Here is a 57671-nt window from a genome sequence, read left to right as displayed (position 1 = left end):
CGCTGCCGATGCAACATCGAGAACAAGTAGCTCTTCAACAAATCGGTGGCGGAGAGACGGACACCACGCGCATTGAGCGTCTCGAACACCTTGTAGGCGTTGAGTTCGTCGGTGACGGTAATGACGTTGGCATCCTCCCCGCCCTAAAGGACGGGGATTCCTCTGTAGAGGGTATGATGCCCCATACCGAGAACACTGAATGTTCTCTGATCTCCCCGGTGCAGCAAGCCACACCGGTGGCACAACCCACCGGCAACAGGTGAGCCGAAACCCCATGCTTTTGAACACGATTCAGGTTTTACGCCTTCGTCTTCCGAAGGCAACCGCAGACCTTTTGTTGTCAAAGAGCCAAAAACGTCGGTGCGTGATCGCGATAGCCGACCAGAGCATGCTAGCAGAAAAGCAGGCGAACTCCGTTCGCCGCGCTATCCATCCCCTCCCTGAAGGGCGAGGCTTTTCGCGCAATTCGGGGTAAAAAACAGCCGGTCGCTCATGCTCTTTGCGGTAGGTATCGTTCTTGGTATTAAAATTGGTCGCGGACATGCTTGTTCTCCCGATTTCGCGCCGCCCCGCTCAATGCGCCTCGTCCCAATTGGCGCCCACGCCGACATCCACCTCCAGCGGCACGCGCAACTCCGCCGCCGCGATCATCGCCGTCCGGATGTGCTCCCCGGCCTCCGCCACGGCGTCCTCGGCCACTTCGAATACCAACTCGTCGTGAACCTGCATCAGCATCCGCGCCGGGAAGCTGGATTCTTGCAGCCAGCGATCCACCACCAGCATGGCCCGCTTGATGATGTCGGCGGCGGTACCCTGCATCGGCGCATTGATGGCGGCGCGTTCCGCCGCCTGCCGGAGTTGCGGATTGCGGGCGCGGATATCCGACAAATACAGCCGGCGACCGAACACCGTCTCCACGTAACCCCGTTCGGCGGCCAAGCGCCGGGTGTTTTCCATGTAAGCCTTGACGCCGGGATAGCGGGCGAAGTAGCGATCCACGTAATCCTTCGCCGCGCCGCGTTCGATGCCCAATTGCTGCGCCAGCCCAAACGCCGACATGCCGTAGATCAATCCGAAATTGATGGCCTTGGCGCTACGCCGCTGCTCAGCGCTGACCGCCTCCGCCGCCACACCAAACACCTCGGCGGCAGTGGCGCGATGCACGTCGGCGCCAGCGGCGAAAGCACACAGCAGACCGTCGTCGCCGGACAGATGCGCCATGATCCGCAGCTCGATTTGCGAATAATCCGCCGCCAGCATCGCCCAACCCGGTTCCGGCACGAAGGCTTGCCGGATGCGCCGCCCTTCCGAGGTGCGGATCGGAATATTCTGCAAATTGGGATCGGAAGACGACAACCGCCCAGTGCTGGCCACGGCTTGATGATAGGAGGTATGAACCCGGCCAGTCTGTGCATGAATCTGCTCGGGCAAACGGTCGGTATAGGTCGATTTCAGTTTGCTCAGGGTGCGATGCTCCAAGATGACCTTGGGCAACGGATAGCTCAGCGCCAGCTCCTGCAACACGTCCTCGGCGGTGGATGCCTGGCCGGTCGCGGTCTTCTTGCCCACCGGCAACCCCATCCGCTCGAACAGAATCGCCTGCAATTGCTTGGGCGACCCCAGGTTGAAGCGCTCGCCCGCCAAATCGTGAGCTTGCTGTTCCAGTTCCCACAAGCGTTTGGCAAGTTCGCCGCTCTGCCGGCGCAACGCCGCCGCGTCCACCCGCACCCCGATCCGTTCCATCCGCGCCAGCACGTCGATCAGCGGGATTTCCAGCTCCTCATACAGCCGTCGCAAACCCGGTTCCCGTTCCAGTCGCGGCCACAAGCAGCGATGCAAGCGCAAAGTTACGTCGGCATCCTCGGCCGCGTAGGGTCCGGCCTGCTCCAGCGCCACCTGATTGAAGGTCAACTGTTTGGCACCCTTCCCCGCCACATCCTCAAAGCGGATAGTACGCAGCTTCAGATGTCGCTCCGCCAGCGAATCCAGGTCGTGGCGGGCGGTGGAATCCAGCACGTAGGATTCCAGCAGGGTGTCATGCCGGATGCCGCGCAGCGCGATGCCGTGATTGGCGAGCACATGCGCGTCATATTTGAGATGCTGGCCCAGCTTGGGTCGGGCCGGGTCCTCCAGCAACGGGCGCAGCCGTTCCAGCACCCATTCGCGGCTCAATTGATCCGGGGCACCGGGATAATCGTGCGCCAAGGGGACATACGCGGCTTCGCAAGGATTCACCGCGAAAGACACGCCAACAATGCGGGCGTTCAAATAATTCAGGCTGGTGGTTTCGGTATCGAAGGCGAACAAATCCGCCGCCTGCAACCGCGCCAACCATTCCTCGAACGCTGGCCGATCCAGGATGAGCTGATACGCCACCGGTTCGGCGGGGGTCTCCTGAAAATCGAGCGCTGGCTGAATCGGTGCCGGAGCTGAACTCGCTTGCTTGTCGGGCTGTAGGTCTCGTAACCAGGAACGGAATTCGAAGCGCTCGTACAGCGCCCGCAACGCGGCGGTATCGGGTGGCGCGGGCCGCAGTTCCTCAAACGTGACAGGCAGCGTGACCTGACAATCCAGGGTCGCCAGTTGTCGGGACAGCGGCAGTTGCTCCAAACCGGCGCGCAGCTTGTCGCCGATCTTGCCGGTAAGAGCAGCGGCATCGGCGATCAGCGCATCCAGCGAACCGTATTGCCGCAGCCACTTGGCGGCGGTCACCGGCCCCACGCCGGATACGCCGGGGATATTGTCGGAACTGTCGCCGACCAGCGCCAGATAATCCACGATCCGCTTCGGTGGTATCCCGAATTTCCGTTCCACTCCGGCAACGTCGGTCACCGTGTTTTTCATGGTGTCCAGCATCCGCACCCGCTCGTCCACCAGTTGCGCCAAGTCCTTGTCACTGCTGACGATCAGCACCGGCAAGCCTTTCGCGGTCGCCTGTTGGGTCAGCGTACCGATCACATCGTCGGCTTCGACGCCCGAAACCTGCAACAGCGGCAATCCCAACGCGCGAATGCAGGCGTGCAAGGGTTCGATCTGCCGCGCCAGTTGCTCGTCCATGGGCGGCCGGTTGGCCTTGTAGGCGGCGAACCGCTCGTGCCGGAAGGTCTTGCCGGGCGCGTCGAACACCACGGCCAGATACTCCGGTCGGTAATCGTCCAGCAATCGGCGCAGCATGTTCAACACGCCGTACAACGCGCCGGTCGGTTCGCCGGATTTCGTGCTCAAGGCCGGCAGCGCGTTAAAGGCCCGATGCAACCAGGACGAACCGTCCACTAGCAATAACGGCTTAGCGACGATCTCCGGCATGATCTGCTTCCTCACTTGCCCAAGCGGTGCGCGTGGCGGCGCAAATGATCGATGGCCTGCAATTGCGCCGTGGCTTCGGCCAGCGTCCGCGCGCACTGTATGTCGCTTAGACACGCCGTCAACGCGCAGCGGGCGGCCTCGCGCGCCCTGATAGCAGCGGCCTCATCAAGGTTGGCGGCGTTCTCGGCGTAATCCGCCAGTACCGTGACCACCTGTGGCTGCACTTCCAGCAGACCGCTGGAGATATAGAACACTTGCGTTTCCTCCGACGACAATCGTACCCGCACCTGTCCGGGTTTCAGGCGTGCCAAAAACGGGCTGTGCCCCGGCAGAATGCCGACCTCGCCCAGATCCGCCGTCGCGACCACCATTTCCGCCAGCCCGGAAAACAGTTCTTTCTCCGCGCTGACGATATCCACATGCACCTTGATCGCCATACCGCCCTCATCCACCCGATTCCGCTCATCTCACGGCTGATTGATCATGCTGGCCAGACAGGCGGCCCCGAAGCCGTTATCGATATTGACCACCCCAACCCCACCGGCGCAGGACGTCAACATCCCCAACAACGCCGCCAACCCGTCGAAACTGGCACCATAGCCGACGCTGGTCGGTACCGCGATGACCGGACGGGCCACTAAACCCGCCACCACGCTGGCCAAGGCGCCTTCCATACCGGCGACGACGATCACGACCCGCGCGCTTCGGATCAGATCCAGCCGCGCCAACAGGCGTTGCAAGCCGGCCACGCCCACATCGTTGACCCGCGTCACCCGGTTGCCGAACAGCAAGGCGGTCTCGGTCGCCTCCTCCGCCACCGGCAGATCGGACGTGCCGGCGGTGACGATGGCGATGGTGGTTTCCGCCAGTGGCCGTTCGCGGCGTTGGATGACCACGGTCCGTCCCAGCGGGTTGTAACGCGCCGCCGGATGCAGTTTCAAAACCACCGCCGCCATCTCCTCCGTGGCGCGGGTGGCCAGTATGTCGCCCTCCCCTTCCAATAGAGCGGCGACGATGGCACGCACCTGAGCGACAGTCTTGCCCGCGCAGTAGATCGCCTCGGGATGGCCACGCCGCAACTCGCGATGGCTATCCAGCATCGCCTCGCCCAGATCGCGAAACGGGAGATCCCGCAGTCGGTCGATTGCGCCATCCACCGCCAGCGCGCCGGAGCGGACCTGTTCCAGCAGCACGCGCAAGGAGGCCTCGTTCACCACCATCCTTGATTGGCCAACACGGCTCTATTGTGTTGCCAGCAACGATTCATATACATTTTGGAGAATTCCGTCGGACGCTTGCGTCTAACTCTACCTTCGCCAACCTCACCAAGCCCACACCGTTCGATACCATTCCATGCGCAACTTACCTCTTCTTCTCGTCTTTCCTGGCCTGATGCTATCTTTTGCATCGGGCTGCGCCAACAATCCCGGTTCGCCGGCACCCGAGGCCCAGCCTTCCTATATGAATGACGATTGCAGTGCTCAAAGCCGCTACGATGAAAAATCCTGCATCCCGGCACCGGCACCCCCACCCCCGTCGATCCTCGACGATTATTGAAGATTGTCTGGCCTCTCCGTTCAGGTCACGACGTTGAAGCTTCCCCGGCGATAGCCCTGCAAATCCAAAGTGACGTAACGAAACCCGCATTCCCGCAACGTCGCCACCACCCGCGCGCCGACCGCCTCATCCAGCAAACGGGCACGCTCGCTCCGATCCACCTCGATTCGCGCCAGGTCGTCGTGGCAACGCACCCGCACCGTGCCGAAACCCAACGCCAGCAACGCCCGTTCGGCTGCTTCCACCCGCCGCAGCAGTTCGGGCCGAACTTCGGCATCGTGCGGTAATCGCGTCAGCAGGCAAGCGTAGGCCGGCTTGTTCCAGACCGGCAGCTTCAAGGCCCAGGCATAGCGGCGGATCTCGGTCTTGCCCAGCCCGGCTTCCAGCAACGGGCTGCGGATCTCCAGCTCGCGCAAGGCGCGCATTCCGGGCCGGTAGTCATTCAGATCGTCGCGGTTGCTACCGTCGGCCAGCCAGGCGCAACCCTCGGTGGCGGCAACGGCTTTCAATTCAGAGAACAGCTTCAGCTTGCAGCGATAGCAACGGTCGGGGGGATTGTGGGCGATATCCGCCGCGAGGGGCAATTCCAGCACCCGATGGCGCGCGCCCAGCAGCTCGGCCAATTCCCGGGCCTCGGCGATCTCCCAGGACGCCATATAGGGCGTCGCCACCGTCAGCGCCAATGCCCGTTCGCCCAGCGCCGCGCGGGCCGCCGCCAGCAGCAGGCTGCTGTCGAGCCCACCGGAACAGGCCACCGCGACCGAATCCATGCCGCGCAGCAGTTCCAGCAAATCCCGGTAGCCGGGCTCGTCCAGGGGCGAGAGCGATCCGGCGGTCACGGCAACCACTCCGACGGTTCCGGCGCTAAACCCCGCGCCGCCAATGCCACCCGCACCGCTTCGTAAATCCGGTGAATCGGCACACCGTTATCCAGCGCCAGCCGCTTGCAATCCTCGTATTCCGGCTTGCCGCGCAGCGGCCGGCCGTGATGGTAGGCCATCTTGAGCGCGATTTCACCGTAATGGGTGGCGATCCGCCGGACTTCCCGCCTCAGGGCAGTACGGGCCACCGCATGCCGGCGCACGCCCAGCGTGGTGGTTTCGACCAGCAAGACGTCGGTCAGCGCCAGCGCCAGCAACGGGGCGCACAACAGGCCGAGCAGCGTGCCTGGCCGGTTCTTCTTCATCAGCACCGGCGTCAGCCAGACATCGTGGGCACCGGCCGCGAACAGCCGCTCCAGCACATGGTCGTAGCATTCCGGGTTCATGTCGTCGATATTGCATTCCAGTACGCATAACTCACCCTGTTCGTCCTCCCCGCCGGAGGCTTCGCCCAGCAAAACCCGCAATACGTTGGGAATCGGGCCGTCGCGATGACCGATACCGTAGCCGACCCGCTGGACCCGCAGCGCGGGACGCGCCACGAATTCGTCCACGAAGGTCGCCAGCAGCGCCGCGCCGGTCGGGGTGGTCGCCTCGAACGGCACCGCGCCCAGCTTGACCGGCACCCCCTTGAGCAGCTCCAGCGTGGCTGGCGCCGGCACCGGCAACACCCCGTGGGCACAGTGCGCCACGCCGCCGCCCAGTTCGACTGGTGAGCATAAAATCCGGTCCACCTTCAAGCGTTCCAGGGCGATGGCGCCACCGACGATATCGACGATGGCATCCAAGGCGCCGACTTCGTGAAAATGAATCTGGTCCGGCGAAGTATCGTGGATGCGAGCCTCGGCCTGAGCCAGGCGGCGGAACACCGCCACCGCCCGTGCCCGCACGCACTCCTTGAGCGAGCTGGCGCCGATCAGCGCCTCGATCTGCCGCAGATTGCGGTGATTGGGTTGCTTGGGATCGACCACCACCCGCACCTGAGTGCCGGCGATTCCTCGGCGGCTGGCGCGGTTGGCCTGGACGCCGTAACCGTCCAGCCCCAGCTTGGCCAGTTCCAGTACCAGTTCGTCGTAATCCAGCCCCAGATCGAGCAGCGCCGCCAGATGCATGTCGCCGCTGATACCGGCAAAGCAATCGTAATAAAGGATGTTCATCGCTCGAATCGGTGGTCGATGGGCGAAATAGCCCGGAAAAACAAAGCGGCCTCCGGGAAAGTTTTCATTTTATCCAAGCCGCCTTCGGAAAAGCGTCCGATGGCGGCAAACAAAACCGTCAGAACGGAAATCCACGGTCTGGCTGGTATTCAAGCGGTTTGGCCGATGGCCGGAGCGCCTGCCGCTGTACCGGATGGCCGTCCACGTAGATCGCCCGGTGCGGCCGGGCGGGACAGGCATTCTCGCAAGCGCCGCAGCCCACGCACAGCACCGGCCGCACCTCGGGGATAGTTAAACCATCCTGATAGGGGATCATGTGCACCGCCTTGGTGGGACAGTATTCGTCGCAAGCGCCGCAAGCGGTGTGATCGGTATGGACGATGCAGTTGTCGCGAACGAAATGAGCCACACCCAATTGCACGGTCTGCTTGGCGACCAATGCCAGCGGCGGGATCGCGCCGGTCGGACAGATTTGGCCGCAACGATTGCATTCGTAGCCGCAATACCCGCTCGCGAAATCCAGATGCGGTTGCAGCAGGCCGGACCACCCATAGTCCAGCAGAGACGGCTGCAACACGCCGTAAGGGCAGGCGCTTACGCACAAGTGACAGGCGGTGCACAAATCGTTGAAGCGAACGATATCGCGGGCGCCGGGCGGCGCCACCGGCCAGGTTTTGGCGTTGACCAATCGAGTGGGAACATGGTTGCTCGGCTTGGCCTCGACGCTCGACGACCGGGGCAGACTCGCCAAACCGACCAGCGCTGTCGCACCCGCGCGCAGCAACGCCCGCCGCGCCTTCCCTTCCCTGGACAAGGCGGCGCGACGCACGACATCGAGGGAATTCGACGGTTGCGACTGCGGCAAGGCAACCGGGGTTGAGCGGCGCAACAGCACCGGCCCCGACCACGCATAACCGATGCCGTGCGTCTCGCACACGGTCATGCAGTTGAAACAGGCCACACAGCGACTGAAATCCACCTCTTTGGTTTTCAGCCGGATACAGCCAGCCTTGCAATGAATGGAGCACTGGGCGCACAGCACACAGGCATCCTGGGGAATACGGATCTTGAACAGGGCGAAACGGGAAAGCAGCCCCAGCAGCGCGCCCACCGGACAGAGGGTGTTGCAGAACAGCCGGCCCCTGGTGGCGCTCAGCCCGATCAGTCCGAGCAAAAACAACGCCGGAAAGATCAGGGCGGCCAGCGGTGGCGCTTTCCAGTGCAGTGGAAACGGCCCGTAAACCCCAACGCTTTCCAGCAATTGCCCGAATCCGTTGTGGACGACGACATAGAGCGGCCGGAGCAAGTCGCCGGCGATGCGACCGAAATTGCTGAAAGGGTCCAACAGGCTCAGCGCCAGCGTGCTACCGCCGAGGAACAAACCAACCGCCAGCGCCAGCAGTCCATAGCGCAGGACATTGCGCGGTCGCTGGTAGCGGAATTTGACCTTGCGAGGCTTGCGCAATTGGTCGGCAACGCGGATCACGATGTCCTGCAAGGTACCGAGCGGACAAATGGTCGAACAGTACACCCGGCCGAACAGCAGGGTCAGCGCCAGCACCGCCAGAAAACCAGCCGCCCCCCAAGCAAAGGTCTGACTGAATTTCAGCAGCGATGGCACAAACTGCGGATACAACGCCACCGTTGCGGTCGGCGTTTCACCAATGCGGTCGAAATCGACGAACAGCAAAGTGGTCAGCGCCAGAAAAACCAGCGAGACCACTACCCGGATTTTCTTCAGCCACGCCTGGTTCATGAACGGCTCTCTCGCGGGAAATCGCGCCGGTCGGCTCGGGAATTTCCCGCCACCGAATTCAGAGCACGATCCGTCGGATGGCGAGATTCTCCAGATCCATGCGGCCCGCGCCCATTTCACCAGCGATGCGGATATAGCCGACCTCTTCGGGCTGTTTCAAGCCAAACAGCCGGGCGGCGGCGGCATCCGCCGTCACCAGATCGGTGGACAACAATTGCGACCGCATATTCACGACATCGGCCGCCGACACTCCGCGCGGTCCGTGACGCAACATCACGTTCCAGGCATCCACCACGTTCAGATCGGGTTTGCGATAAGTGGCGAAGTCGGCGATGCACTGATGCAGGTCGTTGGAGTGCCATTCGCCGCGATCCCAGACCACGCCCATCAGATTTTTCATCGCCACGCTCAGCCGAGCGCCGCCGTGGCTCTTCAGCACCGGTACGTTGATGAATACATCGGCTTCCAACACCAGCTCGTGCTCCCGGGTTCGACGCAGCCGACGCCCATTTGGAATCGCGACGGTCTGGAAATAGCTTTCGCTGTTGCCCGGCGCCAGCTTGCCGCCAGCGTCCTTCACCGCCTGTTCGATCCCGCTGGTACGATAACTGTCGCGCCAGGCATCGCAGGTGTGATCGAAGACGTAGACCTCTTTGGCGCCGGCTTGCAGGCAGTGTTCGACGATGCGGCGGACCAGTCGCGGATGGGTGTTGGCGGCCCGCTCCGGCGACACATTCCAGCCGATGTTGGGCTTGACCACCACCTTCTGGCCCTTTTTGACAAAGCGCCCCATGCCACCCAGCGCTTCGATGCCACGGTCGAACAGCACGTCCGGTTCACCGTTTCTGACCGCCACCAGATCGGGGGTTCCGGCCGGTGGCTCGCCGGCGCATGACCGGCGGCCATAACCACCCAGCGCCAAACCGGCGCCGGCCCATGCTCCCGCCCCAAGGGCGGTTAAAAAACGACGACGTTGCATGGCCGATTTCCTCCACTAATCAGAGGTCGAAAGGCAATCACCGTATCCGAACACCCCCCGGCGCCGCGCGCCGTTCCTGCCGGTCGGGGAACGCCCCTCGCTTGCCTTGCGCGGCTTAAAAGCGGAACCGTCGGAGAATGGTCAACGAAGATAGCGAGCCGACCAGCTTGCGGTCCGGCCCAACCACCGGCAGGCGGATGTAGCCCTCCGCCAGCAGCCTCAGTGCATCGGATAGCGGCGCTTCCGGCTCGACCACCGGATGGGCGACGGCGAAATCGCCCACCTTGCGGTGCAAATGCGGGATAAGGCGGTTATCGACATCCTCGGCGGTCTCGACTTCGGCATCGTCCGGCAATTGCGGTTCCGGCGGCAGCAGCATCTTGGAGAACATGAACGAGGTGATGGTGCCCACAAACTCCAGTTGGTCGTTGACCACCATCAGATCCTGCATGTGCTTGCGTTCCATGATCGCCAGCGCTTCCGACAACGGCGCGGTGTCGAGCACGTAAGTGGGCGCCGACATCATGTAGTGTTTGCACTTCATTTTAACTTCTCCCGCTGGGTTTGACCGGTGGTACCGGGCTTCGGTCGTCGCCCCGAACCGAATTATCTGCAATCTGGACTTTATATTAGTCGGCTTGGCCGCGCCTCATTCGGGTATTATTACCTAGCCTTGGCCGCCACGCATGCGGACCATGCAAATACTAAGTACGCCGTGGAGGGAATTATATGATTGTCGGAATTCTAGCCCTGGTATTGGGCTTGGGGGGGCTCGCCTTTGCCGCGAGGCTTTACAGGAGCATTGTCCGCCGGTCCACCGGCGATGAGTTGATGACCTCGATCGCCGCCGAAATTCAACTGGGCGCCATGACCTACCTGCGCGCCCAATACGTGAAAATCGGCATTTTCGCGCTGGTGGTGGCCATCCTGTTGTCAGTGCAGCACGGTTTCGACACCAGCCTGTCTTTCCTGCTCGGAGCACTGGCTTCGGCGGTGGCGGGTCTGGTCGGGATGTACGCGGCGACCAAGGCCAACGTTCGCGTCACCGCGGCGGCGCGGGAACACGGCGCCGGCGAAGCCTTGCTGGTCGGGTTCGACGGCGGCGCGGTCATGGGCTTGGCCGTGGCCAGTTTCGGCCTGATCGGCCTGGGCCTGCTGTTCACGGGCCTGTCCTCCCAGTTCGCCATTAATCCCCACTCGGTCTCGGTGCTCTGGGGCTTTTCGATGGGCGCTTCGTCGATCGCCCTGTTCGCCCGAGTCGGCGGCGGCATCTTCACCAAGGCGGCGGACATCGGCTCCGATTTGGTCGGCAAGGTCGAGGCCGGCATTCCCGAAGACGACCCGCGCAATCCGGGCGTGATCGCCGACAACGTCGGCGACAACGTCGGCGACATCGCCGGCATGGGGGCGGATATCTTCGAGTCCTACGTCGGAGCGATGGTGGCATCGATCACCTTGGCGGCCACCCTCACCGTCGCTCAACTAACCCCGTACTTCGGCGATGACGTTAGCCGTCCGATGCTGCTGGCGCTGCCGCTGACGCTGGCGATGATCGGTCTGCTCTCTTCCCTGGTCGGCATCCACGGCATGAACGCCTTCAAAAAATACGGGCCGGAGCGGGCGCTGGCGATCTCCGAAACCAGCGCCGCCACGATCTTTCTGCTGCTGACCATGCTGGTCATACTGGTATTCGGCTACAGTTGGTCACTGTTTTTCGCCATCCTGGCCGGCAATCTGGCGGGCGTCGCGATCGGCCGGGCGGCCTGGTACTACACCTCGTCCAAACCGGTGACACGAATCATCCAGGCATCAAAGACCGGCCCAGCGACCAATATCATCACCGGGTTGGCGGTGGGACTGGAAAGCTGCGCGCTGCCGATGCTGATCATCGTGCTGACCATCTTCATCGCCCACGAGACCGCCGGCCTGTATGGCATCGCCATCGCGGCGGTCGGGATGCTGGCGACCGCCGGCGTGACCATGACCATCGACGCTTCCGGCCCGATCTCCGACAACGCCGGCGGCATCGCCGAAATGTCGCATCAGCCGCCCGAAGTTCGGGCGATCACCGACGAGCTCGACGCCATCGGCAACACCACCGCCGCCACCGGCAAGGGCTTTGCCATCGGTTCGGCGGCGCTGACCGCGCTGGCGCTGTTCGTCTCTTACAAGCAAGCCGTCGAACTGGCAACCGGCCAACCCATGCCCATGGATATCACCGAACCCCGGGTCATCGTCGGCGTATTGCTGGGTGGCATGGTGATCCTGCTGGCGGCGGCCATGACCATGAGTTCGGTGGGCCGGGCGGCCATGGAAATGGTCACCGAGATTCGCCGCCAGTTCCGCGAAATTCCCGGTCTGCTGCAGGGCACCGCCAAACCGGATACCGCGCGCTGCGTGACGATCTCGACCGATGCGGCGTTGCGCGAGATGATCCCGCCGGGCGTGCTCGCCGTGCTCTCGCCGGTCATTGTCGGGTTCTTTTTCGGCCCGGTGGCACTGGGCGGCATGCTGCTGGGTTCCTTGCTCACCGGCATGACCATGGCGTTGCTGATGTCCAACGCCGGCGGTGCCTGGGACAACGCCAAAAAAGCGATCGAGGCCGGCAAGCTGGAAGGCGAACGCAAGGGCGGCGAGGCGCACGCGGCGGCGGTGATCGGTGATACCGTGGGTGACCCCTTCAAGGACACCAGCGGCCCGGCCATGAACATCCTGGTCAAGCTGCTCTCCATCGTTTCGCTGATTCTGGTGCCTTTCATCACCTGAACGCTGGAGGAACGATCGCCGACCCAGGCGTCCGAAGCGACTGGGCCGGCCATTGCGGCTGACCCTTCCGGCAAGCCGGGGAGTTACGCCGGCCGGCCGGCGAGTTACGCCGGCCGGCCGGCGAACCATTCCGTCAGCTCGTCCAGGCGGCTGACCACCACATCCGGTTCGACATCCCAAGGATCGAACACCGCCTCCGGTTGCCGCCGGACCCAAGCGGCGCGCAGACCGGCGGCCTTGGCACCGATCACGTCCCAGGCGTTGCTGGACACCAGCCAGGTTTCGCCCGGAGCGTGTCCGGCCCGCCGCGCCAGATAGGCATAGACCGCCGGATCGGGCTTGAAAGTGCGTAGATCGTCCACGCTGACCACATCCTCCAGATACGGCAATACCCCGGCGTTGCTCAGCAACGCGCGGATGCTGGCTTCCACGCCGTTGCTAAAAGCCATCAACCGATGACCCTGGGTCTTGAGAGAGGTCAAGGCGGCGGTGACTTCAGGAAAAGTCGGCAGGTAAAGATAGGTCTCCAGCAGCCGACCCTGATCGGATTCCGGCAAGTCGCAGCGCAGCGCCTGCTGGGTATAAAGCAGCGCTTGCCGGGTGCAGGCATCAAAATCCACGTAGCGCTGCATCAGACCGCGCCGGAACGAATATTCCAACTGTTTGGTTCGCCAAAGTTCGGCGAAACGGACGGCCTGCTCGCCGACCAGCGCCTGCAAGGGTTCGGCCAAAGCCAGCGGATCCACCAGCGTACCGTAGACATCGAATCCCAATGCGTAGGTTCTTTCCACGTTCAACTCCATCTTCCTCGTCTGAAGGGCTTGCTGTCATCATATCCGCCCTGGATATACTCGCCGCGGATCGCCGCCTCTAAGCCGCCCGTAGGACCGCGATCACCCACAGCAACCAGGCCAGCAGAAAGCTCATCCCGCCCAGCGGGGTGATGGCGCCCAACCAGCGGATACCGCTGAGGGCGAGTGCATACAAACTGCCCGAAAACAGCAACAGACCCACAATCATCAGGATGCCCGAACCGCGCAGGAGCGTCGTCGTCGGCACATGCAACGCCAGCAGCCCGACCGCCAGCAATCCCAGGGCATGATAGAAATGATAGTTCACCGCGGTTTCGTAAATGGCCATGAGATCGGGCGCCAGGGTCTTTTTCAGAGCGTGCGCGCCGAACGCGCCCATCGCCACCGCCAGCAGCATTCCACAGCCGCCCAATATCAAAAATGCCTTTGCCCATACCGACATCGCGACCCTCCACGGAACTCGCTTGACCGGTGATTCACCCGGGATCTTAGCAACCACTCTGGAAGAAGCCGGAAAAGAAACGATGTAAGGCTCACGCATCACACCCGCCATGATGGTGGCAATGCATACCGCCTTCGATACCACCCGCAATCTCCATCGATCATACCCCAAAACGCGCCACCGGCCACATTCCCTTGGAGCGAGCGGCCCGGCCCAACGGCGTCATAAAACATAGCTCGGGCGCGCGACCTCAGCGATAGCCGATGATGTGCGTCTCGCTGTTCCACTCGCCGAAAAACGGCTTGCCTTCCGCTTGCAGGATCAGTTGCCGGTTCCGCGGCATTGGCAGCCAAATATTGTCGGAATTGTAGCCCCACCCCCCCTGCGACTGACCGGTGGCGTACAGGTAATATGACACCTCACGGCCATCGGCCAGCGCCACCGCCACCCGGAAGCGATGCGGTCCACCCTCGACGTAACCGGTGGCCACTTGGGCGTACACCAGGATTTCGCGCGCCGAATCCGGAACGGTGGCTGGGATCGGGTGCACGACCTGTTTGCCCTCCCCTTCGGGAAACGCGCCCAAGGACACATCGATCGGCTGGTACGCCTTCCAAACCGGATCGTCGGCCGCGCTCGTCGGCCGCGCCACCACCGCGGGCTTTTCCACCTTGCGTCGTAGGGCCGCGACGCTCTTCCGGGTACCCTGGATGTCGCGACCGACCTCGGCCAGCGACTGATCGAGCGCCAGCCACTGTTCTCGCCGCTGTTCGACGATCTGACGCTCCAACGCCGCCAGTCGGGTATCGAGCACTGTCAGCCTCGCCTCCAACACGGTTTGTCCCACCAGCGGCGCCGGTTCCGATTCCAGCGTCGCGCAGCCTGCCGCCAGCATCCCGCTCAGGGCGAACAACGCCCAAATCCGTAGCAACTTCATGTCATTTTTCCGATCGTTTTCCATTTAAATGGGCCGGGCATTATACCGGTCGCACCGCGCTGGTACCCGCTCGCTTGCAACCACCGCGGATAGGGTATATTTCACCCAGTTTCACCAGTGTTTCCCGAGAGGCCCCGGATGAACGAGCTCGACCTGTCCCGACAAACCCCGTTCGGCGCGGATTTCAGCATCGCCGAATTCGCCGACAACCCGGAACCGCGCTGCCCCTGCGTGCTGCTGCTGGACAACTCCTGGTCCATGAGCGGCCACCCGATCGCCGAACTCAACGAAGGACTGGCCACCTTCAAGGACGAACTGCTGGCCGACAGTCTGGCGGCCAAGCGGGTCGAAATCGCCATCGTCAGCTTCGGCCCGGTTCAGGTGGTCAACGAATTCCAGACCGCCGAGCACTTCACCCCACCGCAACTGGCGGCGTGTAAGGACACACCCATGGGCCTGGCGATCACCCAAGGGCTGGAACTGCTGGAGCAGCGCAAAATGCTGTACCGCGAACACGGCATCCCCTTCTTCCGCCCTTGGGTGTTCCTGATCACCGATGGCAGCCCCACCGATGACTGGAAAGCCGCCGCCAACGCCGTGCGCAAGGGCGAGGAAAACCGCGCCTTCGCCTTCTTCGCGGTCGGGGTCGAGGATGCGAACCTGGACATCCTGCAACAAATTTCCGCGCGCCAGCCGCTGCGCTTGAAAGAGCTGCGGTTCCGCGAACTGTTCCAATGGCTGTCCAACTCGATGCGCTCGGTGTCGCGCTCGGTGCCGGGCACTGAAGTACCGCTGAGCAACCCCGCCGCGCCCGGCGGCTGGGCCTCGGTGTGAGCGACGCGGACGGCTGGCGTCATGTCCACGCCAGCGTGGTGGGCGTGGCGCACCTTGCCGATGGGATTGGCTGTCAGGACGCCTGCGCGGCCCAACTGCTACTGCCCGGATCGGAACCGGGCGTGCTGGTGTTGGCCGCCGCCGACGGCGCCGGTAGTGCCGCCCTCTCGGGCGTTGGCGCGGAGCTGAGCTGCCAGACCCTGCTGACCGAATGCGCGGCCTGGCTGGCGACAGCCCCCCTCGACGAGGACTGGACGCCGACCGTGGCGGCAACGCTGTTCCAGCAGGTTCGAAACGCGCTGGAGCGCCTCGCGGCGGATGAGGGACAACCGTTACGGGAATTCGCCTGCACCCTGCTGGGTGCGGTGGTGGCCGCCGACCGCGCGCTGTTCCTGCAAATCGGCGACGGCGCCATCGTGATCGACGCCCCGGACACGGGTTACCGGCCGGTGTTCTGGCCACAGGCCGGCGAGTACGCCAACGAAACCTACTTCGTCACCGACGCCACCGCCGCCGCTCATCTGGAATACGCGATCCTGAGCGAACCCGTCGTCGAAATCGCGCTGCTGACCGACGGCCTGCAACGGCTGGCGCTGCACTATCAAACCCGTCAGGCTCACGAACCGTTTTTCCGCCCCTTGTTCCAGCGCTTGCGCGAACATCCCGAGCCCGGCTGTCCGGCGGTGCTGGTCACCGCGCTGGAACGCCTGCTCGCCGACCCGGCGATCAACCAGCGCACCCACGACGACAAGACCCTGATCCTGGCCACCCGGCTAGTGGCGACGCCGTCCGTCGAGGGCACCACCGAGGCCGGCATCGACCCTCTCCCCCCAGCTTCCGCCTCCAGCGGCGAGGGAGAACCGGCCACCGGCCCGGCAGGGACGCTCTACCCCACCGCCGGGGAAAACAGGAGCGAAGAAGCCCCCCCCGAATCCGAGCCGCGGGACGAATCCGGTGACGAGGCTGTATAGCGGCGCTGGCCACCCCGTCGAGCTGAGCAAGGCGCTGGGACGTGGTGGCGAAGGCGCGGTCCATGACATCGTCGGCCGGCCCGGCTTCGTCGCCAAAATTTATCATCAGGCGGTCAGCGCCGACAAAACGCTCAAGCTGGAGGGGATGGCCCGGCAAGCCCATCCCAGCCTGCTGGAAATCGCCGCCTGGCCGGTGGACGTGCTGCGCGCCCATCCGAGCGGTCCGATCCGTGGCTTCGTCATGCCCAAGGTCAGCGGCTACCAGGAAATCCACAGCCTGTACGGTCCCGCGCACCGCAGGCGGGCCTTCCCGCAAGCCGACTGGTCTTTTCTGGTCCATGCCGCCCGCAATCTGGCCAGCGCGTTCGAGACCATCCATGCTCGTGGTCACGTCATCGGCGACGTCAATCCCGGCAACGTGGTGATCTCGGCCCAGGCGCTGGTCAAACTGATCGATTGCGACTCCTTCCAGATCGACACCGGCAACCGGCTATTCCCCTGCGATGTCGGCGTACCGCAGTTCACCGCGCCGGAATTGCAAGAGCGGCCGTTTCACGGGCTGCGGCGCACCCCGGATCACGACGCCTTCGGTCTGGCCTTGCTGTGTTTTCACCTGCTGTTCATGGGACGCCACCCTTTCGCCGGCCGCTATCGGGGCAAGGGCGACATGCCGATCGAGCGTGCCATCAAGGAATGCCGGTTCGCCTTCGGTCAGCACGCCGCCGCCCACTCGATGGAGTCACCGCCGCATACCCTGCCGCTTGCCGCCCTGCCGCGTCCGGTCGCGCATCTGTTCGAACGCGCCTTCGCGCCCCCCAACCCGGCCCAGCGGCGACCTTCCGCTCGCGAGTGGCTGTCGGCGCTGGAACAGCTCGGCGACGAGTTGCGCACCTGCCGGCACAGCGCCTTGCACAAATACCCGCAACGGTCGCCAGTCTGTCCATGGTGTACGCTGGAACAGGCCAGCGGAACTCTGTTTTTCGTTCCACCGGTCCATCAGTCGGCGGCTGGCAGCCCTGTCGCCGGCCTCGGCGACGCCGATCTGGAACCGATCTGGAACCGCATTCTGGCGGTGGAACCACCGACGGACGAGGAGCCACCGGCACCGGCCTCGACGCCACTGGCGCCGGTCACCCCCACCCCGCTGCCGGAGCCACTGCGCCGGAGCCGCCGTCGCAATGCGATCAAGACCGTGGCCAGCGCTAGCATCGCTCTGGTGGCGACATCGATCCACCCGCAATTGAGCTGGCTGTGGCTGCCACTGGCGGCCGTCGCTTGGTCGCTGACACAGGACAACGCGGCGCGGCGGGAACGCCAGCGCCGCCGAATGGCGTTGCTGGCCGCCCGCCGGGAACTGGTGGACCTGCGAGCGGCCTGGCAACGACACGCCACCGCAAAACCCTTCACCGACAAGCTGCAAGCGTTGCGCGAACTGCGCGAGCGCCACCGCCAGCTGGGTGCCGAATATCAACGCGATCTGCGACGATTGGAAACCGGCCAGCGCCAGCTTCAATTGCAGGCGTTTCTGGAGGGTCACTTCGTCGATGCGGCCCGGATTGCCGGATTGCGCGCCACCGACCGAATGGCGCTGGAATCCTACGGCATCGAAACCGCCGCCGACGTCACGCCCGCCGCGATCCAGGCGGTGCCCGGTTTTGGCCGACACTTGGGCCAGCAGCGGTATGCGGCGCTGCTGACTTGGCGTCAGGCCCTGGAACGCCAGTTCCGTTACGCTCCCGACCAGGGCGCCAATCCAATCGCCGTCGCCAACCTGCGCCAACAACACGCCCAACAACGACAACAGATCGAACGGGAACTGCTGGCGGGTCCCGAGGAACTGGCTAAAATCAAGACGGACATCCTTAAGCAACGCGCCCAGCTCAACATCGCCCTGATCCGCCAAGCGATGCGAGAGGCGCAGGCGCAGGCCGACTTGCGGGTTTTTTATCCCGATCTCGGCGTTTTCTGGCGGCGCAGCGGCGGCTAGACGGTTGTGGTGAAGAGATTCTGATGGGCAGACGCAACGAACACACGCGCGAGGAACTCCGGCGGATCGCCCTGGAGGCCGCCGAGGAACTGGTCGCCGCGCAGGGGCTGTCCGGCTTGAGTACCCGCAAGGTGGCCGCCCGCATCGGGTATACGGTCGGCAGCCTGTACATGATCTTTCGCAACCTCGACGATCTGATCGCGCAGGTGAACGAACGAACGCTGGATGCGCTGCACGCGCGGCTGGTCGCCGCCGTCGCCGGACAGCCACCGCCGGCCGTCGCCATTCGGGCCTTGGCTCAAGGCTACATCGCCTTCGCGCTGAACGAGCCCAATCGCTGGCTGGCGATTTACCAGCACCGCTTGCCGGAGGGGGAAACCGTGCCGGACTCCTTCAGCGAGAAAGTGGCACGGATGTTCGCGCTGGTGCAGCAACAACTGATGTTGCTTTGCCCCCAGCGACCGCCGGACGACAGCGTCCTGGCCTCCCGCGCGCTATGGAGCGGCATTCACGGTATCTGTATTCTCGGCCTGGGCCAGAAACTGGAAGCCGTCGGCGGCCATTCGATCGAGGAGGTGGCCGGCTCGCTGTTGGATTACTACCTGACCGGCTTCGCCCGCGCCGCGCCGCTCTAGCGGGCCGCTGTTTCATCAAGAGGGCGTGTGCTCGATCGAATCCGCCAGGCGCGTGGAGTCGCAGAAGTACCGCCGCTCTCGCGGAAACCCTCCCGTTTTTTACTGCTTCGATCCGTCTTCCAGCTCGCGTCGAACATGCGCGAACAGCGGCTCGAAAACCGCCATGGCCAGCTCCATGAACTCCCCATCCAGCGGATCGGTATCGCGGAACGCCAAGCGATAATAGCCATCTTCCCGCTCTGGACGGCTCCGCCGGTACTCACTACCTTCCCACTCGGTTTGTGCCGCCCGTAACGCGCGTTCCCCGTCGCCGTCCTTGCCCAGCTTCTCGACATAAGCCAGCGCGCTTTTCGGAAAAAAATGCAGCAAGCGTCGCGTCCCCCGCCAGTACAGCTCCAACAGCGCCCGCAAGGTCTCGTGGGGATTGGCAACCGGCTCCAGCACCACATCCTGATCTTCCGCCACCCAATGGCTGCACGAGGCACCTCCCACCGGGGCCACGGCGTTCGAGGCCAGATGATGCAGCCACAGATTCAGATAATCGCCGGCTTTCATCGACGCCAGCCGGTAGCCCACCCACCCATCCGGCGTCAACCCGCTCAGCCGGCCGCTCAGGCGGAATTCCCCCAACATTAGGTCCAGATTCAGCGGTTCGGCCACCCGTCGCGGCACCACCCGCCCCAAGCGTCCGGCGAAGCGGACCACCCGTTCTTGCGCCCCGGCGAACACGCACTCGCCCACTTGCCCGTGCGGCAACGCCCCACCGGCCCGCAGCACCGCCTCGATTGCCGCCGCCGGCCGATCCTCACGGTACAGCTCCAGCGCCCGGCCCAACACCTGATAATTTTCCAGCCCGTTCAGCACGAACGGCTCGCGAGTTTCCAGCGCTTCCTCGCCCTCTTCCACCCGGATGCCCAGCCGCTCGCGCAACAGCCAGCGCGCCGGATTCCTGAAGAACCGGACCAGCCCCTCCAAAGTGACTGTGCGCAAGGCCAGTTCCGGCTCCGGCAACGTGCCCGCCAGCAGCGCCGTCGCCGCCCGCTCGCCGCGCCCGGCCCACCGGCTGGCTTCCACCCATTCCCGCGCGTAGCTGAACAGGCGCGCGTCGCCGCTGAAATAGCGCCGGCTGAACGCCTGCAAGGGATGGCGGGTCAACAGTTGCGTGCTGGCCCGGCCGTCGGCGCCATAAAAACCCCGATCCACCACATCCAGCAGCTCAGCGATCAGTACCGAGGGCGGCAGCACCGAGTTGTCGCGGATGTTCTGGCCGACGTAGCTGAGGTAAAAACATGTCCGGGCCGACAGCAGGGTCTCCAGAAACAGATAGCGGTCGTCCTGGCGGCGGGAGCGGTCGCCGCGCCGGAAGCGGGTCGCCAGCAAATCGAAACCGACCGGCCGGTGCGGGCGTGGATAGGCATCGTCGTTCATGCCGAGCAGGCACACCACCGGAAACGGGATGCTGCGCATCGGCACCATCGCGCAACAGGTCACCCCACCGCCCAGAAATCGCCCCGCGCCGCTCTCGGCCGTGTTCAACTGCCCGCGCAGCGCCGATTTCACCACCGACAGCAGGACCGGCTCGTCGAACCCCGCCAGTTCGGCGTTGCCGCGCAGCGTTTCCAACGCGGCCCGAATCAGTTGCAGCTCGTTCTCCTCGCGGTCGCGAGGTTCGAAAAATTGCTCCAGCACACCGCGCAGCACCTCCACCCAGGCCGCCAGCGGCCGGCGCTCGCGCAAGCGGGCATCCAGGCTAAACAATGCCTCGGTGAAGCTCTGCAAGCACCCCAGCGCCCGCGCCTCACCGCCTTCCACCTCGTCGTAGGGCAGAATGCCGTCGTACAGCTCGCGGCCGTTTCCCGGCAGCGCGTAGCCCAGCAGCAACCGGTCCAACCCGGCCCGCCAGGTGTGCTCGGCGGTGACAGGCAAATCCCAGGTACTCTTGATGCTGGCGTCGATGCCCCAGCGAATGCCGGCGCCGCGCACCCAACGGCGAATGCGATCCAGATCGTCTTCCGTCAGGCCGAAGCGCCGCCGCACCGCCGGCGGCTCCAGCAGGCCCAGCACCTGCGCGGCGTCGTAGCGCCCGCCACCCAGATCCAGCAATTCGAAAAACACCTCGACCAGCGGATTCTCGACCGGCGCGCCCTGATCGGCGACGCTGAACGGTATCCGCCGTTCGCGCGGGGCACTGTCGAACACCGCTTCGATCAGCGGCCCGTACACGGCGATGTCCGGCGCCATCACGATCACGTCCGACGGCTTCAGATCCCGCCGCGCCGCGAACAGCGCCAGCAACTGATCGTGCAAAACCTCGACCTCGCGCATCGGCCCGTGGCAGGCGTGGATTTGCAGCGAGCGGTCGTCCGGCCGCAGCGGCAAGGGCGGGCATTCCTCGCCGCCCCGCTCGCGCAAATGCAGGAGATCGGCTTGCAAGCGCTGCAACAGCGTTTCGCCGTCGGGCTCGGCGAAGCCGTCCCACTCGGTTCGCGGATACGCTTGCAGCAAGTCGATAAAATCCCGCCCCTGCTTGCCCAGGGAGGCCAACAACGGATTGCCGACCGTCAGATAGGCGTCCTCCGGGTCGGTCTCCTCGCCCAGCCGGGCCAGATCGCGTTCGGCCCGAATGTCGCCCCAGTATTCCTGGCAGGGATTCAGCACGAACAGATGCAGATCCACATGGCGCGCCAGTTCCGCCAGCAGATCCAGATACAGCGGTGGCAAGGCCGCCACACCGATGACGACGACCCGTTCCGGCAAACGGCGGCGGTCGAAATCGCCGTCGCGCAACGCCTTGCGAAACTGTTTCTGCACCCGTACCCGGTGCGCCGCGCCCGTCCGCGCCAGCCGCCGCCACAGCTCCGCCTGCCAGTGATCTTCCTCGCCCGCCTCCCACTTTCCGATCCAGTCCGGACGGTAAACCAGATACTGATCGAAGCCGTCGGCGATGCGGCTGGCCAGTTCGTGGCGACGAAAATCGTCGCCGCCCTCGCCGAGATAGGCTCGCGGCGGCGCAAAGCGTGGCGTGTCGTCCAACTCCCGCAACAGCGCCATGACCCGCCAAACCAGCACCGGCTGTTCGAATGCCGAGGTCGGCGGCAACTGGCGCAGCACCGCCCGGCTCATCTCCCAAAGAAAGGGCGCCGGAAACTGGAACGACAGATTGGCGCAAATCCCCAGGCGCTCGGCCAGCCGCAGCGCCAGCCAGCGGGCCATGCCGTTGCTCTGGGTAACCACGATCTCCCGCGCCAGCGGCGCGCGCAAAGGCCGTCGCAATAAGTCGGCCAGTTGCTCGGTCAGGACTTCAAGCTGGTTGCTCTGATAGCTGTAAAACACGAGGAGCGCCTTGATGGCTGGAAAAAGCACGGCGCGGGCCGGTCGCCGCCCATTTGGGTCCGGCGATCTTAAGTGGTCCCGGAGGAACTCGCATGTTGCGCCAAGCGCCGCAGGGCCGCGCTCAGGCGCGAGTCCGGCACGTTGCGGGCGGTGACTTCCAACAGTTTCGCATTGCGTTGGGTCAGCGTCAGCCTCGGCCGCCGGGGGCGGGGCGGGAAGGCGGGCGGCACGACCCGAACGCGCGGCTTGGGCAAGGGGATGCCAAGTTGCTGACCGAGCGTCTCGCGGATATTGTGCAGAGCGTAGCGCAGCCGGGTGGCCCAACCGGACGAGTCGGCATGCACCGTCCAATCGTCCTGATCCAGCCGGACCAATACCACATGATCGTGCAGGTGCGGTGGCAGGTAAGCGCGGAAGATGCGGTTAAGCTGAGTCAGCCGGTCGGCGCGCGCCATCAACCGCCCCAACATCCCCTGCGGGCGGCGTAGATACTCCCCCACCGTCGGGATGGAACCCGTTCGCTGGCGCGGTGGCGCTTCCTGAATAACGGGGACAGATGGAGCGCGCGGCGCCGCTCGAACCGGTGTCGCCGCCGGAAGTGGCGGAAGTGGACGGTAGGGCGCGGGAACCTCGGCTATTGTCGCGGGTGCGCCAAGGCTGGGCGCGGGCGGTTCAGTTCGGACGGTTTTGCCAGGCGCGGAGCTAATAACCGCAGCAGGCCGCGCCGGGTCCGCCGGCGCCGTGCCGGGTTCCGAACCGTGGCCGCGTAAGATATTCAGCAGGTGCGCGGTATGCCGGCGGGCGGACGCGCGGCTGTCGGATTCAGCCATGGTCCCACCCACCGCCCGCGCGAGGCGCTCCACGCCACCGGCATGGAGCCATTCGTTCGAACCGTTGCCGGAAGATCATCACAGTGAACAGTTGTGCCGCCGGATTAGCCCAATACGGCACTTTCGCGCAGATCCCGCCAAACCGCAAGTCAAGACGGCGCGGAAACCACCGTGAGCGAACGCAAGCTCAGGACTGGGCGAAATCCGTCACGAAACCGGCGATACCGTCCAGGTCGGCCAGCGGGAATACCGGCAAACCGGGACGGCCGTATACCACCGGTTCCAACAACGGCTCACAGGCGACGGCGACGATGGTCGGGTCACTCGGGAAACGCGGCGGCTTGTCCTCGGCGAGCCGCCGCCAGATTTCCAATTTGGGATAGGCGCCGGTTTTCCAACCCTCCACCAACACCAGATCCACTGGTTGCAGATGGGCGAGCAACTCGACCAGCGTGGGTTCCGGTTCCTCGCGCAGTTCGTGCAACAGGGCCCAGCGGCGGCCGGTCGCCAGAATCACTTCATGGGCGCCGGCCTGACGATGCCGCCAGGTATCCTTGCCGGGCGAGTCCAGATCGACATCATGATGAGCGTGCTTGAGCGTGGACACGGTCAGCCCACGCGCCCGCAGCCGGGGCAGCAGGGCCACGATGAGCGTGGTCTTGCCGCAACCGCTCCAACCGCTGACGCCGAGAACTTTCACCGCCGCCCAACCGGATCAGCGCTGCCGCACCACCTGATACGGACGAGTCACGTAGGTGACTGGTGCGCTCCAGATGTGTACCAGACGGCTAAACGGGAACACCAGAAAGACCGTCAGGCCCAGGAAGATGTGCAGCTTGAACAGCAGACCGACCTCACCAATAGCCGCCACTGCCTCCGCCGGATCGAAGGTGACGACATTGCGCCCCCAGGCCATCAGATTCAGCATGTTGTGACCATCCAGATGCATCAACGACAGTGGGATGGTCAGCAGGCCGAGAATCAACTGGGCATACAGCAGCAGCAAGATAAAGATATCCATCCGGGTGCTGGTGGCCCGCACCCGAGGGTCGGTCAACCGTCGCTGCACCAGCATCGTTAGCCCAGCGAAGCACATCAACCCGGCGACACTACCGGCGACGATGGCCAGTATCTGCTTGGCCCCGGCGGAAACCCCCAAGGCGTGGAATACCTCCGGCGGCGTCAACAAACCGATGAAATGACCGGCGAACAGCAACAGGATACCCACATGAAACAGATTGCTGGCCCAACGCATGTTTTTGTTGCTGATCATCTGGCTGGAATGCGCCTTCCAGGTGAACGGGTCGCGGTCGAAGCGCGCCAAACTGCCGAGCAGAAACACCGCGCCGGCCAGATAAGGATAAACGCCAAATAACAGAGTATTCAGGTAACTCATGATCTTGTACCTCGGAAATCGTTTCACAGGGAACGAATGGCGGGTGAGCTTGAACCAGGTGGAGGCGCCCAGCGCACCGGCTGAGCCACACCCTGACCGTCTTGGCGGGCTCCGCAACCGTCCTGATTCGCCAGGAAGGTCACCGCCTCCTCTTCCCAAATCTTGTCCATGTTCACCACGGTTTGATCGGGGCCCTCGGTAGCCGCTTGCCGACGAATGTCCTCGATGTCCGCCGGTTCACCGACCAGCGCGGCAAGGGCATCGAACACGACGTGATAATCACTGCCGCGCTCCGTCAGCCGGGCGCCGAGCAAGGCCATGACGTGCATGGCGTCGGCCAGCATGTCCAGCGCCTCTCCAGCCGGGCGCTGCGCCAGATATTCCAGAAACAGCGGGAGGTAGTCGGGTAATTCCCGGGCGCTGAGTTCAAAGCCGTGTTGCCGGTAAACCTCCAGCAGGTTGATCATGGCCTGGCCGCGATCCCGCGATTCGCCGTGGATGTGTTCGAACAGATGCAGCGACAGCGCCCGGCCCCGATCGAACAGCCGGACATACCGCTCCTGCAACTCGATCAGATCGGTCCGCCGCATTTGGCTCATCATCGCCAGCAATGCCCGATGCTCGCGTTCCGGCAACAAATTTTCCTGATCGAGAACCTCGATCATTTCACCCAGCGCGGCTTGCAGTTCCGGCTGCGGGTAGCAGAGCAGAGCGGACAGCACTTTCAGGGTTTTCATGGTGCAATCTCTCCTTGCGGGGGTAGCGGGGGCAGGGTGGGCATTGCCCACCCTGCAGGCTGAAAGTCCGCCCTACTTCGTGGGCTCCACCCGGATCGGAGTCGCCCGGCGCGTGGTCACCTTCTTGCCGCCGAACAAATTGCTTTTGTCCGTGCCCGGCGAGCAGCCGTTGCCAAAGCTGAAACCGCAACCGCCGCGTTCGCCAAAGGCGTCATAGGTCGCACTGGCATATTCGCGATGACTGGTCGGAATGACGAAGCGATCCTCGTAATTGGCGATGGCCAGATAGCGGTACATCGATTCGATCTGATCAATACGCAGACCGACCGCTTTCAACACATCGTCGCGGATTTCCCCATCCACCGTCTTGCCGCGCATGTAGGCCCGCATGGCCAGCATCCGCTCCAGCGCCAGTTTGACCGGCTTTTCGTCGCCGGCGGTCAGCAGATTGGCCAGATACTTCAGCGGAATCCGCAACGAGCCGACATCGGGGATGATGCCGTTCATGCCGATCTGACCGGACTCGGCGCGGGACTGGATCGGCGACAGCGCCGGTACGTACCAGACCATCGGCAGCGTGCGATACTCGGGATGCAGCGGGAAAGCGATTTTCCACTCGATCGCCATCTTGTAGATCGGCGATTCCTGAGCGGCTTCCAGCCACGGTTCGGGAATGCCGGCCTTGCGCGCTTCGGCTTGCACCGCCGGGTTGAACGGATCGAGGAATATATCGAGCTGTGCCTGATACAAACTCTGCTCGTCGGTAACACTGGCGGCCTGTTCGATCTGGTCGGCGTCGTACAGCAGTACCCCCAGGTAGCGGATGCGACCCACGCAGGTTTCCGAACAGACGGTCGGCTGGCCGACTTCGATGCGCGGGTAGCAGAGGATGCACTTCTCGGACTTGCCGGTGTTCCAGTTGTAGTAGATTTTCTTGTACGGGCAGCCGGAGACGCACATCCGCCAGCCTCGGCACTTGTCCTGGTCGATCAGGACGATGCCGTCCTCCTCGCGCTTATAAATCGCGCCCGACGGGCAGGAAGCGACGCAGGCCGGATTCAGGCAGTGTTCGCACAGGCGCGGCAAGTACATCATGAAGGTGTTTTCGAACTCGCCGTAAACCTCCTTCTGCATGTTCTCGAAGTTGGTATCCTTGGAGCGCTTGGCAAATTCGGTGCCGAGGATTTCCTCCCAGTTCGGCCCCCACTGGATTTTCTGCATCCGCTCGCCACTGATCGCCGAGCGTGGCCGGGCGGTGGGCATGGCTTTCGACTCCGGCGCATTCTGCAAATGCGCGTAGTCATAGTCCCACGGCTCGTAGTAGTCGTCGATGGCCGGCAGATCGGGATTGGCGAAGATATTGGCCAGAATCCGCCACTTGCCGCCCTGCTTCGGTTCGATTTTGCCGTCTCGGCGACGCTTCCAGCCGCCGTTCCACTTCTTTTGGTTCTCCCACTCCTTGGGATAGCCGACGCCGGGTTTGGTCTCGACGTTGTTGAACCAGGCGTATTCCATGCCGTCGCGGCTGGTCCAAACGTTCTTGCAGGTCACCGAACAGGTGTGGCAGCCAATGCACTTGTCCAGATTCAGGACCATGGCGATTTGTGCGCGTACTTTCATGTCAATGAGCCTCCACGGTGGCGTCGGCCGGGATTTCGTCATCCAGCCAATCGACCTTGGCCATCTTGCGGACAATGATGAACTCGTCGCGATTGGCGCCGACGGTGCCGTAATAGTTAAAGCCATAACTCTGCTGGGCGTAGCTACCGATCATATGGGTTGGCTTCAGCACGGTGCGAGTGACCGAGTTGTGAATGCCGCCCCGAGTGCCGGTGATTTCCGATCCCGGCGTGTTCACGATCTTCTCCTGGGCGTGATACATCATCGACATACCTTCCGGCACGCGCTGGCTGACCACCGCGCGGGCGGCAATCGCGCCATTGAGGTTGTAGGCTTCGATCCAGTCGTTGTCCTCGATGCCCGCCTTTTTGGCGTCGATTTCGGACATCCAGATGATCGGGCCACCCCGCGACAGAGTCAGCATCAACAGATTGTCGGTGTAGGTGCTGTGGATACCCCACTTCTGGTGCGGGGTGATGAAGTTCAGCACGATTTCCTGGTTACCGTTCGGCTTCTTGCCGATGATCGGCTCGATGGTTTTCATGTCCACCGGCGGCCGGTAGGCGCACATCGCTTCACCAAAACCGAGCATCCACGGATGATCCTGATAGAACTGCTGGCGACCGGTCAGGGTCCGCCATGGAATCAGTTCATGGACGTTGGTGTAGCCGGCGTTGTAGCTGACCTTTTCATCTTCCAGACCCGACCAGGTCGGCGAGGAAATGATCTTGCGCGGCTGGGCCTGAATGTCGCGGAAGCGGATCTTTTCGTGCTCCTTGGGCAACGCCAGATGGGTATGGTCGCGGCCGGTGATTTTGCCCAGCGCCGCCCAGGCTTTCACCGCCACATGGCCGTTGGTCTCCGGAGCCAGCATCATGATCATTTCAGCGGCGTCGATGTCGCTGTCGATGCGGGGCCGGCCCTTGGAAACGCCTTCCTCCAGTACGGTGTAATTGAGCGTCGCCAGCGCCTCGACCTCGTGCTCGGTCTTCCAACTGATGCCTTTACCACCGTTGCCGATGGTGTCCAGCAGTGGCCCGACCGAGGTGAACTTCTTGTAGGTATTCGGATAGTCGCGCTCGACCACGATCAGGCTCGGCGCGGTCTTGCCGGGGATCAGCTCGCATTCACCCTTTTTCCAATCCTTCACGTCCGGCATGGCCAGTTCGCTGGGGGTGTCGTGCTGGGTTGGCAAAGCGATGATGTCCTTCTCCACGCCCAGATGACCGACGCAGACCTCGGAGAAGGTTCGAGCGATGCCCTTGAAGATGTCCCAATCGGTGCGTGATTCCCAGGCCGGGTCCACCGCCGCGCTCAGCGGGTGAATGAACGGGTGCATGTCGCTGGTGTTGAGATCGTTCTTCTCGTACCAGGTGGCGGTCGGCAGCACGATATCCGAGTACATGCAGGTGGTGGACATGCGGAAATCCAGGGTCACCAGCAGATCAAGTTTGCCTTCCGCACCCTTCCGCCACTTCACCTCCATCGGCTTCTCGCCGCCCTCCTCGCCCAAATCCTTGCCCTGCACGCCATGCACCGCGCCGAGCAGATACTTGAGGAAGTATTCATGGCCCTTGCCCGAGGAACCGAGCAGGTTGGAGCGCCAGACGAACATGTTGCGCGGGAAGTTGACCGGGTTGTCCGGGTCTTCAAAGGCGAAATTGACCTTGCCGGCTTTGAGACTCTCCGCCAGATATTCGTTCGGGGCCTTACCGGCGGCAGCGGCATCCTTGGCAATTTGCAGCGGATTGGCGTCGAAATGCGGCGCGGTCGGCAGCCAGCCCATGCGCGCTGAACGCACGTTGTAATCGATCTGCGTCCCCTGCCATTGCCGTGGATCGACCAGCGGCGACAGAATCTCGGTCATCGCCAGCCTTTCGTAGCGCCACTGGCTGCTGTGGATGTAGAAGAACGAGGTCGAGTTCATGTGCCGGGGCGGACGGTGCCAGTCCAGGGCAAACGCTAGCGCCGTCCAGCCAGTCTGCGGGCGCAGCTTCTCCTGACCGACGTAATGCGACCAGCCGCCGCCGCTTTGACCGACGCAGCCGCACATCATCAGCATGTTGATGACACCCCGGTAGTTCATGTCCATGTGATACCAGTGGTTCATCGCCGCGCCGATGATGATCATCGACTTGCCATGAGTCTTGTCGGCGTTCTCGGCAAACTGGCGGGCGACCGTAATGATCTGCTCACGCGGCACCCCGGTAATCCTTTCCTGCCAAGCCGGGGTATAGGGCACATCGTCGTCGTAGGTCTTAGCGACGTTATCGCCACCCAGACCCCGATCCAAACCGTATTGGGCCAGGCTCAGGTCGTAAACGGTGGCCACCAGCGCCTCGGAACCATCGGCCAGCTTGACCTTCTTCACCGGCACATGACGGACTTGCACGGCCTCGTGCTCGGTGCAGGCGAAATACGGGTGCTGGGTCGAACCGAAATACGGGAAACTGACCGGAACCACTGCGTCCTTGATCTCGTTGACCGACAAGCGCAACTGGGTCTCGGCGCCGCTCAGTGCTTCTTTCGGCTCCAGATTCCACTTGCCGACCATGCCTTCCTTCTCGCCCCAGCGGAAACCGATGGAACCGTTCGGAACCAGCAAATGGCCGCTGTTTTCGTCAAATGCCAGGGTTTTCCATTCCGGGTTGTTCGCCTGACCCGCGCCATCGGCCAGATCGGCGGCACGCAGGAAACGGCCATTGACGAAAGTCCCGTCTTTGCGCGGATCGAGCATCACCAGATAGGGGAAATCGGTCTTGGTGCGGACGTAATCGGTGAAATACTCGCTCTTTCCGTCGAGATAAAACTCGCGCAGGATGACGTGACCCATGGCCATGGCGACGGCCGCGTCGGTACCCTGCTTGGGATGCAGCCAGATGTCGGCAAATTTCGACGCTTCCGAGTAATCCGGACAGACCACCGCGATCTTGGCGCCCTTGTAGCGCACCTCGGTCATGAAATGCGCATCCGGGGTGCGGGTCTGCGGCACGTTGGAACCCCACAGCATCAGGAAGGTGGAGTTGTACCAGTCCGCGGATTCCGGCACGTCGGTTTGTTCGCCCCACACCATCGGGCTGGCCGGCGGCAGGTCGCAGTACCAATCGTAGAAGCTGCCGCAAGCGCCGCCGATCAGCGACAGATAGCGGGAGCCGGCGGCGTAGGACACCATCGACATGGCCGGAATCGGCGAGAAACCGTAGATGCGATCCGGTCCGTATTGCTTGGCGGTGTAGACGTTGGCGGCGGCGATGATGGGGTTGACCTCGTCCCAGCTAGAGCGGATGAAGCCACCCAAACCGCGCTGACTCTTGTACTCGGTTGCCTTGGCCGGATCTTCGACAATCGACGCCCACGCCGCCACCGGGTCCTTATGCATCGCCAGCGCCGTGCGCCAGAGTTTGATCAGCCGGCCGCGAATCATCGGGTATTTCACCCGGTTGGCGCTGTACAGATACCAACTGTAGGACGCGCCACGCGAGCAACCGCGTGGCTCGTGGTTCGGCAGATCGTCGCGGGTGCGCGGGTAATCGGTCTGCTGGGTTTCCCAGGTGACCAGACCGTTCTTGACATAGATTTTCCAGCTACAGGAGCCGGTGCAGTTCACCCCGTGAGTGGAGCGCACGATCTTATCGTGCTGCCAGCGGGCGCGGTAGGCGTCTTCCCAGCCACGGTCTTCGTTGGTAACGACCCCGTGCTCGCCGGAGAAAGTGTCGGTGACTTTCTTGAAGAAATTCAGTCGGTCGAGAAAGTGACTCATATCGATAACCTCACTGTGGGGACAGGGCCGCTCAGGGATTCTTGAACTCCGCCTTGGGGCCGAGGTAGTACCACCAGTTCAGCAGCAGGCAGATGAAGTAGAAAATGGCGAAACCGTAGAGCGCGTACTCGGGCGTGGTGGCCTTGATCTGCTCGCCGAACACCTGCGGAATAATAAAAGCGCCGTAAGCCGCCACCGCCGAAGTCCAACCGAGCACCGGTCCAGCCTGTTCCTTGGGAAACACCATGGCGATGGTGCGAAACGTGGAACCATTGCCGATGCCGCTGGCCGCGAACAGGATCAGGAACAGCAGGAAGAACGGCATGAAATACTGTTCCGGCGTGGCCGATTGATAAGCGGCGCTCATGTAATAGGCCACACCCAGCGCGGCGCCGATCATCACCACGGTAATGATCTGCGTGACCAGGGCGCCGCCGACCTTGTCGGAAATCCAGCCGCCGATGGGCCGGATCAGCGCGCCAATGAACGGACCCATCCACGCGTACATCAGCGCGCTGGGTGCGTTGGGGTTGACGGTGGCATGAGTCAGTACGCCATCCGCTCCTTCGATGTGGGTGAACCCGAAAATGACCTTGATGGCCAGGGCAAAGGCGGCGGAATAGCCGATGAAACTGCCGAAGGTCATGGTGTAGATCACGCTCATGACCCAGGTGTGCTTGTTGCCGAAGATGAGGTACTGCCGTTGAAGATTGGGTTTGATCTCGCCCGGAATCAGCTTGAGCAGAAATACCGTCAGCGCGATCACGCCGGGCAACACGACCCACTTGGCCCACGAGGGTAGTCCGAGTCCAGCCGGTGCCGGCAGGATCAGGTACAGGCCCACACCAGCGGTGATGAAGCCAATGAGCAACATACCGGTGATCTTGGAGATCGCCCCCAAGGGCGAACCGATATGTGGCGAGACTTCCTCGGTGTGGATATTATTCATGCCGAACCAGCCAATGAAGGCCAACGGTATCAGCAGGAATAGCCAGACGAAGCCGGCGTTCTGAATATAGGTCGGCGTACCGGCGGCGATCTTGCCGACCAGCGAACCGGACGCCTGCTCCAGCACCACCGGGTCGCCGCCAAAGCTGCCCAATAGCGGAAAGGTCATCACCAGCGGCACCAGAATCTGCATGGTGGTCACGCCGGCGTTGCCCAGTCCGGCATTCAGGCCCAGCGCCAGCCCCTGCATCCGCTTGGGAAAGAAGAAGCTGATGTTGGACATGCTGGAGGCGAAGTTGCCGCCACCGAAGCCCGACAGGAACGCCAACAATTGGAACACCCATAACGGGGTTTCCTGACTCTGCAAGGCCAAACCGGTGCCGAGCGCCGGGATCATCAACAACGCGGTGGTAAATACAATCGTGTTGCGACCGCCGGCGATGCGGATGAAGAAGCTCGACGGGATACGCAGAGTCGCCCCGGTCAGGCCAGCGATGGCCGCCAGCGTGAATAGTTCAGCCGGCTTGAACGGAAAACCGGCGTTAAGCATCTGGACGGTGATGATGCTCCAGTAAATCCACACCGCGAAGCCGCACAACAGGCTGGGAATGGAAATCCACAGATTACGGTTGGCGATGCCTTTGCCCGTGGTTTCCCAAAAATGGGAGTCTTCCACGCGCCATTCACGGATATCTGCCATGTCGCGAAACCTCTATGATTATAACCAGTTGTTAAATATTGTTTTTATCAACGTCTTTGCTTTCAGCACGCCACTTCGGCCCCCTTGCGTGAATACCACCGCCAAGTCACCAGCACGCAGCTCAGATAAAACAGGCTGAAGAAAATCAAGGCGCTTTGCGGGCTCCCGGTCAGTTCGATGGAGGTGCCATAGGCCATGGGGATGAAGAACCCACCGAAGGCCGCGATCGCCGCGCTCAAGCCCATGGCGGCGGCCGCCTCGGTCGCGCCGTCGCGCCGCGCCTGTTCGAGTGCGACCTCATCATTCCGGTCGGTGACCTGCCGCTCGCGCAGGGTGCGGAAGATGATCGGAATCATGCGGAAGGTGGAACCGTTGCCGATGCCGGCGGCGAGGAACAGCACCAGGAACATCGCCACGAAGCCCATCACGTTGCCCCCACCATTCGCTCCCGGCAGGAATGCCGCGGCGGCCAAGGGCGCCACCGCCATGATCAGGAAGATTCCCAAGGTGATGATCGCGCCACCCACACGATCCGCCAGCCAACCACCGATGGGTCGGACAAAGGCCGCGAGCAGCGGGCCGATGAAGGCAAACTGGAAGGCGTCCACCCCAGGGAATACGGTGTTGACCAGCATCGGGAACCCGACCGCCAGCCCGATGAAGGAACCGAAAGTGCCGATGTAGAGCCAGCTCATCAACCACTGATGCTTGTGCTTGAAAATCGCGGCCTGCTCGGCGAAACCGGCCTTGACGCTGGCAATGTTGTCCATGCCAAAGTAGGCGGCGATGGCGGCGGCGGCGATGAACGGTACCCAGATGAATCCGGCGTTCTGCACCCAGATCTGGGTCGTTGCGCCCCCATCCGCATGGCTTTGCGGGTGGCCGCCCAGTACCAGCAGCGTCCCACCGTAAATTGCAATCGGCGCGATCAACTGCGCCAGGCCCACGCCCAGATTACCGATACCCGCGTTCAACCCCAATGCGGTGCCTTGCAAACGCCGCGGATAGAAAAAGCTGATATTGGCCATGCTGGAAGAAAAGTTGCCCGCGCCCAGTCCACACAGCAGGGCGATGACGACGAATACCGGATACTGGGTATTGGGGTCTTGCACCGCGACGCCGATCCACAGGGTCGGCAGCAACAGCAGGGCGGTGCTGAACACCGTCCAGTTGCGCCCGCCGAAGATCGGCACCACGAAGGAGAACAGCATACGGAACAGCGCCCCGGACAAGCCAGGCAGCGCCGCCAGCCAGAACAACTGGTTGGAAGTGAACTGGAAGCCGATATGCGGCAGTTCGACCACGATCACGCTCCACACCACCCAGACGGCGAAGGCCAACAGCAGCGCGGGCATCGACAGCCACAAATTGCGATTGGCGATGCGCCGCCCGGTCTTTTCCCAGAAGGTTTCGTCGTCGGGCCGCCAATCGACCAACCGCCGCCAGTGTGGTCGCACATGCTCGATGAGTTGCGCCTGTTCCATCTCGGCGCGGACATCGGCGTGCCGTTCCAGAATCGCCTCGCGCTCATCCCGCTCGGCCAGCCAGGTCCACAGCATGGCCGCGGCCAGCACCGCAAACATGATCATGTAGGCACTGCTGCGCACCCCAATGGCGTCCAGGGCGATACCGAACATAATCGGCATGGTGAAACCACCCAAGCCACCGATGACCCCGACCAAACCACCGACCGAACCCATATTATTGGGATAGTAATCGGCCAGGCAGCGGTAGACGCTGGCTTTACCGATGCCTTGGGCGATGCCGACCAGGAACACCAGCACGGTGAAAGACACCACGCCCAGACCGACATGGAGCGACACATCGCCGCGCAAGGTATGAACGGTCATGGTGGTCTGCGGGTAGCAGAGGAAAAACAGGCTGATCAGCGAAATCCAGAACACCCACCAGGTGGTCTGGCTGCCGCCGTAACGGTCGGAAATCCAGCCGCCCAAGGCGCGGATGACCCCGGAAGGCAGGGTAAACAGCATGGTGACGAAAGAAGCGGTTTTCAGGTCAAGACCGTATTCACCGACGTAGTATTTGGGCAGCCACAACGCCAGCGCCACGAAGCCGCCGAATACGAAGTAATAGGCCACGCCGAACCGCCACACCCGCAAATCCATCAGGGGGGTGAGCTGTTGGCCGAGCGTCAGCTTGACCCCGGATTTTTTGCGTTCCTCGGTCTTGGGATCGGGATAGGTGAAGAACCAGAATATGACGGCCATCACCAGCATGGCGATGGAATAGACCTGCGGCACCATTCGCCAGCCGTAGGCGACGACCAGCAACGGCGCGACCAGATTGGTGATGGCGGAACCGGCGTTGCCAGCACCGAAGATACCCATCGCCGTGCCTTGCCGCTCCTTGCTGAACCAGGCCGAAGTGTAGGCGATGCCCGTGGCAAACGAGCCACCGGCCAGTCCCACGAACAGACCGAGGGTGAGGTATTGCCAGTACTGAGTCGCGAATGCCAACCCGTAAATCGGAATGGCGACGATGATCATCTGGATGAAAAACACAATGCGCCCACCGAAGCGGTCGGTGAGAATGCCGAGCGGCAGCCGGACCAGTGAGCCGGTCAGAATCGGTGTGGCGACCAGCAGGCCGAATTCAGTTTCACTAAGATTGAGTTGCTGTTTAATGCGGATGCCGATAATGGAGAACATGGTCCACACGGCGAAGTTCACCGCAAAGGCCAGCGTGTTCATCGTCAGGACGGAGAGCTGTTTTTGTTGGAGCGTCGTAGCCATTGCGAACCTCGCGATAATGCTGCAAGTGCGATCTTACGACGCGCGCGGCGCTTAATTCCTGATCCCGGCCGTTGGTTTTTATCTTTAAAACCGGCCTGTTAGCTGCGTTAATACCTCTTTGGAGGTATATTCATCATACACATTAACCCACTGTTATTATTTAATTTATCCAAATTTCTCCGATTGCCGCGCGGATAGTTTGCCCGCCCGCATCATTCCGTGGGGGTATCCACAATACCCTTGCAGTATTTCCAGTGCCTCCGCGCCGCTGCGGGCAACAACCCGTTCGGACGACGATGAGAGAACCTTTCGTGGAAAACAACGAATCCATTATTTTCCGCAACGGCCTGACCATGAGTGGCATCGTGCTGCTGGCGCTGCTGAGCATGATCAGTTCGGTGTTTATCGCCGAATCCAGCAAGGGCGACGCCGCCGCCATCAACCTGGCCGGCTCCCTGCGCATGCAGTCCTACCGCATCACCACTCGTTTGCGGAACTCCCACGACGCCGATACTCAGCATGCCGAGGATGTGGCCTGGGAAATCGACCAGTTCGAACGCCGCATGAATCATCTCTGGGAAACCGGCGCGATCTCCCCGGCGACAGGGGATTCCAAAAACCGGACGCTCAAAGCCATCGAGTCATCCTGGCATGACGAGCTGCGGCCGATCCTGGAAAGCTCCGCGGCGGACAACTCGCCCTCCACGGCCTATTTGCAACAGGTGGATGAATTCGTCGCCAAGCTGGATGCCTTCGTCATGCTGCTGGAACAGGACACCGAGGCGAAAATCCTGCTGCTGCGGCTGATACAGGGCATGGCCCTGTTTTTAATCCTGGTGCTGATTTTCGCCGCCATGTACCAACTGGACAGCGGCGTGGTCGTGCCGCTGCGCGATCTGGTGGACGTGGCGCGCAAGGCCCGGAGCGGTGATCTGACGGTGCGCGCCAGCCATGTCGGCAACGACGAACTGGGGATGCTGGGTCACGCCTTCAACCTGATGGCGACCGACCTGTCGGCGATGTACGCCGATCTGGAGGCGCGGGTCGAACGGCAAACTCAGGCGCTGCGGGTCAGCAATCGCTCGCTGGAACTGCTCTACCACACCGCCAAACGGCTCGGCGAATCGGTTCTGGACGATGCGGACCACCAGGCGCTGCTAGCGGAAATCGAAAAACTGACCGGCATGGGCTCGGTCACGCTGTGCCTGATCGATCCTGTCACCCGCCAGACCAGTCGGGTCTTCACCGCCCGGCCACGACCAGCCAGTCGTCCGGCGTTTTGCAGTCGGCCGAATTGCGAGCCCTGTCTGGGCGATGGCGCCACCCATCCACTGGATGCGGGTCACGAGCTGTTTTCCATCCCGATCAAGGTCCAGGAACGACAGTTCGGGGTGCTGATCGTCCGTAACCCCGGTCTGGAAACGGCCGCCGCCTGGCAACTGCCGCTGTTGGAAGCGGTGGCGCGCAATATCGCCGCCGCGCTGCGGGTCAACGAACAGACCGAGCAGCGCCGCCGCCTGGCGCTGCTGGAAGAACGCGCGGCTATCGCCCGCGAACTGCACGATTCGTAACTTCTCAATAAGTCATGGCGGCCTTGGCTGACGATATTCAGTTAGAGTACCCCATCGAGTCTCCCATCCTCACCCTGGAATCACCCCCCGGCATGCCGACTCCCCCGATCCAACTCCCCGACCTCCCCGACGCGGAACGGACCCCGCTGGTCGAGCAGTTGTTGGCATTGATCGAAGCGATGGCCGAGACCATCCATCGTCAAGCAGAGACGATTCAGCAGTTGCGCGATGAGATTGCGGTGCTCAAGGGCGAGAAGCCGAAGCCGACGTTCAAGCCGAGCGGGATGGAGAAGCAAACCGATCCCAACGTGACGGACGGCCGTGACGGTGACGGTGACGGTGACGGGGAATCGAAGGGCAAACGGCCGGGTTCGGCGAAGCGGCACAAGACCCAGGACTTGATCATCCACGAGGAGTGTCCGATTCCGCCCCGCGACGTGCCGGCGGGCGCCCGCTTTAAAGGGTATCGGGATTTTGTGGTGCAGGATCTGAAGATCGAGCCGCACAATACCCGCTATCGGCTGGAAGTTTGGCGGACCCCCGACGGCGAGTATCTATACGGCGAGCTGCCGCCGGCGCTGCAAGACGGGCATTTTGGTCCGGGGTTACGTGCCTACGTGCTCTATCAGCACCATCAGTGTCATGTCACCCAGCCGCTGTTGCGCGAACAACTGCTGGAATGGGGCATCGACCTCTCCGCGGGGCAGATCGATGCCCTGCTGAGCGGGCACAACGAGCCGTTCTTTGCCGAAAAGGATCGGCTGCTTGCGGTGGGTCTAGCGGTGAGTTCCTTTATCTCGGTCGATGATTCGGGGGCTCGCCATCAAGGCCGCAACGGCTACGTCACGCAGATTGGCAATGATTTCTTTGCCTGGTTCTCCAGCACCGAGAGCAAGAGCCGGATCAATTTTCTGCAACTTCTACAAGCGGGCACACCGGTCTATCGGCTCAATGACGAGGCGTTGGCGTATTGGCGCGAGCAGGGGTTACCCCAGGCGCTCTGCCAAAACCTGATGGCGCATCCCACGGTGGAGGGGGTCACCACCGCGGCCTGGGAGCAACAGCTCGACGACTGGGGCCTGGTCACCGAACGGCATCGCCGCATCGCCACCGAAGGCCCTGGTGGGCGGGCTGTTCGCGAAAGGACTCTCGCACGACTTGGTGATCGTGAGCGACGGTGCCGGGCAGTTCGCCATTCTGCTGCATGCCTTGTGTTGGGTGCATGCTGAACGCCTGATTCACAAACTCATCCCGCTCGATGAGAACCATCGCCAGGACCAGGAACGGGTGCGCGACGAACTCTGGACGCTCTACGCCGACCTCAAGGCGTACCAGCGCGACCCCGATCCAGCGGCGATGGACGCCCTGCGCGCGCGCTTCGAGGCCCTCTTCACTCAGAAGACCTCCTTTGCGACCCTCAATAACACGCTCAAGCGTCTGTATACCCATCAGTCCGAGTTGCTCCTGGTGCTCTTGCGCCCCGACGTCCCGCTGCATACCAATGGCAGCGAGAACGACATCCGGGGGTTTGTGAAATGGCGCAAGGTCAGCGGCGGAACGCGCAGTGACTTGGGGCGACGCTGCCGCGACACCTTTGCCAGCTTGAAAAGACCTGCCGGAAACTCGGGATCTCGTTCTGGGACTACCTGAACGACCGGATCGGGCAGGTTGGTGCGATCCCCCCTTTGCCAGAGATCGTTCGAGAACGGGCGGCGGCGGCAGAGGCCGTGCCGTGAGTTATTGAGAAGTTACCACGATTCGCTGGCGCAATCGCTGTCCTACCTGAAAATTCAGGTCGGCTGCCTGCAACTGCTGGCGGGCGGCGCCGAAACCGCCGCGCAAGCGCGCGACATCGTCGCCGAACTGCGCGAGGGTCTCAACAACGCTTACCGACAACTGCGAGAACTGATCGCCACCTTCCGTCTGAAAATGGAACATCCCCGGCTGGAAGACAGCCTGCGCGAAGTGGCGCGGGAATTCAGCCATCGTGGCCAACTGCCGATCGAGCTGGATCATGCCGGCTGGAACTGCGCGCTCGATCCCAACGAGCAGATTCATGTGATGCAGATCGTGCGGGAGGCACTGAACAACGCCGTCAAGCACGCCCGCGCCCAGCGAATTTCGGTGCGGCTGCACGGCACGCACGACGGCGAGGCGGCCATCGACATCACCGACGACGGCATCGGGCTATCGGCCGAACCCGACCGCGAGAATCACTTTGGCCTCAACATCATGCGCGAGCGGGCCGCCCAGATGGGCGGTGTGTTGAGCCTGCATTCCCAACTCGGCCGCGGCCTGCAAGTGCAATTGAGGTTCCTACCGGCCGCTCGCCAGCGTTCCCTCGGCAGCGCCGGCCAGCCCCGCGACGAGGTGCATTATGCTTGATGAAGTCCAGACCATCCTGGTCATCGATGATCACCCGCTGATGCGCAAGGGGATTTTGCAACTCATCGCCATGGAGCCCTCCCTGCGGCTGGTCGGCGAGGCCGGCGACGGTCAGCAGGGCATGGAGCTGGCTCATCGCTTACGGCCGGATTTGATCCTGCTCGATCTGAACATGCGCGGCCTGAGCGGCATGGAGGCGCTGAAAGCCCTCAAGGCCGCCGACCTGGATACGCGGGTGATCATCCTCACCGTCTCCGACAGCGAGGAAGACGTGGTGGCGGCGCTGCGGCTCGGCGCCGACGGCTACCTGCTCAAGGACATGGAACCGGAAGAGGTGTTGCACAGCCTGAAAGCCGCCGCGCAGGGCCGCATCGCGCTGGGCGAACGGGTCGCGGCGATTGTGGCCGATGCCCTGCGGCACGAGAGCCGGCCCAAACCCATCGACAGCGTCAAACTCACCGAGCGAGAGCGGGAAATTCTGTCGCTGATCGCCGTCGGCTTCAGCAACAAGCTGATCGCCCGCAAGCTGAAGATCACCGAAGGCACGGTGAAAGTGCATGTCAAGCACCTGCTGCGCAAGCTCGATCTGGCTTCGCGGGTCGAAGCAGCGGTTTGGGCGGTCAAGCATGGGTTCCGCGATTAGCGGCGACTGGTTCCGCCGACGGACCGACGGGTCGGGGCCGATTTCCCGCCATCGCCGACATCCGTCGGTCACTTCCATGCCACTTCCAGGCGTGCCAATTCCTCCGGCGTATTGACATTGCGAAACAACATCGGCCGGTCGGCAAACTCGGCCCGCGCCGGCCGATGCCGGCGCAGCCAACGACCCACACCGCCCTCGCCCACCGCCAGCCAGGCGGCCAAGTCTTCTTGTAGCGCCACCGGCAACAACGCGAACACCGGCTGCCAACCACCTTCGCCATACGCCACGCTGACCGTGGCCTGTTCCCGTTCCAGCGCCGCCAGCATCCGTTGCGCGTAATCGGCCGGTAGCCATGGGGAATCGCAAGGCGCGGTCAATAAATACGGGGTCTCGGCCGCGCGCAGCGCCGCCAGCACGCCGGCCAACGGACCCCGGAAGCGGAGATCCGGATCGTCGCCGACCACCCGGCAACCATACGCCCGATAGGCATCGTGATTGCGGTTGGCGCTAATCAACAGCTCGGCGACTTGCGGCCGTAACCGGCGGACGCCGTGCGCGATCAGCGGTTCACCGGCCAGCGGCAACAGGCCCTTGTCCCGGCCGCCCATCCGCTCGGCGCGTCCACCGGCCAGAAGGACCCCCGTCACCGCGGTTTGAGGATTCACCGCCATCCGCCGGGACCGGTCCGGCTCAGCCCTGATCGCCAAACTCGCAAGGCGAGCGCAACTCGTCCGGCACGTTCGGTGGACACTGGCCGCAGAGTTGGTTGCCGGGCACCGCGAACGCCATTTTCTTCGGATTGGGCAGGTCGAGGCCGTTCATGATCGCCACGAACTGCTCCAGACTCTTGCCACCGCCCAACCGTAAGTTGCGCGCCTTTTCCTGGGCGATGGACGACACGAAACGTCCGTCGTAATCGTGGCCCGGATACACCAGTGTCTCGTCCGGCAGTACGAACAGTTTGTCGTGGATACTGCGATACAGCGCCACCGGGTCGCCGGACTGAAAATCGGTGCGCCCGCAACCGTCAATCAGAAGGACATCGCCGGAAAACAACAAGGTGTGAACACCGGCATCCGTCATATAACAATGATGGGTATCGGTATGACCCGGCGTGAACAGCGGCCGCAGTGCGATCTGACCGATCCGCAGCGGCTCACCCTCACGCAGGCCGAGATCGGCGCAAGGCGGCGCATCCATGGCCGGATAGGCGATCCGACTACCAACCAGATGCTTGAGTTTGAGCGCGCCGGTCAGATGATCGGCGTGGACATGGGTTTCGATGGTGTAAACCAGGCGCAGCTCGAGATCCCGAATCACCGCCAGATCGCGTTCCGCGGTTTCGATCACCGGATCGATCAGGACACACTCGCCGGTGGTCGGACAACCCAACAGGTAGGTGTAGGTGCAGGACACTGGCTCGAACAGTTGCCGGAACAGCATGATTGCCTCCTTATTAAGCCTATCGCTAAGGAACTGCGCAAAAATAACTTGGTTATTTTGATTAAAATATGATTGTATGTAGTATGCATGATGAAGAGGCGATCAAACACAAATTTCAGGTACTTAAACCACTTTTAGACGAGCGGAGCCGTCGATGGTGGGCGGCTTGTGAGGCCGAGGTACTGGGTTGGGGCGGAATAGCGGTCGTGTCGCAAGCCACGGGAATCTCCCGAACGACGATTGCGGCAGGTTTGCGCGAATACCGACAACCAACAGAGCGGTCGCAAGCGGTGGCGGTACCCCGGACACGGCAGGCGGGCGGGGGTCGAAAACCGCTCACGCAGCAAGATCCTCATCTGTTGCGCGATTTGGAATCACTGGTCGATCCGGTCACGCGGGGTGATCCGCAATCACCCCTGCGGTGGACGTGCAAAAGTACCTACAAACTGGCGAACGAACTCGACGGGATGGGACATCAGGTGGGGGCGCGCACGGTTGCACACCTCTTGCGGAAGATGCACTACAGTTTGCAAGCGAATCGGAAGACGCACGAAGGGGGAGATCATCCCGATCGGGATGCCCAGTTCCGTCATATCAATGACCAGACGAAAGCCTTTCAAGTCCGCCATCAGCCGGTAGTGTCCGTCGATACCAAGAAGAAGGAGTTAGTGGGCGACTTCAAAAACGCTGGGCGAGAATGGCAGCCCAAAGGGACGCCCGAGGCTGTTCGGGTCTACGATTTTCTGGATCCGCAGCTGGGCAAAGCGGTGCCCTATGGGGTCTATGATGTCACGACCAATACCGGCTGGGTCACCGTGGGCATGGATCATGATACGGCGGAATTTGCCGTGGAAACCGTGCGACATTGGTGGCAACAAATGGGGATGAGGACTTATCCGGGCGCTACTGAGTTGTTGATCATTGCTGATGGGGGCGGGAGTAACGGCTCGCGTCTCCGACTGTGGAAAACGCAGTTGCAACAACTGGCGGACGAGACACAGTTGCGGATCCTGGTCTGTCATTTGCCACCCGGCACCAGCAAGTGGAATAAGATCGAGCATCGACTGTTTGCTTACATTACGCAGAATTGGCGCGGACGCCCCCTGACGAGCCATGCGGTGATCGTCAATCTCATCGGTAATACCACCACACAGACGGGTCTCTCTATCCATGCCGAACTCGATACTCGCCCCTACGCGACGGGAATAAAAGTCACCGATGAGGAATTGGCTGCGGTACAGATCGAGCGGGACGCCTTTCACGGTGAATGGAATTACACCATCGTTCCCAGAGCATCGGGAAAATAACCAAGTTATTTTTGCGCGGTTCCTAAGCGCATCTGATGACTTGGAACAGCCAAGGCATCACCATTCTCCATCCGTATGACCGATATGACCGGAGTACGCTCAATGCTCAGTTCAGTGGCAAGGACACATGCAAGACTCCGGGATCGTCAAACGTGGCCTGGATCTTGAAATTGAGCGCCCGATTGAGCCGGAGCATCGCCTCATTCTCGCGCAACACCTCTCCATACAACTCCTTGATACCGAGCTTTCTGGCGTACTCGATGATGTAGCGCATCAGCATCGGCCCCAACCCGATGCCGGTCATGGCCCGATCCACCAGAATGGAATACTCGGCCTTTTCCATGTCCGGGTCGGCGTTGCAGCGCACCACGCCCCAGATCTTGGTTTTTCCCGGCACGCCATCGGATTCGGTCATGGCGATCGCCATCTCCCGGTTGTAATCGAGCTGGGTCAAGCGGGCGGCCATATCGTGCGACAACTCGCGTATTGGCTGGAAGAAGCGCATCCGCACGTCCTCGGCTGGCATACGTCGCACCAAATCGATAATTTGCGGTTCGTCTTCGGGCAGGATCGGTCGCATCAGGAATCGGCGGCCATCGGGCAGCACGAAGAGTTTTTCCAGCTCTTTCGGGTAGGGCAAGATCGCCAGCCGCTGGCTGACGGCGGATGGATCGACCGGCTCGATCAATATGTTGGCGTCCAGCGCCAACAAGCCCTTGTTATTGATCCAGAGCGGGTTGATGTCCATCTCCACCACCTCGGCCAGATCGACCACCATCTGGGAAACCTTGATCAGGGTCAGGGCGATTTCATCCAGGTCGACCGGCCGGCCGCGGTTGCCGCGAAGCTGGCGGTACAGGCGAGTCCGCGACATCAGATCACGCGCCAGTTGCATGTTCAACGGTGGCAAAGCGTAGGCCATATCGTTGATTACCTCGGCTTCGGTGCCACCGTGACCGAAGAAGATGACTGGCCCGAAACGGCGGCCGGTGCGCACGCCGACCATCAATTCGTAGGCGCCGTGCCGGGATTGCATCGCCTGCACCGCAAATCCGTCGATCACCGCCTCTGGCGCGAGTTCGCGCACCCGCGCCAACATGTCGCTGGCGGCGACCAAGACCTGCAGCGGATTGTTCAGACCAAAGGCCACGCCACCCACCTCGGATTTACTGGCAATGTCGGGCGAGAGGATCTTGAGCGCCACGGGAACCTTCAACTCCAGGGCCATTTCACTGGCCGCTTCCGGCGTGGAAGCAAAATGCAGCGGTGTTATCGGGATTTCGTAGGCGCTCAAAACCTGACTGGCTTCGTAAGCGTTCAGCCGGCGCCGACCGGCGGTCAGGGCGATCTGGATAATGCGGCGGGCGGTCTCGGTATCGGGCGTAAACTCCTCCGGGATCGAAGGTGGAGTCTCCATCAACAGTTCTTGATTGCGCCGATGCTGGGCCAGGCGCATGAAAGCCTCCACCGCTTCGCCGGGCGCCTGATAGGTGGGAATGTGCGCGGACTTGAATAGATCGCGCGCCGATTGCACCGACGACTCGCCGATCCAGCAGGTCATGATCAATCGACGGCCACCGGCGCGCTCGACCAGGGCTTTCGCGCTTTCCATCGAACGATCCACCGAGGAGGGCGCATGCACCACCAGTATCCCGTCGGTACCCGGCTCCTTCAACAACAAATCCAGTGCCTTGCCATACTCTTCGGCACCGGCCATATCACCCAGATCGACCGGATTTTCGATCGGATAGTCGGGCCGGCAGGCTTGCGCCACCTGCGCACGGGTCTCTTCGCTGATCCGAGTCCGATGGCCACCATAGCGATGCAAAGCATCGCTGGTCAGCAAAGCCAGACTATAGCTGTTGCTGAGGATCATGAGCCGGTCGCTGAACACCGGTTTGGCGGTGGCGAGGGTTTCGGCGGCGGCAAACAACTGCTCGATATTGTCCACCCGCAAAATGCCGGCCCGCTGGAACACGGCGTCGTATACGGCGTCTTCGACCGGCCCGGTCCGAAAATCGCGCGGTTTGAGCACGATCACTGGTTTGACACGAGCGGCGGCGCGAGCGGCCGAAACAAACTTGCGGCGATTGCGGGTATTTTCCATGTACATCAAGATGGCGCGGGTGTGCGGGTCCCGCAGCAGGTAATCCAGCAAATCGCCGAAATCCACATCCCAGCGCATGCCGACCGAGATCACATGCGAGAAACCAATCTCGTGGCTGGTGGCCCAATCAAGTAGGCTGCGCATCACCGCGGCGGACTGACAGAGCAAGGCGATGTGACCCGACAAAGGCCGGCTGGCGCTCAAGCTGGCATTGACGTTGGCCGACGGTACCGCATAACCCAGATGATCCGGACCCATGACGCGGAGCAGATACGGCTTGGCGGCGGCCAGTATCCTTTGCTTCAGACTCTCGCCCTCATCCGTATACCTGCGGGAAATTTCCGGACCCAGCAACGCCGCCTTGGCGCCGCGATGATCCTGCAAAACTTCCCGGCTGAGCAGCAACACCGCCTTGGTTCCCCGCGCGCCCAACTGGCCGATCAGCTCCGGGGCTTCTTCGACCGGCGTGGTCAAAATAGCCAGATCGGGCACCAGCGGCAAGCTATCGACATCCTTGTAGGCCAGCACGCCGGCGACTGCCTGCTGGTCCGGATTGACCGGCATCACCGGCCCCTTGAACCCACCCTCGATCAGATTGAACTCCACGGTGGCATCGAAACCACCCACCCGTCTGCCTCGACCGACGATGGCGATGGAGCGGGGCTTGAACAGGTATTCAAGATTGCGAACGGTCATGAAAGGGTCTCATGCGATGGTCGTCACCGGTGACGGTGGGACCGATGGGTCGAAGCGGAATGCGGATATGGTAACGCGATTCCCGTCAGTATGAACCTTATCGCGGACCCGATGGCCAGCCAGTACCGTGGATTTTTCCTACAATCGAAACGACCCGAAGCTCATCATCCCTGGAGACCATCAGCATGACTTGGACAACGATATGCAAGAAGCCAACCCCTGACGAGCCGGCGCCGAACTTGATCGATGAGAAAGCGATGCGAGCCGGCTTCTCCTGGGAAAATGCCCGCGCCGAACTGGCTGGATTACCCGGTGGCGGTTTAAATATCGCCTACGAGGCGGTGGACCGCCAGGTCGAAGCTGGCCTGGGCACAACCGTGGCGCTGCGCTGGCTGAGCAAAAACGACGAGCGACGAGAATATACCTACGCCGATCTGGCCTACTTGAGCAATCGCTTTGCCAACCTGCTGGAGCGGCTTGGAATCAACAAGGGCGACCGGGTCTGCGTGCTGGCCGGCCGCATCCCCGAACTGTATATGACCGCGCTGGGAACACTGAAGGCCGGCGCGGTGTTTTGTCCGCTGTTTTCCGCCTTCGGTCCGGAACCGGTGCGGGTGCGCCTGGTCAAGAGCCGGGCACGGCTGCTGGTGACCACCTCACTGCTTTACCAGCGCAAGATCCTGCCGCAGCGCGAACAACTACCGGATCTGGAGCACGTATTGCTGGTCGACGGCGACGGCGACGGCGATTCTGGCGTTCGTTCCTTTCACGCTCTCATGGGGGCCGAATCGGAGCGACGAGCACCGCCCACCACCCTACCGGAAGACCGGGCACTGCTGCATTTCACCAGTGGCACCACCGGCACCCCCAAGGGCGCGATTCACGTCCATGACGCCGTGACCGCCCATCGCCTGACCGGCCGCTGGGTACTGGACCTACGGCCCGGCGACACCTTTTGGTGCACCGCTGACCCAGGTTGGGTCACCGGAGTGTCCTACGGCATCATCGCTCCGCTGGCCAACGGCGTGACTCTGGTGGTTGACGAGGCTGAATTCGATGCACGTCGCTGGTACGCCATTCTCGCAAGGGAACGGGTCAATGTCTGGTACACCGCCCCGACCGCGATCCGCATGCTAATGAAGGTCGGCGCCGACGCCGCGCACGGCCACGATCTGAGCGCGTTGCGGTTCATGGCCAGCGTCGGCGAGCCGCTGAACCCCGAAGGCGTGGTCTGGGGCCTGGAAACGCTGGGCCAAGCGTTCCACGACACCTGGTGGCAGACCGAAACCGGGGCGATCATGATCGCCAACACCCGCGGCCAAGACATCCGGCCCGGCTCCATGGGCCGGCCGCTGCCGGGCATTGAGGCCGCTATCGTCCGGCGGCGGCCGGACGGGAGCGTGGATCTGCTGGAACCGGATGAAGAAGGCGAATTGGCCCTGCGGACGGGTTGGCCCTCCATGTTCCGCGGCTACCTGGAAGACGAGGCACGTTACCGGCAATGCTTCGCCGCCGACTGGTACCTCAGCGGTGATTTAGCCACCCAAGACGCCGACGGCTACTTCTGGTTTCTGGGCCGTTCCGACGACGTGATCAAGACTTCCGGGCACCTGATTGGGCCGTTCGAGGTGGAAAATGCGCTGCTGGAGCACCCAGCGGTGGCCGAGGCCGGCATGATCGGCAAGCCGGACGATTACGCCGGTCAAATCGTCAAGGTTTTCGTGGCACTCAAGCCCGGCCATGCTCCCGACGACGCACTGCGCCGGGAACTGCTCGGTTTTGCACGTAACCGGCTGGGACCGGCGGTGGCGCCGCGCGAGCTGGAATTCATGAGTGATTTACCCAAAACCCGTAGCGGCAAGATCGTGCGCCGGCTGCTGCGCGCTCGGGAACTGGGGTTGCCACCAGGCGATCTCTCGACTCTGGAAAACAGTGACGGAAACGAATCCTGACTTCCGTTTAGTGAGTTTATTCTAATTATTGCTGGTAAGATTATTGCAGGACTTTATCAAGAGCAGTTAAGCGCCGGCTACCGAAACTGGCTTGCTTTTCCAACTGATTGATGAGACACTCATGTTGCAGTGCAACATATCGTCATACAATGACTTACAGAGTTTGAGCGTGCCTTACCCCGCGCGAGAGGAAAAACCCATGAGCACCATGAACAAAGAACAAATCCGCGAAGCGATCCTTCGCATCCTTGCCGATGTCATCCCGAACGCCGATACCCAGGCGATCAACCCTGACATCAGCTTTCACGACCAGCTCGAATTGGACTCGATCGACTTCCTTCGGCTGATGATGAGCCTGGAAAAAGAAATGAATGTGACCATCTTCGACTTCGACTATCCAAAGCTGTCGACATTGAAGGGATGCGAACGTTATTTGGCTGAACAACTGCTGCTGACAGCCTAACCGGGGAGGTAACATCCCACCATTTCAGGCAGGAAGCATAGTGGTAAGCATGTTCCTGGAAGCCCATGCCCCCAGAAAGCTTTTCATTACTGGCGAAAGTATTGTCCGCGAACCTTACCCGCCCTACAGACGACCCGCATCCATCGCGACGCATGCGGGAAGCGCGATGTAGTGTCCAAAATGAAGAAAACCGATCCAACGGGGGATCGGTCGTCATGTTGCCATGAGGATTTTAGGGTGCTTACTCTAAACTGGAATCCTAGAATCGGCGAAGTTGGGTAGGTTCATTGAACTTCCTGAACTATCGCTCAATCCTCCTTTGATGATTTTTGGTCAAGCACTTTGCCCGGTCATTTTTCGTTTTCTTTGGATTCCGCCAACCACCGCAACCCTGACAACAAAAAATCCCCAACTGGGGAAATCGCCATTAATTCTAATATTGGCACGACCTTGGCGACGGTCGCATTATACCGATTGTGCCTGATCGCGCAACCCTTGGATGAGCGAAATACCATCACGACAGATCCGGTCATGCGGACCATGCACAAGTTCCGACCTGCTGAAAGCAAGGTTAGGTGATTTCCGGATTCTTTCATACCGGGCAAGCTGGCGAGATAAGGATGTCCCATTTCGGCAGCTGTGGATTGCGGACCAAGCGCGCTTCAACTGCGCGCATCGCCTCCTTGGTCAAAGTCACGCCTTTCTCGTAGACGGTACGGCTGAGCTCTACCACCGGGTGAAGACCTTTCCACGTCATGGTCTTGGCCCACTCAAGCATGGTCTGGGCATCGGTCAACTTGGTGCCGTTCCAATGCTGCTCGAGAATCCCCCAACAACGCTCGATCGGATTGTACTTGCTGTGGTACGGCGGGTAATACAGCAATTGGATCGGTTTGCCGATGATGTCGGCAAACTGCACCATTCGATGGAGGAACTGCGTGCGTCGCCCGCTGCTTTCGGGACCATTATCGGCTTTGATTTGGAGCAGTGAGATGCCATTGCGCTGTTGCACCGCAAGCTGTTCCCACCAGGCCTGCATCTGGTCGACAATGAAGTCGCTGGTCTTCGCGGAACTGCCGAAGGTCACATGCAGCTCGCCGCTATCTTCGTTGACAATGCCGAAGGGTGTGTACTTCTCTTGGCATCCCATATCATGATCGGCAGCCCTGTTGTCTCCACGCGTCTTGCCGCCACGCGAGTACTCGCCGATTTTCACTGTCGCCTTACAGTCCATGCTCACGCGCAGAACGCTCGGGTCTTCGCCGCGCGAATCTTTGGCGTTGATGTTGGCGAAGATGGCGTCGGTTTCTGGGACTTTTTTTGGGGCTTCGCCTTGAGTACCGGGCGTAGGCGGTAGCCATTGCGGTTGAGTACCTCGGCCATGGTGCTCGGGGAAGGCAAGGCGTCGTCGGAAAATCCCTGTGCACGCAGTCGCCGCAGTGCTTCAGCGGCCGTCAAGCGTGTATACGCCAACGGACCGCGAAAGCTCGGATCTTGTTGTGAATGCAACTGCGCCAACGACCACAGGGCTTCAGCCACCTCGGGGTGCTTCTCCTCCCACAACTTGTCGCCGCCGAAGACCGACTGTGCGCCGAGGCAGACCACCCCCGTGCGTTTTTCGTGCAAACCCAGTTGCACGGCGTCGCGGCTCCAACCGAAGATATCCTCCGCTCGCCTCGCGTTTCCGGCGCAATATTTCACCACCATTTCTGCTTGGAATGCGCGCCGATCGATAAGCGACATTTTCGAGGCAGCAAGCTTGATGTCGCCAATATGGTCAGCGTCTGGGAAGGTATCGGTGCCGGAGGTCTTGAATGGTTTCATGCGGTTTAGCCCACGTCTTAATATCGTGTGCCAACTATCGCATACAGTCTCACGGTTCGCTTAAGCGAAGATCGACTTTTGAGAATTGAAAGTGTCAGGTAATATGGACATCTGGTAGGCGTTCCGCAGCCCCTTACCGATGACGGGGAGCGCGGTGCAGACCGGAACTAACCCATTAAATCGCTTGGGCTCCTCACCTAACGGTCATGTCGTTGGGGAACGTCGCCCCGGACGATGAAAGTCGGTACTTTCATGGCAACCCGCCGCCAGCGGGCCATAACGATCACCGGTCCCCCGAATGCTGGACGAGATCATCCGCCTGATTAAAGTCGAACGCGTCGACGACCTCCCGGTCGTGTTGGCCCAAGTCTACCAGATGCAACTTCCAGCCCTGCTCGATCGATTCTATCCGACCCATGGCCACTGGAAGGGCGACTTGAGTTTGGGCGACGTGGTGGCGGTGTGGCTGACCTTCATCGTCTCGGAGGGCGATCACTGCCTGTCTCATGTCCAGCCTTGGGTGGAGGCGCACCTCGATACCTTGACGGTGTGTTTGGGCAAGCCGGTACGCCCGCTGGATCTGAGCGATGATCGGTTGGCCAACATCTTGGATCGGTTAGCTGACGCCGCGACCTGGGCCGAGTTGGAAACCGCGCTGAACGGGACGGTGCTGCGGGTTTATGAGGTGGGCGGCGACCGGGTACGGCTCGACAGCACCTCGGCCAAAACCTATGCCGGGGTCAGTGAGGGGGGCTGTTTCAGTTCGGGCATAGTCAAGATCATCGGCCGGACTTGCCGCAAGTCAAGATCAGCCTGTCGGTGCTCGACGCTCTGGGCTTGCCGTTGACGACCACCGTGGTGAGTGGGAACGGCGCGGATGACCCCTTGTACGTGCCCGAGCTTCAGCGGGTCCAGGCCACCTTGGGGGCTGGCGGCAAGACCTACATCGGCGACGGCAAAATGGGGTACCTGGCGACCCGGGCCTGGATCGCCCGGAGTGGCGACTATTATTTGTGCCCCCTGGGGGTAAGCAAATGCCGGAGGACACCCTGGACGCCCTGCTGGCGCCGGTGTTCGGCGGCGCCCAGCCCCTGGAGCCGGTCTACGAGCCGGACCCGGACCCCACCACCCCACCCCGGCTGATCGCCGAGGGTTATATGGTGGTGGTTGACTTGGCGGCTACGGTGGAGGGCCGGCCGGTGACGTGGCGGGAACGGCGGCTGGTGGTGCGGTCGGTGGCCCAGGCGACCCGGCAGACCCAGGCGCTTGACGCCCGCCTGCAGCGGGCGGTAGCAGACATTCACCGCCTCAACGAGCGCAAACAAGGCAAGAAAATTCTGGAAGCTCCCGCGCTGAGCGCCACCGCCGAGCAGATTCTGGCCGAGCAGCGGGTGGTGGGCCTGATCCATCTCGACCTCGAGACCACCACGCAAGTGATTCCCCAGCGCCGCTATGGCGCGCGTCCGGCCACCTGCCGGGTGCAGCACCAGAGCACGATTCGGGCGCGGATCGACCCGCTGGCCGTCGCGGCGGCCCGGCAGCGGCTGGGCTGGCGGGTCTACGCCACCAACCACGCGACCCTGACGGTCGAGACCGCCGTCCACGCCTATCGGGGGCAGTATCTGATCGAACGGAGTTTTGGCCGTCTCAAAGGCCGGGCGCTGGCGATCACGCCCTTGTTCCTGCAAACCGATGCGCGGGTGGAGGGCTTGATCCGCCTGTTGAGCTTGGCCTTGCGCGTGTTGGTTCTGGTCGAATTCGTGGCGCGCCGGTGCCTGGCCACCACCCCGGAGCCGATCGCCGGCCTCTATCCGGGGCAGCCCGACCGGGCTACGGCGTCGCCCACCGCCGAATCGCTGTTGCGCGCCTTTCGGGGCATCAGCTTGAGCGTCGTGGCGATCGCCGGCCAGGTCCGCGCGCTGCTGTCGCCGCTCAGCGCTCTGCAGCACCGCATACTCACACTGCTCGGCTGGTCGGCAGAAATCTACGAGCGACTGATGGCGCATTTTCTAAAACCAGCCCTCGTTTTGAGCGAACCGTGAGTACAGTGGTATAAAAATCCTCGGAAATCACCTTAAATGCCCATTGACCGCCACACAAACGCACACGGTGAAAGCGTACCATCAACTTTTCTTCACCCTCGCCGTCAACCCGGTCAGCGCCAGCGCGGCGACGATCACCAACAACGCAGTCAACGCATCGCTCAACCCTTCGGGATAAACCAGTAGCAGCAATCCCAATCCCATCATCATGACCCCCGACAACAGTTTCAACAACCGCCCTTCCCTCTCCCGCAACTTGCGTGAACCCAGTGTCCAGGTAAATACCAGCACGATCGCCAGCAGCGGTAGTACGTAAATCAGATTGTAGAGTGCCAGGTAACCGTAATATGCCTCGGTGGATAATTGGTTCAGGGTCAGTGTACGGGTATAAACCATCGGAAAGCCGGCGGTGCACAGCAGCTCGTAGCTGTTGGCGACGATGGCCAGCGCGACCGTGCCCGTCAACAATGACGGCAACCTCTCCCCACCCACCAACGCTCGCATCCGCTTGAACAACCCAGGCTTGGCCGCATCGGCGATGCTGAGCGATGGCCCTTGCCGAAAAGCGAAAAAATCCTTGACGTTCAGCCCGCCCATCGACACCGCCAGCAAACCGGCCAGCACGGTGATCAACCGCAACTCGCCCAGCCACAAAAAGACATTGAGCCAAGCGGCCATGAACACGAAATAGATCGCGCCCGAGAAGAACACGAACACCCCGCCGATTAACAGCATCCGTTTGCGGTCGCGGGCATGCACCAGCAGGCTGAGCAGAAACAGCAACACGAAGAACGCGCAGGGATTAAAGGCATCCAGTCCGGCCAAGACCACAGTCAGCGCCGGCAGGGACAGCGACGCGGGGTCCAGCGCACCGAGCAACGGTAGGCTCAACAACGGTGGCTCGTCGGCGACAGGCGGCGCGGGCGTAGAAGCCGTCGTGGATTGCGCGTAGCGGCGGTGACACTCTTCCAGTTGTTGGCGCAGAGCACGGCCGGTGCTATCGGGGCTATCGAAGCCGGTTATCATCCGGCCGCAGAACAGCAAAGCCGGCACGGCGCGGGCCGACTCGCCCAATGCCTTGGCCATTTGCGCGTACCGCAACCCCGCGGCCATGTCCCGCGACAGATCGTGGCTGTGTAGCTCCAGCCAGGGATATTGAGTCGGCAACGACTCGACGAAGGGCCGCGCCCGGCGGCAATGAGGACAGGTCCGTGTCCAGAAGAAATACAGATGTACACGCGGCTCGCCGCTCGCTGTGCGGGTCAGCCACCAATCGTCCGGCGCGGTCGGAGTTTCCTGGGCAAAACTGCTCGGCGCAAACCACCCAACCAGCAACAGGGCCAGCAACACCCCACCCAGCTTCAAGCGCGACATGGTGGGATCAGGGCTCCAACCGCTCCAGCAGCCACCCACTCTCGTTGCGCATGCGATAACGCAACCGGTCGTGCATCCGGCCATGGCGACCCTGCCAAAACTCCAATAGGTCCGGTTTAACCCGATAGCCACCCCAGTGATCGGCCATCGGAATATCATCATCCGGATATTGGGCGGCCAGTTGCTCGAAGCGCTGGTCCAGAATTTGGCGGCTGGCCACCACTTGACTCTGCCGCGATGCCAGCGCGCCCAACCGGCTTTCGCGCGGCCGGCCACGGAAATAGGTTTCCGATTCGGCCGCGGGTATCTGGCTGATCGTACCCTCGACCCGCACCTGCCGTTCCACCTCCAACCAAAGAAACACGAGAGCGACATGGGGATTCTCGGCGATCTGCCGGCCCTTGTCGCTGCGGTAGTGGCTAAAGAATACGAAACCGCCGGCATCGCACTCCTTAAGCAGCACCACGCGAGCGTAGGGGCGTCCAGTCCGATCGGCGGTGGCCAGCGTCATGGCGTTGGGCTCGGGCAATTGCGCGGCGATGGCTTCCTGCATCCAGCGCTGAAATTGCCGGATCGGATCAGAGTCCACATTGGTTTTGGTCAAGGCTCCCAAAGTATAATCTCGACGCAGTTCGGCAAGAAATTGGCTCATGACGGTTCCGGTTTCCCGTGGCGGGTTGGCAATAAGGCACGATTATTATACCCAAGGTTGGGGGGCCGCTTCCTCGAACATGGCTTCCAGTTCCGCTAAATCAGGCGTTGGGTTCGGCCAAACGCTCTTCCTCGCCGGGTCCGCGAAGAGACCGCGGACCTGATCAAGGCAGGTCCGCTCATTCCGCGTTGGCATTGTCAATGTAGCTAAAACGATATTCACCATTATGCCGTTCGAAGCCGAACGCCAATGCGTCTTCGCACTCCACCAAATAACCTGGAAAACCGGTCTCTTGCCGCGGTTCGGCGTCGACAAAACAGGCCACGATCTCCGGGCGGAAGATTTTTTGGAACCGCTCGCGCAATACCGCCGGCGACTGGATGACGCCACCGAAGTCGTTGGACGCGATCGGAAACCGCGATAGCGCGGCCACCTGGTCGCTGTCACCCGCCGCCACCGCCTGCCGATAAGCCCGCCAAACCTTTAACAATTCGGGCGGCACCCCGCCACTCGCCCAGCAGCCTGGCGTCGAAACGCTCAGCAACGCGGTCAAGATCAATACCAGAAATCCGTTGAGGCCAATGCGAGTTCGTTGCATGAGGGCAATCTCCAAAGAGGTCAAGTCAGGGTCGCCTGATCCAAATAGGGCGTAGGATCGAGTAAATCGCTACGCCGCTGATAAGGCGGATTGCCGCGCACGGTCAGGGAACCGCTGGCGGTACCCGCATACATCTCGAAATGCAGCATCGAACTGCCACTTTCCAATTTACCGACAAAGGCGATCACTTGCCCACGGGTAACCGAGTTGCCCGTGCTGACGCCCTGAGCAGCCGTGGAGATTTCTCCATAACGCACGACGAAACCACCGGTATGGCGTACTTCCAGCGCGTAGGTGCCCGAGTAGAAATAGTACGGGTTCCGGATCACCTCGCCGTCCGCCACCGCCACAATCGGGGTCCCCTTGGGAACGATCAAGTCGCAACCGGCATGGGAACGATGACCACCGGTACTGGTCGTGCGCGGCGCGCCAAAATAACGACCACCGGTTTTGTAGCTCAGACTCGGCCGGCTGTTCAGCGGAAACCGCAAAACGACGCCGATCCCGGGCGTGGCCGGAGGAGCGGGTAACGGTGCCGGAATCGTGGGCGCATTGACGCCTTGATTGAGCGCCCGCAGGGTTCTGCCGTTCGGGTCTACCCGGCCATCCGGATTGGACAGACCAACGATACAGCGTTGGAACTTGATAATGGCATTGATGGTTTCGGGGCCGACCAAACCATCGACCGTGATCTCCCGCGCGTCGGGAACCCGGGCGCGGTTCTGATTCAACAAATTCTGTACCTTGATGACATCCTGGGGCCGATTCGCCCCACCCGCTCCGACCGCGGCTGAAATCGTCTCCATAAATCCTCCTCGTGCCTGACAGTGGTTGCCGCCAGGTAAGTGATTCTGGAATTCCCAATTCAAAGATTAGATCGTGCGGGCGTAAAAATAACCGGCTACTTGGCCCAACGGCTCGGGGAACGCCATAAGGCGTTGCCGAATCAACGCACCGGGGCGACGACACGTCAATATAATGGACGGGCCTCGTCCACTAACTCGAACCGGAATGAACCCCGTCCAACCGCCCATGCCCACCATCCTGCTCTCGACCCTGAACGCCCGTTATTTTCATGCCTCGCTCGGGCTGCGCTACCTGCTCGCCAACCTGGGCGAGTTACAAACCGATGCCGCCATCCGCGAATTCATCATCACCCAGCGACCGCTGGACATCGCCGAAGCGCTGCTGGCCGAACAGCCACGCATCGTCGGTTTTGGCGTCTATATCTGGAACGTGATGGAAACCGCCCAGGTCGTCGCCCTGCTCAAGCAAGTGCGGCCGGATCTGGTCGTGGTGCTCGGCGGTCCCGAAGTGAGTCATGAATGGGATCGGCAAGCGATCATCGAGCTGGCCGATTATCTGATCACCGGCCCAGGCGACTTGGCATTTGCGGACCTGTGCCAGCGAATCCATGCGGGGAACCCGCCGAATGACAAGATCATCGCCGCCGAGTCGCCCGCGCTGGACCGCCTGTGCCCACCGTACCGGTTCTACACCGACGAAGATATCGCCCACCGACTGATTTACGTCGAAGCCTCGCGCGGCTGTCCGTTCAAATGCGAGTTCTGTCTATCGGCGCTGGACAAAACCGCCTGGCCGTTCCCGCTGGAGCCTTTCCTGGCCGAACTCCGAACGCTTCATCAGCGCGGCGTGCGCCATTTCAAATTCGTGGACCGCACTTTCAATCTGAACGTCAAGACCTGCGCGCAAATTTTGGATTTCTTTCTGGAGCAGCTGGATGAACGCTTGTTCCTGCACTTCGAACTGATTCCCGACCACCTGCCGGAACCGCTCAAAACCCGGCTCGTGCGTTTCCCGCCCGGATCGCTGCAATTCGAAATTGGGATTCAGAGCTTCAACCCTACCGTGCAGGCGCGTATCAGTCGTCGGCAGGACAACCGCAAGACCGTGGACAATCTTATCTGGTTGCGCCAGAACACCCACGCCCACCTGCACGCCGATCTGATCGCCGGTCTGCCGGGCGAGGACCTGGCCAGTTTTGCCGTCGGTTTTGATCGGTTGGCGGCGCTCGACCCGCACGAAATCCAGGTCGGCGTGCTGAAACGGCTGCGCGGCGCGCCGCTTGACCGCCATACCATGCCTTTCGATTGCCGTTACAATCCACATCCCCCTTACAACCTGCTGTGCTCGACCACCCTGGATTTCGCGACGATGCGGCGGCTGGAACGCTTTGCCCGCTATTGGGATTTGATCGGCAATTCCGGGCGGTTCCCGCAAACCCGCCCGCTGCTACTGGGCGACCAGCCGTTCGACCGCTTTATGCGCTTAAGCGACTGGCTGTTCGCCACCACCGGACAAACCCATCGGTTCGCGCTGGAGCGACTATTCGATCTGCTGTATCGAGGGCTGGTCGAGGTGCTGAGCGTCGCCGAACCGGCCGCGCGGGCGGCGCTGACGACGGATTATCAAGCGAGCGGCGCAAAAAGCGGTCCGGCATTCCTGCGGCCAGCGCAACTTTCAGCCAGCGACGGGAGCAACGTAACATTCGGAACCACCACACCCACTCGACAGGCACGACACCGGCGTTCCGAACGATAAATCGCGGAAGCGCACTTGACTGTGGGTCACTCAGCTGTTGCGGCGCAACAATTTTTGTTGCATTGCAGAATAAAATCGTCAAGACTGTTGCCGAAGGGACGAAAACGCGTCTTCACGAGGGAAATACAGATGCAGGTTTCACAACAAATCTACATGGTCTGCCCGCATTGCAAGCGGCCCGTTGCAGTCACCCGCGAGCAGCCTTACGCCCATTGCGCGGAACACGGCAACATCGTGCCAATGCGCAGCGCCGTCGCTAATTCACCGCTCCCGCGTGCCCTGCTTGAAGCAGCGAATGTCTGAGCGCACGGTGTCTGGACGGTATCATTCCGGCCGCAGATGCGGGAACAGCAGCACATCACGGATCGAAGGTACATCCGCAAACAGCATGACGAGCCGGTCGATGCCGATGCCCTCCCCCGCCGTCGGCGGCAGGCCATACTCCAGCGCCCGGATGTAATCGGCGTCGTAGTGCATGGCTTCCTGGTCGCCGGCCGCCTTGGCTTCGACTTGCCGGCGAAAGCGGTCCGCCTGATCCTCGGGATCGTTCAACTCGGAAAACCCGTTGGCGATTTCCCGTCCGCCCACGAATAGTTCGAAGCGATCGGTGATGCCGGGATCGGCGTCGTTGCGCCGGGCCAGCGGCGATACTTCGGTCGGATAGGCCGTGATGAAGGTGGGGTCGCGCAACTGATGCTCGACGGTCTGCTCGAAGATATCCAACTGCACCCGACCCAAACCGTGCTCGGGTTGCACCTTCAGACCCAACCCCGCGGCAATGTGCCGGGCCGCATCCAGATCGTCCAACTCGGTGGCGGTGATCGCCGGATTGAAGCGCAGCACGGCCTCCCGAACCGTCAGCCGCCGGAACGGCTGGCCAAAATCGTAACTCTCGCCCTGGTACTGAACGGTGGTACGTCCCAACAGCGCGTGCGCCATGCCGCGCAAGAGTTCC

General features: G+C 62.1%; 46 protein-coding genes and 2 pseudogenes (2 of these 48 only partly in view). 17 read left to right on the top strand and 31 right to left on the bottom strand.

Annotation, left to right across the window (positions count from 1 at the left end; genetic code table 11):
- The 9 genes and pseudogenes from IPM89_04130 to IPM89_04090 all read right to left on the bottom strand — a co-directional run.
- A pseudogene (locus IPM89_04130) lies at positions 1 to 125 on the bottom strand (DUF262 domain-containing protein) (it extends 241 nt beyond the left edge of the window).
- A gap of 448 nt (positions 126 to 573) precedes the next feature.
- A complete protein-coding gene (gene polA / locus IPM89_04125; protein ID QQS55022.1) occupies positions 574 to 3306 on the bottom strand; it encodes a DNA polymerase I in 2733 nt (910 codons plus the stop codon).
- Between the two features lie 11 nt (positions 3307 to 3317).
- Entirely contained in the window at positions 3318 to 3743 is a 426-nt protein-coding gene (locus IPM89_04120; GenBank protein ID QQS55021.1) for a F0F1 ATP synthase subunit epsilon, read from the bottom strand.
- A 30-nt stretch (positions 3744 to 3773) separates the two neighbouring features.
- On the bottom strand, positions 3774 to 4520 hold the full coding sequence (gene larB / locus IPM89_04115; GenBank protein ID QQS55020.1) for a nickel pincer cofactor biosynthesis protein LarB: 747 nt from the start codon (positions 4518 to 4520) through the stop codon (positions 3774 to 3776).
- Between the two features lie 363 nt (positions 4521 to 4883).
- Positions 4884 to 5633, bottom strand: a complete 750-nt coding sequence (gene larE, locus IPM89_04110; protein ID QQS55781.1) for an ATP-dependent sacrificial sulfur transferase LarE — start codon at positions 5631 to 5633, stop codon at positions 4884 to 4886.
- A gap of 65 nt (positions 5634 to 5698) precedes the next feature.
- The gene (larC, locus tag IPM89_04105; GenBank protein QQS55019.1) at positions 5699 to 6901 is read right to left on the bottom strand and encodes a nickel pincer cofactor biosynthesis protein LarC; all 1203 of its coding nucleotides are present in this window, start codon (positions 6899 to 6901) and stop codon (positions 5699 to 5701) included.
- 118 nt (positions 6902 to 7019) lie between these two features.
- Positions 7020 to 8657 (bottom strand): 4Fe-4S binding protein, encoded by a 1638-nt coding sequence (locus IPM89_04100; protein QQS55018.1) that lies wholly within the window; start codon positions 8655 to 8657, stop codon positions 7020 to 7022.
- Positions 8658 to 8715: 58 nt separating this feature from the next.
- On the bottom strand, positions 8716 to 9636 hold the full coding sequence (locus IPM89_04095; GenBank protein QQS55017.1) for a DUF362 domain-containing protein: 921 nt from the start codon (positions 9634 to 9636) through the stop codon (positions 8716 to 8718).
- Positions 9637 to 9751: 115 nt separating this feature from the next.
- Positions 9752 to 10180: a CBS domain-containing protein gene (locus IPM89_04090; GenBank protein ID QQS55016.1), complete on the bottom strand. Its 429-nt coding sequence runs from the start codon at positions 10178 to 10180 to the stop codon at positions 9752 to 9754.
- A gap of 185 nt (positions 10181 to 10365) precedes the next feature.
- Between IPM89_04090 and IPM89_04085 the strand changes: the two genes are divergently transcribed.
- Positions 10366 to 12402, top strand: a complete 2037-nt coding sequence (locus IPM89_04085) for a sodium-translocating pyrophosphatase (GenBank protein QQS55015.1) — start codon at positions 10366 to 10368, stop codon at positions 12400 to 12402.
- 104 nt (positions 12403 to 12506) lie between these two features.
- On the opposite strand, the gene IPM89_04080 is transcribed toward IPM89_04085, so the two are convergent.
- The 3 genes from IPM89_04080 to IPM89_04070 all read right to left on the bottom strand — a co-directional run bounded on the left by IPM89_04080 (position 12507) and on the right by IPM89_04070 (position 14593).
- Positions 12507 to 13205, bottom strand: coding sequence for a haloacid dehalogenase type II (locus tag IPM89_04080; protein QQS55014.1), 699 nt, complete (start codon positions 13203 to 13205; stop codon positions 12507 to 12509).
- 67 nt (positions 13206 to 13272) lie between these two features.
- Entirely contained in the window at positions 13273 to 13656 is a 384-nt protein-coding gene (locus IPM89_04075) for a DUF423 domain-containing protein (protein QQS55013.1), read from the bottom strand.
- Positions 13657 to 13906: 250 nt separating this feature from the next.
- A complete protein-coding gene (locus IPM89_04070) occupies positions 13907 to 14593 on the bottom strand; it encodes a hypothetical protein (GenBank protein ID QQS55012.1) in 687 nt (228 codons plus the stop codon).
- A gap of 138 nt (positions 14594 to 14731) precedes the next feature.
- Between IPM89_04070 and IPM89_04065 the strand changes: the two genes are divergently transcribed.
- From IPM89_04065 to IPM89_04050, 4 genes are read left to right on the top strand one after another with little or no spacing between them, the layout of a single operon-like run.
- Complete coding sequence (locus tag IPM89_04065) at positions 14732 to 15427, top strand: VWA domain-containing protein (GenBank protein ID QQS55011.1); 696 nt, start codon at positions 14732 to 14734, stop codon at positions 15425 to 15427.
- The gene (locus IPM89_04060) at positions 15424 to 16398 is read left to right on the top strand and encodes a protein phosphatase 2C domain-containing protein (protein ID QQS55010.1); all 975 of its coding nucleotides are present in this window, start codon (positions 15424 to 15426) and stop codon (positions 16396 to 16398) included. The genes IPM89_04065 and IPM89_04060 overlap by 4 nt, the downstream gene beginning before the upstream one ends.
- Complete coding sequence (locus IPM89_04055; protein QQS55009.1) at positions 16382 to 18385, top strand: hypothetical protein; 2004 nt, start codon at positions 16382 to 16384, stop codon at positions 18383 to 18385. Before IPM89_04060 ends, IPM89_04055 begins: the two co-directional genes overlap by 17 nt.
- A 23-nt stretch (positions 18386 to 18408) precedes the next feature.
- A complete protein-coding gene (locus IPM89_04050) occupies positions 18409 to 19020 on the top strand; it encodes a TetR/AcrR family transcriptional regulator (protein QQS55008.1) in 612 nt (203 codons plus the stop codon).
- A gap of 99 nt (positions 19021 to 19119) precedes the next feature.
- On the opposite strand, the gene recC is transcribed toward IPM89_04050, so the two are convergent.
- The 9 genes from recC to IPM89_04005 form a co-directional block, all read right to left on the bottom strand.
- Positions 19120 to 22353 (bottom strand): exodeoxyribonuclease V subunit gamma, encoded by a 3234-nt coding sequence (gene recC, locus IPM89_04045; protein ID QQS55007.1) that lies wholly within the window; start codon positions 22351 to 22353, stop codon positions 19120 to 19122.
- 68 nt (positions 22354 to 22421) lie between these two features.
- Positions 22422 to 23183 carry a DUF721 domain-containing protein gene (locus IPM89_04040; protein QQS55006.1) on the bottom strand — a complete coding sequence of 254 codons (762 nt, stop codon included), beginning with the start codon at positions 23181 to 23183 and terminating at the stop codon, positions 22422 to 22424.
- A 187-nt stretch (positions 23184 to 23370) separates the two neighbouring features.
- Entirely contained in the window at positions 23371 to 23883 is a 513-nt protein-coding gene (gene mobB, locus IPM89_04035) for a molybdopterin-guanine dinucleotide biosynthesis protein B (protein ID QQS55005.1), read from the bottom strand.
- Between the two features lie 15 nt (positions 23884 to 23898).
- Positions 23899 to 24579 carry a respiratory nitrate reductase subunit gamma gene (gene narI, locus IPM89_04030; GenBank protein ID QQS55004.1) on the bottom strand — a complete coding sequence of 227 codons (681 nt, stop codon included), beginning with the start codon at positions 24577 to 24579 and terminating at the stop codon, positions 23899 to 23901.
- A gap of 23 nt (positions 24580 to 24602) precedes the next feature.
- Positions 24603 to 25316: a nitrate reductase molybdenum cofactor assembly chaperone gene (gene narJ / locus IPM89_04025; protein QQS55003.1), complete on the bottom strand. Its 714-nt coding sequence runs from the start codon at positions 25314 to 25316 to the stop codon at positions 24603 to 24605.
- 72 nt (positions 25317 to 25388) lie between these two features.
- Positions 25389 to 26936, bottom strand: a complete 1548-nt coding sequence (gene narH, locus IPM89_04020) for a nitrate reductase subunit beta (protein QQS55002.1) — start codon at positions 26934 to 26936, stop codon at positions 25389 to 25391.
- A gap of 1 nt (position 26937) precedes the next feature.
- Positions 26938 to 30696, bottom strand: a complete 3759-nt coding sequence (locus IPM89_04015) for a nitrate reductase subunit alpha (GenBank protein QQS55001.1) — start codon at positions 30694 to 30696, stop codon at positions 26938 to 26940.
- Between the two features lie 31 nt (positions 30697 to 30727).
- Positions 30728 to 32344: an MFS transporter gene (locus IPM89_04010; GenBank protein ID QQS55000.1), complete on the bottom strand. Its 1617-nt coding sequence runs from the start codon at positions 32342 to 32344 to the stop codon at positions 30728 to 30730.
- A gap of 62 nt (positions 32345 to 32406) precedes the next feature.
- Positions 32407 to 35055 (bottom strand): MFS transporter, encoded by a 2649-nt coding sequence (locus IPM89_04005; protein QQS55780.1) that lies wholly within the window; start codon positions 35053 to 35055, stop codon positions 32407 to 32409.
- 353 nt (positions 35056 to 35408) lie between these two features.
- Here IPM89_04005 and IPM89_04000 point away from each other — a divergent pair, with 353 nt between their 5' ends.
- The 4 genes and pseudogenes from IPM89_04000 to narL all read left to right on the top strand — a co-directional run bounded on the left by IPM89_04000 (position 35409) and on the right by narL (position 39696).
- Positions 35409 to 36668 (top strand): type IV pili methyl-accepting chemotaxis transducer N-terminal domain-containing protein, encoded by a 1260-nt coding sequence (locus IPM89_04000; protein ID QQS54999.1) that lies wholly within the window; start codon positions 35409 to 35411, stop codon positions 36666 to 36668.
- 92 nt (positions 36669 to 36760) lie between these two features.
- Positions 36761 to 38404, top strand: a pseudogene (locus IPM89_03995) (transposase).
- A gap of 4 nt (positions 38405 to 38408) precedes the next feature.
- Complete coding sequence (locus IPM89_03990) at positions 38409 to 39053, top strand: hypothetical protein (protein ID QQS54998.1); 645 nt, start codon at positions 38409 to 38411, stop codon at positions 39051 to 39053.
- Positions 39046 to 39696, top strand: a complete 651-nt coding sequence (narL, locus tag IPM89_03985) for a two-component system response regulator NarL (protein ID QQS54997.1) — start codon at positions 39046 to 39048, stop codon at positions 39694 to 39696. Before IPM89_03990 ends, narL begins: the two co-directional genes overlap by 8 nt.
- A gap of 68 nt (positions 39697 to 39764) precedes the next feature.
- Here the strand turns inward: narL and mobA are convergent, their stop codons facing one another.
- Complete coding sequence (gene mobA, locus IPM89_03980) at positions 39765 to 40367, bottom strand: molybdenum cofactor guanylyltransferase (GenBank protein QQS54996.1); 603 nt, start codon at positions 40365 to 40367, stop codon at positions 39765 to 39767.
- Positions 40368 to 40386: 19 nt separating this feature from the next.
- Entirely contained in the window at positions 40387 to 41139 is a 753-nt protein-coding gene (locus IPM89_03975; protein ID QQS54995.1) for an MBL fold metallo-hydrolase, read from the bottom strand.
- Between the two features lie 83 nt (positions 41140 to 41222).
- Here IPM89_03975 and IPM89_03970 point away from each other — a divergent pair, with 83 nt between their 5' ends.
- Positions 41223 to 42446 (top strand): ISAzo13 family transposase, encoded by a 1224-nt coding sequence (locus IPM89_03970; GenBank protein ID QQS54994.1) that lies wholly within the window; start codon positions 41223 to 41225, stop codon positions 42444 to 42446.
- Between the two features lie 106 nt (positions 42447 to 42552).
- Here the strand turns inward: IPM89_03970 and IPM89_03965 are convergent, their stop codons facing one another.
- Positions 42553 to 45249, bottom strand: a complete 2697-nt coding sequence (locus tag IPM89_03965) for a GNAT family N-acetyltransferase (protein ID QQS54993.1) — start codon at positions 45247 to 45249, stop codon at positions 42553 to 42555.
- A 185-nt stretch (positions 45250 to 45434) separates the two neighbouring features.
- On the opposite strand from IPM89_03965, the gene acsA reads away from it, so the two are divergent.
- Complete coding sequence (acsA, locus tag IPM89_03960) at positions 45435 to 47201, top strand: acetate--CoA ligase (GenBank protein QQS54992.1); 1767 nt, start codon at positions 45435 to 45437, stop codon at positions 47199 to 47201.
- A 199-nt stretch (positions 47202 to 47400) separates the two neighbouring features.
- On the top strand, positions 47401 to 47664 hold the full coding sequence (locus IPM89_03955) for an acyl carrier protein (protein ID QQS54991.1): 264 nt from the start codon (positions 47401 to 47403) through the stop codon (positions 47662 to 47664).
- Between the two features lie 592 nt (positions 47665 to 48256).
- Here the strand turns inward: IPM89_03955 and IPM89_03950 are convergent.
- Both IPM89_03950 and IPM89_03945 read right to left on the bottom strand, forming a co-directional pair.
- On the bottom strand, positions 48257 to 48961 hold the full coding sequence (locus tag IPM89_03950; protein ID QQS55779.1) for a transposase: 705 nt from the start codon (positions 48959 to 48961) through the stop codon (positions 48257 to 48259).
- Complete coding sequence (locus IPM89_03945) at positions 48901 to 49488, bottom strand: transposase (GenBank protein QQS54990.1); 588 nt, start codon at positions 49486 to 49488, stop codon at positions 48901 to 48903. The genes IPM89_03950 and IPM89_03945 overlap by 61 nt, the downstream gene beginning before the upstream one ends.
- Before the next feature lie 298 nt (positions 49489 to 49786).
- On the opposite strand from IPM89_03945, the gene IPM89_03940 reads away from it, so the two are divergent.
- From IPM89_03940 to IPM89_03930, 3 genes are read left to right on the top strand one after another with little or no spacing between them, the layout of a single operon-like run.
- Entirely contained in the window at positions 49787 to 50335 is a 549-nt protein-coding gene (locus IPM89_03940; protein ID QQS54989.1) for a DUF4277 domain-containing protein, read from the top strand.
- Positions 50281 to 50631: a hypothetical protein gene (locus tag IPM89_03935; GenBank protein ID QQS55996.1), complete on the top strand. Its 351-nt coding sequence runs from the start codon at positions 50281 to 50283 to the stop codon at positions 50629 to 50631. Before IPM89_03940 ends, IPM89_03935 begins: the two co-directional genes overlap by 55 nt.
- Positions 50523 to 51530 (top strand): transposase, encoded by a 1008-nt coding sequence (locus IPM89_03930; GenBank protein QQS54988.1) that lies wholly within the window; start codon positions 50523 to 50525, stop codon positions 51528 to 51530. The genes IPM89_03935 and IPM89_03930 overlap by 109 nt, the downstream gene beginning before the upstream one ends.
- An 81-nt stretch (positions 51531 to 51611) precedes the next feature.
- Here IPM89_03930 and IPM89_03925 read toward each other — a convergent pair whose 3' ends face one another.
- The 4 genes from IPM89_03925 to IPM89_03910 all read right to left on the bottom strand — a co-directional run bounded on the left by IPM89_03925 (position 51612) and on the right by IPM89_03910 (position 54960).
- The gene (locus tag IPM89_03925; GenBank protein ID QQS54987.1) at positions 51612 to 52904 is read right to left on the bottom strand and encodes a hypothetical protein; all 1293 of its coding nucleotides are present in this window, start codon (positions 52902 to 52904) and stop codon (positions 51612 to 51614) included.
- 7 nt (positions 52905 to 52911) lie between these two features.
- On the bottom strand, positions 52912 to 53556 hold the full coding sequence (gene pdxH, locus IPM89_03920) for a pyridoxamine 5'-phosphate oxidase (protein QQS54986.1): 645 nt from the start codon (positions 53554 to 53556) through the stop codon (positions 52912 to 52914).
- Positions 53557 to 53734: 178 nt separating this feature from the next.
- Complete coding sequence (locus IPM89_03915) at positions 53735 to 54154, bottom strand: hypothetical protein (GenBank protein QQS54985.1); 420 nt, start codon at positions 54152 to 54154, stop codon at positions 53735 to 53737.
- A 20-nt stretch (positions 54155 to 54174) separates the two neighbouring features.
- A complete protein-coding gene (locus IPM89_03910) occupies positions 54175 to 54960 on the bottom strand; it encodes a peptidoglycan DD-metalloendopeptidase family protein (GenBank protein ID QQS54984.1) in 786 nt (261 codons plus the stop codon).
- Positions 54961 to 55186: 226 nt separating this feature from the next.
- On the opposite strand from IPM89_03910, the gene IPM89_03905 reads away from it, so the two are divergent.
- Positions 55187 to 56716, top strand: coding sequence for a DUF4080 domain-containing protein (locus tag IPM89_03905; GenBank protein QQS55778.1), 1530 nt, complete (start codon positions 55187 to 55189; stop codon positions 56714 to 56716).
- Positions 56717 to 56845: 129 nt separating this feature from the next.
- Positions 56846 to 57019, top strand: coding sequence for a hypothetical protein (locus IPM89_03900; protein QQS54983.1), 174 nt, complete (start codon positions 56846 to 56848; stop codon positions 57017 to 57019).
- 21 nt (positions 57020 to 57040) lie between these two features.
- Here the strand turns inward: IPM89_03900 and lysS are convergent, their stop codons facing one another.
- A protein-coding gene (lysS, locus tag IPM89_03895; protein ID QQS54982.1) for a lysine--tRNA ligase crosses the window boundary here: on the bottom strand, positions 57041 to 57671 show its final stretch. Its footprint extends 890 nt past the window's final position; only the last 631 of its 1521 coding nucleotides appear in the window; its start codon lies beyond the right edge, outside the window — the gene reads right to left on this strand; it ends in the stop codon at positions 57041 to 57043.

This window comes from Candidatus Competibacteraceae bacterium, assembly GCA_016699715.1.
Taxonomy (GTDB): domain Bacteria; phylum Pseudomonadota; class Gammaproteobacteria; order Competibacterales; family Competibacteraceae; genus Competibacter.
The sequence above is the reverse complement of the archived record's forward strand: the minus strand, read 5'-3'. Positions and strand labels throughout refer to the sequence as shown.

What these genes read in the sequence shown, in the direction of transcription:
- IPM89_03975 (QQS54995.1), bottom strand. Translation starts at nt 41,139, where the DNA reads ATGCTGTTCCGGCAACTGTTCGAGCCAGTGTCCTGCACCTACACCTAC.
- IPM89_03970 (QQS54994.1), top strand. Translation starts at nt 41,223, where the DNA reads ATGCATGATGAAGAGGCGATCAAACACAAATTTCAGGTACTTAAACCA.
- IPM89_04010 (QQS55000.1), bottom strand. Translation starts at nt 32,344, where the DNA reads ATGGCAGATATCCGTGAATGGCGCGTGGAAGACTCCCATTTTTGGGAA.
- larC (QQS55019.1), bottom strand. Translation starts at nt 6,901, where the DNA reads ATGAACATCCTTTATTACGATTGCTTTGCCGGTATCAGCGGCGACATG.
- IPM89_03910 (QQS54984.1), bottom strand. Translation starts at nt 54,960, where the DNA reads ATGGAGACGATTTCAGCCGCGGTCGGAGCGGGTGGGGCGAATCGGCCC.
- IPM89_04075 (QQS55013.1), bottom strand. Translation starts at nt 13,656, where the DNA reads ATGTCGGTATGGGCAAAGGCATTTTTGATATTGGGCGGCTGTGGAATG.
- narL (QQS54997.1), top strand. Translation starts at nt 39,046, where the DNA reads ATGCTTGATGAAGTCCAGACCATCCTGGTCATCGATGATCACCCGCTG.
- IPM89_04070 (QQS55012.1), bottom strand. Translation starts at nt 14,593, where the DNA reads ATGAAGTTGCTACGGATTTGGGCGTTGTTCGCCCTGAGCGGGATGCTG.
- IPM89_03930 (QQS54988.1), top strand. Translation starts at nt 50,523, where the DNA reads ATGCCGGAGGACACCCTGGACGCCCTGCTGGCGCCGGTGTTCGGCGGC.
- acsA (QQS54992.1), top strand. Translation starts at nt 45,435, where the DNA reads ATGACTTGGACAACGATATGCAAGAAGCCAACCCCTGACGAGCCGGCG.
- IPM89_04050 (QQS55008.1), top strand. Translation starts at nt 18,409, where the DNA reads ATGGGCAGACGCAACGAACACACGCGCGAGGAACTCCGGCGGATCGCC.
- IPM89_04090 (QQS55016.1), bottom strand. Translation starts at nt 10,180, where the DNA reads ATGAAGTGCAAACACTACATGATGTCGGCGCCCACTTACGTGCTCGAC.
- IPM89_04085 (QQS55015.1), top strand. Translation starts at nt 10,366, where the DNA reads ATGATTGTCGGAATTCTAGCCCTGGTATTGGGCTTGGGGGGGCTCGCC.
- polA (QQS55022.1), bottom strand. Translation starts at nt 3,306, where the DNA reads ATGCCGGAGATCGTCGCTAAGCCGTTATTGCTAGTGGACGGTTCGTCC.
- IPM89_03955 (QQS54991.1), top strand. Translation starts at nt 47,401, where the DNA reads ATGAGCACCATGAACAAAGAACAAATCCGCGAAGCGATCCTTCGCATC.
- narI (QQS55004.1), bottom strand. Translation starts at nt 24,579, where the DNA reads ATGAGTTACCTGAATACTCTGTTATTTGGCGTTTATCCTTATCTGGCC.
- IPM89_04080 (QQS55014.1), bottom strand. Translation starts at nt 13,205, where the DNA reads ATGGAGTTGAACGTGGAAAGAACCTACGCATTGGGATTCGATGTCTAC.
- IPM89_04095 (QQS55017.1), bottom strand. Translation starts at nt 9,636, where the DNA reads ATGCAACGTCGTCGTTTTTTAACCGCCCTTGGGGCGGGAGCATGGGCC.
- pdxH (QQS54986.1), bottom strand. Translation starts at nt 53,556, where the DNA reads ATGAGCCAATTTCTTGCCGAACTGCGTCGAGATTATACTTTGGGAGCC.
- IPM89_03905 (QQS55778.1), top strand. Translation starts at nt 55,187, where the DNA reads ATGCCCACCATCCTGCTCTCGACCCTGAACGCCCGTTATTTTCATGCC.
- IPM89_03915 (QQS54985.1), bottom strand. Translation starts at nt 54,154, where the DNA reads ATGCAACGAACTCGCATTGGCCTCAACGGATTTCTGGTATTGATCTTG.
- IPM89_04100 (QQS55018.1), bottom strand. Translation starts at nt 8,657, where the DNA reads ATGAACCAGGCGTGGCTGAAGAAAATCCGGGTAGTGGTCTCGCTGGTT.
- IPM89_03965 (QQS54993.1), bottom strand. Translation starts at nt 45,249, where the DNA reads ATGACCGTTCGCAATCTTGAATACCTGTTCAAGCCCCGCTCCATCGCC.
- IPM89_04065 (QQS55011.1), top strand. Translation starts at nt 14,732, where the DNA reads ATGAACGAGCTCGACCTGTCCCGACAAACCCCGTTCGGCGCGGATTTC.
- mobA (QQS54996.1), bottom strand. Translation starts at nt 40,367, where the DNA reads ATGGCGGTGAATCCTCAAACCGCGGTGACGGGGGTCCTTCTGGCCGGT.
- IPM89_03925 (QQS54987.1), bottom strand. Translation starts at nt 52,904, where the DNA reads ATGTCGCGCTTGAAGCTGGGTGGGGTGTTGCTGGCCCTGTTGCTGGTT.
- IPM89_03900 (QQS54983.1), top strand. Translation starts at nt 56,846, where the DNA reads ATGCAGGTTTCACAACAAATCTACATGGTCTGCCCGCATTGCAAGCGG.
- IPM89_04015 (QQS55001.1), bottom strand. Translation starts at nt 30,696, where the DNA reads ATGAGTCACTTTCTCGACCGACTGAATTTCTTCAAGAAAGTCACCGAC.
- IPM89_03945 (QQS54990.1), bottom strand. Translation starts at nt 49,488, where the DNA reads ATGAAACCATTCAAGACCTCCGGCACCGATACCTTCCCAGACGCTGAC.
- IPM89_04120 (QQS55021.1), bottom strand. Translation starts at nt 3,743, where the DNA reads ATGGCGATCAAGGTGCATGTGGATATCGTCAGCGCGGAGAAAGAACTG.
- IPM89_03940 (QQS54989.1), top strand. Translation starts at nt 49,787, where the DNA reads ATGCTGGACGAGATCATCCGCCTGATTAAAGTCGAACGCGTCGACGAC.
- narH (QQS55002.1), bottom strand. Translation starts at nt 26,936, where the DNA reads ATGAAAGTACGCGCACAAATCGCCATGGTCCTGAATCTGGACAAGTGC.
- IPM89_04005 (QQS55780.1), bottom strand. Translation starts at nt 35,055, where the DNA reads ATGAACACGCTGGCCTTTGCGGTGAACTTCGCCGTGTGGACCATGTTC.
- IPM89_04040 (QQS55006.1), bottom strand. Translation starts at nt 23,183, where the DNA reads ATGGCTGAATCCGACAGCCGCGCGTCCGCCCGCCGGCATACCGCGCAC.
- larE (QQS55781.1), bottom strand. Translation starts at nt 5,633, where the DNA reads ATGGATTCGGTCGCGGTGGCCTGTTCCGGTGGGCTCGACAGCAGCCTG.
- narJ (QQS55003.1), bottom strand. Translation starts at nt 25,316, where the DNA reads ATGAAAACCCTGAAAGTGCTGTCCGCTCTGCTCTGCTACCCGCAGCCG.